Genomic DNA, 57,671 nt, shown 5'->3' on the forward strand with positions numbered 1-57,671 from the left:
GGATTAAACGGCAATAAGCGACTGGTGGTGGTGGTATGCTGGCCAAGTTTTGAGTTTTCGGAGATGACGTTGACCATTTGCCCTGACTCAGGCAACAGCGCATTGATAAGGCTGCTTTTACCGACGCCAGACTGTCCGGCAAAAATCACCAGCTTTTTATCTATATGACGCTTTAGCTCATCAAGACCTGTTTGGGCATCGCTACCGGCGATGTTTTCAGGACAGTCAACCGACGTCAGTACGCTCTCGTAACCAAGGGCCGCGTATTGTGCCAATAGCTCACTGGTATCGATGCCGTCTTCTTGCGCGAGCAGGTCGGCTTTGTTCAATACCAATAGCGGCTTGACGCCCGCGTGATGACAGACCACCAAATAGCGATCGATCAGGGACGGCGCCGCCGCTGGCAGTGGCGCAAACACGATCGCCAAGATATCGATATTGGCAGCGACAGGCTTGAGCTTATGATAACGATCAGGACGCGAGACAAGAGAGGTACGCGGTTTGACCGACTCGATACGGCCAAAGCCGGTATTGGGGTCAGCTGTCCAGCGTACGTGGTCGCCTGCCGCCAGCATAGGCAGGTTGGTACGCACATGACAGCGCCAGATATCGCCCAATTCCAGCGCTTGCCAAAATGGCTCAGGATCATCAGGCGCAATCTCTGGCTGCACCGGTAGCACCGCAGGCAAGCTGGTGATTTGTACTTCTAGCTGCTTGCCATAATGCGCCATGACCACGCCATCCATCAAACTGTCATCGAGACTGTCTTGACTGTCGAGCTGCTGTTTGTCAATGCGACGAATCTGTTGTTTAGTCAGTTTGCGCTGCCGTATTAATGCCATGGTTTTGACCTATTATAAAAATATTGCTAAGTGTAGCGTGAAAATTTGCTAACATACAGCCTAAACCGTCCGTGGCAGATAGTGGTTTTGTAATATCAGGGCTGATTTGGCACTGTTAAATCCCATGCCCTCATCTTGTCACCGTAGATAAAACGGCACTTTTTATATAACAACTTGCTCCAAACATTATTGACCATAGGATATTTTATGACTACCGGCGACCATCCCAATAAAATTAAGATCAAAAATCAAGGCAAAAAAGGGCTGGTATGGATTGACTTAGAGATGACCGGACTTGACACCTTAAACGATGAAATTATCGAGATTGCTACTGTCGTCACTGATGAGGATTTAAACGTACTGGCAGAAGGGCCAGTGTTTGCGATTAAAGTATCCGATCAAGTATTAAACAAAATGGATGACTGGAACACCAAGCAGCATGGTCAGTCAGGTCTGATCGATCGGGTGCGCCGTAGTAAGGTGACGCTGGCAGAGGCTGAAGCGGAAACCATTAAGTTTTTGAATAAATGGGTCGATAGCGGTAAGTCGCCGATGTGCGGTAACTCAATCTGTCAAGATCGTCGCTTTTTGGCGCGGCAAATGCCAGAGCTGGAGCGGTTCTTTCATTATCGTAACCTTGACGTGTCATCGATTAAAGAGCTGTGCTTTCGCTGGCGCCCTGATATCTTAAAAAACTTTGAAAAAGGCGGCAGCCATCTCGCGTTAGATGATATCCGTGACTCTATTCGTGAGCTTAAGCATTATCGTCAGCACTTTTTTAAACTGATGCCTTAATAAGATTGATAAGTTAAGCTCGATAAGTAATGAGCCTGCATTTGATAAGTGAATAGCCATAAGATAAAGGGTCTGCTAACTAGTTAGCAGACCCTTTATCTTATTACATCATTTTATTACATCGTTTGGTTTGTAAAAAAAGAAGCTAGACCAGTGAGCTAAATTCAACCAATTCAAAGTTAGCTTTATTGCTATCTGAGTGTTCATTAGTGATCATCACACCAATCACTGCGTTGACGGTTGGTTGCCGCTTCTCTTTATTGATTAAGCGCCAGTCACCCAGCACGTAGCGTTTTTTATCATCGGTCGCATGATGGGTATCTGGACGATGGGTATGGCCATGTAGCAGCGCATCGCTATTAGCCACGGCTTGTATCACTGCCTCATCGTTGACATCCATAATGTGAGCGGCTTTATTGGCATTGTTTTGTTGGCTTTTTTGGCGCATTTTTTCCGCGATGGCCAAGCGTTTTTCTAGGGATTTATTCAGCAGATACCACTGGGTCAGACGGTTGCGCATGATTTTACGAAAAAACTGATATTTTTTATCATCGGTACAGAGCGCGTCGCCATGCTCGAGACGGTAGTGTTGCTGCCCGATGGTTAACATATACGGCTCATCAATCAGCTCCCCGCCAAACAGGTTGCAAAACGGCTGACCTAGCAGAAAATCACGATTGCCATGCATCACCAATATCTCACAGCCATTGATGCGCAGTTGTTTTAATTTAGCGATAAGCGGGGTGAGCCAGTGGGTTTGGCGCGCGTCATCTGACAACGCCAAATAAGCGTCATCACCGATCCAGACCTCAAACCAATCGCCTAAGATAAATAAGCGTTTGAGGACGGGCAGGGCCAAACAGTCATCAAGCAGTGCCAAAAAAGCCTGCACTAAGGCAGGCTCCTCTGGCGATAAATGCAAATCGCTGATGAATACTTGCCGCACCTCATGTGGGCGGGTCGTTATCAGATGATTAAACGTTTGCATTTATCATAATCCTTGTCGTCTATTGTCAGACTATCAGTAACACTTACTTATCACGACCTACTGAGAAACGATGGTCGCAGAGTTGATAACGACAGGCTCTTTTGGCACATCAGCATGCATGCCGAAGCGACCGGTTGGTACGCCGCGCATTTTGTCGATGACATCCATACCGCTGGTGACTTTACCAAATACCGTGTAGCCCCAGCCTTGCATGTTTTTGCCAGAGTGATTTAGGAAATCATTGTCTTTGACGTTGATAAAGAATTGGCTGGTCGCTGAATGCGGATCTTGCGTACGCGCCATGGCGATAGTGCCTTTGTCATTCTTTAGGCCATTGTCCGCTTCGTTTTCGATAGGAGCATTGGTTGCTTTTTCATTCATCTCAGCGTCCATACCGCCGCCTTGAATCATAAAGCCATCGATGATGCGATGAAAAATTGTGCCGTCATAATGGCCAGATTTTACGTAGTTTAAGAAGTTTTCTACGGTTTTTGGTGCTTTTTCTTCGTTGAGTTCGATGACGATCGCACCCATATTGGTGTCTAGTTGTACTACTGGCGGCATGTCTACCATGTGATATTCCTTTTTTGATTGCAGCGCCTTAAATGACGCTGTCAAGTGGTGGTTAAAAGTGGGTGGTTAAAAAGTTATGGCTAGTCTAACGGCTTTTTTGTCGTCTGTCATGTATCAGGCTGTTAATGCCTTTGCGAAACCTGATAGAATAACGCAACGTTATCTTTTATCAGTCTTTTTTAATTTATCATTTTTGAGCGTGGTAACACGCGCTGAATACTTGCGCTAGGAGCAATGAGTAATGAGTGAGCACTCAAGCAATAATGCACAAAAAAACGACTTTATTCGTAATATCATTCGTGATGATATTAAGGCGCAAAAATACCCCCAAATCGTAACGAGATTTCCCCCTGAACCAAACGGCTATTTGCACTTGGGTCATGTCAAATCAATCTGTCTAAACTTTGGTATTGCTGAGGAGTTTGGCGGGGTCTGTAACCTGCGTTTTGATGACACCAACCCAACGGCAGAAAAACAAGACTTCATCGACAATATCGAAAACGATGTCAAATGGCTTGGGTTTGAGTGGGCAGGCGAGGCGCATCATGCATCAGGTTATTTTGATCAGCTCTATGCATGGGCGGTGCAGCTTATCGAGCAGGGCGACGCTTATGTGGATTTGCAGTCGCCTGAACAAATCCGCGACAATCGCGGCTCATTTAATGAGGCAGGCACGCCATCACCGCAGCGTGATGCCAGTGTCGCAGAAAACTTGGCGCGCTTTAAAGATATGAAAGACGGCAAGTTTGCCGAAGGCGAAGCGGTGCTACGTGCCAAGATTGATATGGCAAGCCCTAATATGAACATGCGTGACCCTGTCATCTACCGCGTCATGCACCAAGCGCATCATCAAACCGGCGATAAATGGTGCATCTATCCGATGTATGATTTTGCCCATCCGCTCTCTGATGCGCTCGAAGGTATCACCCATTCATTGTGTACACTGGAGTTTGAAGACCATCGCCCATTCTATGATTGGGCGGTAGAAAAAATCGGCTTTGAGGTGCCGCCGCACCAGTATGAGTTTAGCCGCTTAAACGTTGATCACACCATGACCAGTAAGCGCAAGCTCAAACAGTTGGTCGATGAAGGGGTGGTAAGCGGTTGGGATGATCCGCGTATGCCGACCATCGCGGGTATGCGCCGCCGTGGTTATACGCCAGAGGGCCTGCGTGATTTTTGTGAGCGCGTTGGTGTGACCAAAGTCGACAGCGTTGTTGATTTTCGTCTATTAGAATTCAGTATCCGTCAATCACTCGAGACGACGACTGCGCGCGGTATGGCGGTGCTCAAGCCTTTAAAAGTGACGATTACGAACTTTAGCGATGCGGTCAGCAGCTGGGAGTCACAAAAGGCCGATAGCGTCAATGCACGCTGGGATGAAGATGCTCAGACTCTATGGCTCAAGCAGCCAAAACATCCTAACGTCGATATGGGTGAGCGTGAGATTCCCTTTACCGAAACCCTTTATATCGACCAAGGCGACTATGAGATTGAGCCGCCAGCCGGTTATAAGCGCCTGTCACTAGAAAAGCCAGAAATCCGCCTGCGTAACACTTATGTGCTGGCCGTGACTGAGCACATTACTGACGATGCTGGTAATGTGACCGAGCTAAAAGCGACGATTGATCCTGCGACATTGGGTAATAACCCTGAAGGCCGCAAGGTCAAAGGCGTGATTCATTGGGTGTCAGCCAGCCTTGGCGTCCCTGCGACCGTACGCATGTATGAGCAGTTATTTAGTGTCGAGGACCCAGGTAGTGCCAGTGATGTGCATCAAGTACTCAATCCCAATTCGTTGACTGAGCTTGCGGCAGTGGTTGAGCCGTCATTGGCCAATAGCGATGCTGGCACGCGCTTTCAGTTTGAGCGTGAAGGCTACTTCATCGCCGATAGCGAAGAGCACACCAGTGACAAGCCGGTATTTAACCAAATCGTCAGCTTACGCGACAGTTATAAGCCGGCTTAATGCATAGCCTTTGAGCGCGCCCTTAGGGCTTAATGTCAAATCATTGTTCTTTTATACTGACCCATCTCTAGTGCGCTAGGGGTGGGTTTTTTATGAATTTTGCTTGTGGGATACAGGCATGGTAGTTTAATGCGCTATGCTACCTATATATTGGTTCGCTTAGTGATAAATGGAATAAGCGAATTACAATCCTTCACAAGACATTCATAACCAGTTTGGTACTATAAAGTGAGTTTTATTGATGCACTAGACGGGGTAAGCAAATGATCAAACCGTCTCGCACATTGCAATAATCGGTTTATAATAATAGGGCGCATAAGACAGTAAGCTCAGCGCTCATCATTCATATAAATAAGGAATTTAGTATGGCACATTTACGTTTAGGCGACACCGCACCAAACTTTGATGCAACCACCACAGAGGGTGATATTAATTTTTATGATTGGGCGGGTGATAGCTGGGTGGTATTGTTTTCGCATCCTGCCGACTATACGCCAGTTTGTACTACTGAGCTTGGCCGCACCGCTGCATTGGGCGGTGAGTTCCAAAAACGCAATGTCAAGCCGATTGCTTTGTCAGTGGACGGCTTAGAAGATCACAAAGGCTGGGTCGGCGACATCGAAGAGACACAAGGCACTGCGGTGAATTTCCCTATCATTGCAGACTCTGATCGTACGGTTGCGGATTTGTATGACATGATTCACCCAAATGCTGATAACACCGCGACCGTTCGGAGCGTGTTTATCATTGATCCAAATAAAAAAGTACGTCTGACCCTGACCTATCCAGCCAGCTGTGGTCGTAACTTTGATGAGATCGTTCGGGTCATCGATGCGCTACAGTTGTCTGATGAGTATAATGTTGCCACGCCAGTCGACTGGAAAGATGGCGACGATGTGATCATCCCGCCAAGTGTCAAAAACGAAGACATCCCTGCCAACTATCCAAAAGGCCATACAGAAATTAAGCCATATCTACGTACCACACCTGCCCCTAATAAATAAGTGGCAGTGAATGGCAAGTCGCATGATACAAAGCCTCACGACGTAAAGTTGTGAGGCTTTCTTTATATCTCAACTGTCGTATTTATCTTGCTTTAGGACTCTGCCTTAGCAAAAAACAAGAAAGCTTTGCTATGATGCCCCGAGTAGGCTATAACTATGGTATAGAGTCTATTCTAAATAAAAGAGCCATGCGTTTATTAATCAGCAATGCTCATTACTTATTATAATAATGGCTGGCAGGGCTGAATCGTTATCTGTTTATTTTACAAGGAGTTTACTATGAAAAAACTATACGTTACTCGTACTGCCCCAAATCCGCGTAAAGCTTTGATACTCTTGGCGTCAAAAGGGATTGATGTCGATGACATGGATGACGTCGATGTGATAGATATCGACTTTGCAGCCAACGAGCAGATGTCGGCGGAATTTACCAAGATCAATCCGATGCAGACGGTACCGGTCTTGACCTTAGACGATGGGACGGTGCTTAATGACTCACAAGCGGTCTGTGAGTATCTAGACCGCGTCTATGGCGAGCGCTCAGTGATGGGGAATGATGTGGTACAGCGCGCGCAAGTTTGCTCCATGCGCCGCATCGCTGAGTTTGAGGTGTTGTACAACCTGATGCTGGCGTTTCAGCACAGTCATCCCTCCAAGGCTCAGCGCGTCGAGCAGGTTCCTGAGTTTGTCCAGCCATCTATCACCCGTGCTACCAAAGCCATGGGCTATTTTGAGAACGCTTTAGTAGGTCGCGACTATCTCGTGGGTGAGCAGTTAAGCTTTGCTGATATTGTGCTGTATTTGGGGTTGGATTTTGGCAAAATACTTAAAGTCGACCCAAGCAAGCAAAGTGAAAACCTAGCACGTTTTTATCAAAAAATGAATGAGCAGTTTAGTATCAAAAATATGGCAAAAGCCAAGCCCGTAGATGGCAGTAAGTGATGAGAGATGGACACGAGAGATTGATAAGTAGTCGGCTGCTTACTTCTTAAGTGTATCCTTAACTAGGGCGTGTCCTCAATTCAATCGATAGTAATCTAAATGGGTTAAAAATGGCTAAATCTGGTCAAATGAGGACACGCCCTAGCTGCTCAATTAACCTTTCAACTGCTGACAGCTTATATTCAATTAAAACAGCTTATCTCATGATTGGCTGTTTTTTTATGCAGTGTTAATAAGGCGTTATAATCAAGCCAAGATAGAAGTTGCAAGATAGTAACTCACGACTACTAGCACTAAAACATGGATTTGGGAACTATTTTTAAAAGATGTAATAAAAATAAACATTTTATTACATAGTGCCGTAGACACAGCGTTATAGTGAGCAATCTGTCCTGAGCTTTTAGACGTTGCATAAAAAGCTTTGTAATAGAGCTTAAATGATATTTGACAGTTTTTTGCCACATCTGTTTTATACAAAAAAAAGAAACCAAGCTTACTAAGAGGTACGTTGTATGGTAAGTAAAACCGCAAAACCCGCTTCGAAATGGCTACTATTACCAAGCATGCTTGTAGCAAGTCTAGCGCTGGGCGCTTGTCAAAAATCCACTGCGCCTGCTGATGGTGACACGGTGGATCGTCATGAAGCGGCGGTAACCAGTGAAACAGATGGCACTACGCCAATAGACGAGATGAATGTAGAGAATACGGATACAGACGATGGCCATGATGATAAGCTGACGGTAGAGCAAAAAATGATCGAAAACCTATCGCGCTATCGTTGGACGCTATCGGATATTCAGAATGCTGGCAGTGGGCCATCGGTGTCTATGCTGGCTGATATCAAAGACCAAGTGTCATTACTGTTTAATCAAAATCAAGGGCAAGACACTTTGAGCTATAGCGTTGGCTGCAATGCTATGAGCGCGGTTTATCAGCTGCAGGGTAATACGTTGACCACCGAAGAGAGCATGAGTACACAAATGCTCTGCCAAGATCTCAATGAGGCTGAAAATCGTCTGAACACATTGATGCAGGGTACGAGTGAGTTGAGCGTGACGACAGATGAGTGGCCCTTACTCACGCAAGTGACCAGCGATGAGGTGACGTTGACTTGGAAAGGGCGGCTGACCTCACAGGCGAAATATAATAGCAAAGGAAAAACCGTCTTTTGGGCCGTCAACGCCAAGAAAGCCCCTTGCACCGCTGAGGGGACACAGCAGTGTCTGCAAGTCAAACCCATCACTTATGATGATCAAGGTATCAAGACCAGTGAAGGTAAATGGGCTGCGTTCACGGGAGAAATCGAAGGCTATCAGCATGACGGCAAGCATGATGAAGTGCTGCGTCTCCAGCGCTATCAGCTGGATGCCGAAGACGCAGTATCAACAGGTGAAGAGTACGCTTATGTACTCGATGCCGTGATAGAAAGTAGCGTGGTAGAGTGAGGCTTTTAAGGTAAGTTGGTTGGTCGTTTTGGTTATTTAAAACGAGGGCTAGATAGCCAAAATGACATAAAAAAACACGCGTTCAAATGACGCGTGTTTTTTATGTCTGATGGTTTGTAGACAAATAGCTTGATGACTTAGCGTAAATTGCCCAAGTCTTCTTCTGTTAGCCGCCAGCGGCCTTTTTTCTTAGAGCTGCCGCGCCCGCGCATGGCGCTGTTTAATATCAGTTTGTTCATCGAATGGCTGGAGTGAGCATGGCAAATCGCACAGGCTAGGCCGTCGGCGGCATCCTGCTGCGGCACAACATCTAACGACAGTATACGGCATACCATCTCCTGCACTTGCTCTTTGGCCGCTGCGCCATAGCCGCAAACCGCCTGCTTGATCTGACGAGCAGTGTACTCCGACACCTCTAAGTCTAGTGCTACCATCGCTGCGATGGCGGCACCGCGGGCTTGACCGAGCTTTAGCGCTGAGTCTGGGTTTTCGGCCATAAATACTTGTTCGATTGCCGTATGAATTGGTTCGTCAGTATACTTTAGATGGTGCTGAGTAATACGCGTCAACCCATTAAAAATACGCTTTAATCGCTCAGGCATTTCCTTAGTATCTGTGCGAATGGTGCCTGCATCGATATAGGTCAGTTTGTCGCCGGTTTGTTGCACGATGCCATAACCGGTCATACGCGAGCCTGGGTCAATCCCAATAATAATTGCCATAGTATTCCGTCTTACTTACATTTTGTTTTATATCTTAAAAATCCGCTATAAGTTTGATAGTATAGCAATCAATCCCCATATACATCATATGTTAGCCATCTTAATTTGTATGGCGCTTTATTTATTGGTTTTTATTTTATAGGACGACACTTTATGGGTCAGATCGTTGGTATCGCCATTGTTTGGTTTATTATTGAGATGCTGCTGTGGTATTTGCTTGCTCAGTTTATGAGTGGCTGGTGGGTATTTATGTGGTTTATCATCGCCGCTGTCATCGGTGTGTCACTGATGCGCAAAGGCATGGCCGCGCTCAACCCGATGGCGCAGCAGATGAAAGCAGGTGGCATGATGAATCCAGCGATGCGCCCGCAAGAGTCTACCATGCTGAAAAGTGTGGCGATGGCGGCAGCCGGTATTTTATTACTGATACCAGGGGTGCTCAGTGATTTACTAGCGTTATTGGTTGTGTTGCCGCCTGTACAAAAAAAGCTGAAAGATGCGGCCAACAACTATGTCATGAATAATCAGCAAAAAATGATGGAAATGATGGCAAAACAAATGGGTGGACAGATGGGTGGTCAAAACCCATTTGGTGGCATGGGCGGTCAAAATCCGTTTGGCGGTGCAGGTGGTATGGGTGGTCAAAACCCCTTTGGTCAGCAGTCGCAAAACCCGTTTGGCGATGTCTTTAAACAGCATACCACCGTAGATGGTACGGCCAAAAGCGTGCCTAAAGATGTAAAAAAAATCACCAAGTCTGCTAATGATGAATCATAGCAAGCCGTAAAGCAGATAGCAAAAAGCCCCTTTCGTGATGAACGAAAGGGGCTTTTTGCTGGTCTTGATGGCTTATTTATCCTTTATATTTTACAAGCAATAAAATAAAGAGAAGACCGAATAGAACAACCGAAGTGCCGCCGCAAGATGGTGACCCATGAACCGTGAAGTTCAGGGCGGATGCGTCACTGCCTCTGCAGGTTTCCTGATACACCGCAAGCGGTGCAGGCATACACAATGAGGCAATAGGTACCACATCCTAGTAAAGCATTATCGGCTCAGGGAATAAACATCTACTAGCCAACACTTCAGAATAGTTTCATCTTAACCAATGAAAAGTGTGATTGCAAGTAACAATTACAGATTGCTACGTAGTGAAAATTTGTCAGTTTTTCAGCAATTTTCAGATATGTGCTAATATAGAGGGCTTTCAACACCCTAAGACAGCATTATAGGCGTTCATTCACTTGAGGAGCGGTAATATATGACCACGAACCAGCAACCATCAGAGTCTATCGATGACAATCAGGCACAACTTAGTGACAAAAACGGCGGACAAAACAAAAAAACACCGCATGTTTTGATGATATTGGACGGCTTTGGTCATCGTGAAGAAGATAAGGACAATGCCATTGCTGCGGCCAATATGCCAAACTTGGATAAAATCTATCAGCAATACCCACATGGCCTGATCTCTGCCTCTGGAGAAGATGTGGGCTTACCCGATGGTCAGTTTGGCAACTCAGAAGTGGGACATATGAACCTCGGCGCTGGCCGCGTCCTTTATCAAGACTCAACGCGTATCTCAAACGAATTGGCCAACCGTGAGTTTTATAAAAATCAAGCGCTGGTCGATGCAGTAAAAGCGGCAAACGACTTGGGCGGTAATGTGCATATCATGGGCTTGCTTTCTGATGGTGGGGTGCACTCGCATCAAGACCATATCGAAGCGATGTGTCACTCAGCGCTGGTACATGGTGCCAAAAACGTCTTTGTGCATTGTTTTCTAGATGGCCGCGATACGCCGCCTAAGTCTGCTGATAAATATATCGATCGCTTGCGTGACCATATCGGTAAGCTCAATGCCCACTACGAAGGTGGCCGCGTACAGATTGCCAGTATCATCGGGCGCTATTATGCCATGGACCGTGACAATCGCTGGGAGCGCGTCCAAAAAGCCTATGAGCTGATCACTGAAGGCAAAGCTGACCGCTTGGCAACGCGTGCCGATGGTGCTGTACAAGCCGCTTATAAAGCGCGCGAGACGGATGAGTTTGTCAGTCCGACGACTGTGATTGGCCGTGATGAAATGCCTTATACAGTTGAAGACAATGACGCGCTGATCTTTATGAACTTCCGCGCTGATCGTGCTCGCGAGCTTACCCAAGCGTTTGTGCTGCCAGATCATGAGTTTTCAGGGTTTGCCCGTCAAAAGCAGCCAAAGCTGGCCGCCTTTGTCATGCTGACCAAATACTCTGATGTGCTGGCTGACAATCCTCACACCAGCATCGCTTATCATCCCGCCTCATTGACCAACACCCTTGGCGAGTATTTGCAAAACATCGGCAAAACGCAGCTACGTATCGCCGAAACAGAAAAGTACGCTCATGTGACGTTTTTCTTTAGTGGTGGCCGCGAAGAAGAGTATGAAGGCGAGACCCGTATCCTAGTACCATCACCTGATGTGGCCACTTATGATCTGAAGCCTGAAATGAGCGCCCCTGAAGTGACGGATAAGCTGGTCGAGGCGATTGAGTCTGGCAAGTATGATGTGTTAGTGGTCAATTATGCCAATGGTGATATGGTCGGGCACACGGGCATCTTTGATGCCGCGGTGCAAGCGGTAGAGGCGCTCGATGTTTGTATCGGCCGTCTTGAGACTGCTGTGCGCACGGCTGGCGGCGATATGCTTATCACCGCTGATCATGGCAACTGTGAGCAAATGCAGGACTATGACAGTGGGCAAGTGCATACTCAGCATACCACCGAGTTGGTACCGCTGATTTATATCGGCGAGCAAAAACTCACGGTGCGCAGTGGGGGTAAACTCAGCGATATCGCTCCGACAATTTTGACCCTGATGAGTGTGGATGCACCAGCTGAAATGACAGGTAAGAGCCTATTGGTTCCAGCGTCGTAAGCCTGTTTTATGATCATACGCCACCCTCATGAGTAGCGGCGTGTTGCTCATTGCGGTGAATGACGATACTGTGGCTATGCCGTGAGTTGTGCTGTAGCGGTAATATGGCTATGGTAAGGACAGACAGACGTTGTACCGTCATATTATAAGGAGAGATAATGATTGTCTCTCCTTTTTTTGCTATATTTTTAGGTGTTTTTTTATTATCACGACCGCAGTCTACCAATGACAGTTAACGATTTACATACTGAGGGTTTGCAACACACTACTAGTCTTAGCTCTGCTCTTGATGCTATCTTATAAAGTCGCTATCACAGATATTTTTATAATAAAAATTACGATATTTTATGATTAACACGAGTATTTTATGCGTCCTATTTATGCCATACGCTCTTTTCTCATCAAAAAAATCAATCGCGATATCAGATGTGTACCTAGCACGCCTGCTGTATGTAAGCCTGTCTTTATGGCAGCGCTGCTAGGGCTGGTCGGTGTCAATATCTCTCAAGCGGCTCCCAGTCATCATTCGGCGCAGAAGCTGCAACTGATTGGCTTAAATACGGATGAGATAGACCCTGCAGAAGACAATCTATCAGATATCGCCGACATGCTAGAGGCAGCCGACGACATCGATGATTCGATAGATAGCGTTGCCGATGAAAGCGTGCTCAATGACGAGGCCGAGGTAATCGATACCGCGATACCGCCGGAGGTCGCGCATGTGTCATTGAATGCCATTTCTCCTGAGACGCTCAAAACCTTTGTCGCTGTGGTCGATTTGGTGCGCCGTGAGTATGTTGATGCGGTCAACGACGAGACGCTGTTTAATAATGCCATGAGCGGTATGTTGACCAAGCTCGATAGTCATGCTGAGTTTTTGGATGCTGAGGCTTATGAAAACCTGCGTGCCTTTACCGAAGGCGACGTAGGCGATGTCGGTATCAAGGTCAGCTATCAGCCACAAGAAGGCTACTGGGTCATCACAGAGGTCATCGATGACTCACCTGCTGACAAAAAAGGCATCGCAGTCGGCGATTATTTGCATCAGGTGGGTGAGTTTAAGCTTGATGAAAGTCGCCAAACCAACGACGTTGAGCAACTGCTGACGGGTATCGCTGGCACGCAAGTAGATGTGGTGACTTCTAAAGCGGGTCGCCGTAAGCACACTACCACTTTGCAACGAAATAACAGCCATCCGCAAACCATTGAGATAGAGCTGGTCGATGGTATTGCGGTGGTTAGGCTACCAGCCTTTCAAAACGATAGTCGTGACAGGCTGCTTGAGGGTTTGATCGATCTAGACTCGCCGGTTTCAGGCATTTTGTTGGATCTACGTGACAATCCAGGCGGCGTGCTTACCTCGGCGGTGAATGTCGCCAGTCTGTTCATGAATGATACTGATGTGGTGCAGGTACAAGCGCGCCAAAACGAGCCGCGCGTGCTGTCAACGACAGGTGAGGCCATCCTTAAGCCTCTACCTATGGTGGTGCTACAAAATCGCTACTCGGCTTCGGCGGCCGAGGTGCTTGCCAGTAGCCTGCAGGCGCAGCAGCGCGCCACTATCCTTGGGGAGGTCAGCTATGGTAAAGGATCGGTACAGTCGGTGATTCCGCTAAACGATGAGCAAGCGGTCAAACTGACGGTCGCCAACTATATGACCGCCACGGGTAAAAAGATAGATGAGATCGGGGTGACACCTGATGTGATGCTCTCTGGAAATGAGAGCACGTGGCGACAGCAGGCTCTTGAGCTGGTCAAAGAGCGCGCCTTAACGTCAGGCGTTCGTTTTGTCCGAAAACCCAACCGCGCTCAGTAATACCAATCTAGATCATATAATGGTCGCCCGTGCCATAGATCGTCTCTGGTCCTTATTCCAGCTGGTCTTCATCGATCTCTAGTTTTTTCATGCGGTAACGTAAAGAGCGAAAAGTCGTGCCCAGCAGTTCAGCGGCTTGGGTTTTATTCCAGCCTGTTTGCTTTAGTGCGGTGATGATCAGCTGTTTTTCTTGCGCTTGTAAATAATGCTCTAAGCCTTGGGCGGGTAAGCCTGCATTGTTGATGTTTTTTGTCTCGTTTGGCGCTTGTACGGCCTGATTGGCCGTTTTTATGTTTTCGGCGCTGTCGCCCTGCGCCGTTTTTGGGTGATTGGCCGCCGCACCTTTGATGACAGAAGGGTAGTGCTGAGTATGGGTGCGATAAGGATGCAAGTTGCTGGCCGAAGTCGGGGCTTGGGTAGGTTGCCCCTTCTCATCGCGTGCTGCTGAGCTGTCTATGGGCACCATTTGTTCCGATGGACTTGGCAAAAGCGTGTCTGCTGAAGCAGGATGAGTGCGGGCGGCAGGTGTTTCAGCTGTTGGTGCTGTGCCTTGCATAACTGAGCTCATCGCTTGCGGCTCTGTCTCCGCCGGCGTCAACGCTGGCAGGCCCAGATGGTTGACATCAATATTTGGCGTTTCTGCTAGGGTTACTGCACGCTCAAGTAGGTTACGCAGCTCGCGCACGTTGCCTGCAAAGTCGTGATATTGCAAACGCTCACAGGCGGCTGCCGTCAGTGAAGGCGGCGTCTCCAATTGCCACTCTTCAGCGATCAAGGCCAAAAAGTGTGTCGCTAGTACAGGTATGTCATCACGGCGCGCGTTGAGCGTCGGTAGTTTTAATTCAATGACGTTGATGCGGTAGTAGAGGTCTTGGCGAAACGTGCCAGCTTGCACCAGCTGGGATAAATCTTTATGAGTTGCAGACAATATGCGGATATCGACAGGTATCTCTTTGGTATCACCGATGGCTCTTACCGTTTTTTCTTGAATGGCGCGCAGTAGTTTGACCTGCATCGCTAGCGGCAAGTCAGCCACTTCATCTAAAAATAAAGTCCCGCCATTGGCTTGCTGAAACAGGCCTTGTTTGTCAGCGACCGCGCCCGTGAAGCTGCCTTTTTTATGGCCAAAAAACTCTGACTCCATCAGCTCGGAGGGTATGGCGCCGCAATTCACAGGTACAAAGCTACCATCACGGCGTGGACTGAGGTCATGAATCAGTCTGGCGACCACTTCCTTACCCGTACCCGACGCCCCTGATAAAAACACCGGTGCTTGCGAGCGCGCCAGTTTTAAAATGGTGTTTTTCAGTGGTAGCATCACCGCTGAGTCGCCGATCAGCCTACTATCGAGAAGTTTTTGCTCAGGGGTACACTCAGGCGCGGCCTCGGGGTCGTCACCTTGGTGAGTGACTTTAAGGGCATTTTCGACCAGTTGGCGCAGGCGCGGCAGCTCAAGTGGTTTATTGACAAAATCAAAAGCGCCAAGCTTGAGGGCTTCGATGGCCAAATCCATACTACCGTGCGCGGTAATAACGGCAATGGGCGTGTTGGTGCTGCCACTGATTTCTTTGACCAGCTCCAGCCCTGAGCCGTCAGGGAGCTTGAGATCCGTTAAGCAAAAGTCATACGCGCGCTCTTGCCAGTAGTCTCTTGCTTGTGACAATGTATAAGCCACATCACTTTTGATGCCCATCTTGGTTAAAGTGATTTGCATTAATCGGCACAGATCTACTTCATCATCAACGACTAGCGCGGTTTTTGTCATACATCATCTCATCGTATTCGGTAGCGAAAAATTATCAAAGCATCTATCACAATTGCAGTTAAGTACTTACAAATGCTCAGCTTATCAGTGCGGTATTGGTACACAAATAGTAAGGTCGTACCAATGCATTTTATACATGGGTGCGGGCATTGATGGCAGGTGCGATGAGGCGAAAGCAGGTTTTTGTGTGTTCAGGCACATATAGCAAGCGAGCTTGATTGGCTTCGCAAAAGGCTTGTGATAGATACAACCCAAGTCCTGTCCCTGCTTGATCTGTGGTAAAAAACGGATTGAACAGGTGCGGTAAGTCATGCTCGCGGACCCCAGTACCACCATCTAAAATATCGATTATAACATCGTTATCTGCACAATAAATCTCGATTTCCACAAAGGCATGAGGGTGGGCGTAGCTACTATGACGCAAACCATTGTTGATTAAGTTGATCAACACTTGCTCTAGTTGGTGGGTGTCAAAGGAGATGGTCGGCTGGGTCTTAACGCGCAAAAACACGTCATGGCCCTGAAAATGGTTTTCTAAAAACGCAGGCATCCATTCGGCCAGTACGATGGGCTGCTGGTTTGCTTGCTGCTGACGCGACAGCTTTAGAATGTCTTCTATAATGCGATTGACGCGTTTGGTCTGCGAAAATATCATTTTATACAGCTCATGATTGGCTGCGATGTGCTCATCACTATAATCAGGGGCAGGGCTTGTCATGTTATTTGCTGGTGGGTGACAGATTTCTACGACGTCCTCCATGAGCAACTGGCTGGCTTGTGAGATGGTGGCCAGTGGGTTTCTAATCTCATGAGCAATACTGGCCGTCAGCTGTCCTAAAGACGCCAGTTTTAGCTGCTGAGCGTTGGCTTGCTCACGGCGCAAATCTTCGAGCATGACCAGCTTACTGCCGTCTTTTAGAGGGATAATCTGTACACGTAGCTTGCCAAACACCGATACATTGGCCACGGCAGGTAAGTCATAAGTAAAGGTACGCGACTGTCCTGCTGCGACAGTCAAGCAGGCTTGAAGCAGCTGTGGATGCTGCTCGTCAAGTTGCTCTTCAAAATCTGCTAATTGGGCAGCAGATGCGCTATCGAGCCTGCGCCTATCGTTTGGCGTATGACTTTTGCTGGTAGTAGGTAAGGTGAGTGATGGACGATGAGGGATACTGAGCAGCTGATACGCGGCAAGATTTGCCAGCACAATATGCGCCTGATCGATGACAATAACGCCATTGACCATTTGAGTGATGACTTCTTGGTTGATGACATTTAGGCGCTCGACTTCCTTGGCATGACGGGCGGCCACTTTTTCTAACTGCACCAAACGCTGAGAGATAGACCAGCTCAAGCCACCCACTGCCAAAAAACTGGCAGACATCAGCAGTGCATCGCCTAAGTTGGTCAAGCTCATACTATTGGCAATGGCATAAAAAAACTGCTGATAAATAACAAAAATAATCGCCAGTAAGGTGATGATCAATGCTTGAGAGCTGTGAAGTAGCATAAAGCTTGCCGCTACCACTACCATATATAGCATGGTCAACTGCAAATCAGGCGCACCTGCGGTATAAAGCAGCAAGCTTAAGATGATGACATCCAAAGCCAAGCCAAAAGCCAGCTGCTGGCGCATGTGTTTGTTGACCACATAAAACAAACCGAGCAATATCATGCTAAGCAGTACATAAAAGCTCAGGGTGGTTTGTTGCAAAAAACTGGGCAAAGACGCGCCGCTATCAGCGCGCGCGGTGATATAGACCATGAGCATAGAAAACAAGCTCACAGCAAAGCGATAACTGCTATAAATCAGTCCTAATTTACGCAGCTGCGGCAATGGCAGGGTGTCATTGGGGGGCGCTGAGCGGGTGATGGTCGAGACAAAACGAATAGCAGGTTTCATAAATGTACCGTCATGGACAATCTTACTTGCTGGCTTACAGTGCTGACTGGCTTAGCTGGTTGACTTACTGAGCAGGCAAGTAGGCGAAGATTATGGCTGAATCAGACCATGACGAATCGCTAAATGTGTCAGTTTGACATCGCTATCGACCCCGACTTTTTCATAGATACGGTAGCGATACGTATTGATGGTTTTGACACTGACAAACAGCTGGTCCGCGATTTGCTGCGGGCTTTGGCAGTTGACGACCATCATCGCTACTTGTTTTTCGCGATCACTGAGCAAATCAAAGGGCGAGCTGGCATTGTCTGATAGCAAGACGTCTGCTAGCTGCTCTGCGACATCTTGGCTAAAATAGCGGCCCCCTTGATAGACTTTTTTTACTGCCCGTATCATCTCGTCTAAGGGTGTGCCTTTGGTGATATAACCGTTAACCCCAGCTTTGATCAGCATAGAAGGATAAGGCTGCGCCGACATACTGCTGACCGCCAAAATCTTGATACCCATGTCTAGCTGGACCAAACGTTTGGTGGCTTCAAGCCCGCCAATATTGGGCATATTGACATCGAGTAATACCACATCAGGGTGCAGCTGTTTGGCCATTTTGATCGCCATGTCGCCGCTATCGGCCTCACCGACCACCTCAATATCCGCACTGTCTGACAACATACGGCTGATACCCATACGTACCAAATCATGATCATCGACTACCAATACTTTAATCATCACTATACTCTTTACTATTTGTCAGAAGAAGGGATACTGCCTAGCATAAATCACAGACAAAAAACTGTCTAAGTTATTTTTTAGTTTTTGACGATGTAAAATACTGCTAATATATTATGTGGATGTTGTTGTTTAATATATCAAATTTTGAATAATTGCCATGCTTTGGGTTAAAATATATTGCTGAAATGTGAACCAATGTTTCTATAATATAAAGTGGTTGTAGCAAAATTTGAATTGGGACAAAATAAACCATTAAATCAGCTTGGTACATTAAACTTAAAAGCAAACCATGATACACTAAAAATACAAAAACTCTATACGAGTACTTACAAACCTATTCATAAACGCTATGAACGTTTTTGGCGTCAGATCGTATGTATCTGGCGTGATAGCGACAGCAGGAGGCACAATGAAGCAACTACCATTAACCAAACAGCAACTGATCGCTGCCATGATTTCACTGAGTTTGGGTGGTGTGGCACAAGCTGCACTTACGATTAATGGTAGCGCTGATACAGAATCTAGCGCGCGTATCAGCTGGGGCGGTGCCGATAGCTTGTCTGAAGCCCGTAAGATTATGTACAAATCGACAGGCTCTGCTATCAAAAAAGTCGATACCGGTTATGGCACCACCAATATCACCAATGCCAACAGTTTTGGCAGCAGCAATAATAGCTATACCAGTAGCAATCGCTACAACACCACCTATCGCGGCGCCTTTGGCAGTAGTGATATGATTCCGATCAGCACAGACTCGCGTAGTGTGGCTGTGATTGATGCCGAAACAGGCGAGTCTATCTACGAAAAAGACGCGGATATTGCCCGTCCAATGGCCAGTATCACCAAGGTCATGACCGCGATGGTGGTACTAGATGCCGGTCTGGATATGCGTGAAGAGATTACCTTAGACGCAGAAGACTTCGTCGGCCCCAAACGCGCAAGCTCTCGTCTAAAAGTAGGGGATCGCCTCAACCGTGCCGAAATGCTGCTCATGGCCTTGATGAAGTCAGAAAACCCAGCCGCAAAGAGTCTGGCGCGTAACTATCCAGGTGGATATAGTGCCTTTATGCGAGCGATGAACCGCAAAGCGCAAGATTTGGGTATGACGACTGCCTTTTTTGGTGATCCAACGGGTCTTGACAAGCGTAATGTGGCGTCATCAAATGATTTGGTCAAGATGGTGCGCGCTGCGGGTAACTACGATGTGATTCGCCGCTTCTCCACCACCAAAAGCTATGATTTCTTTGTATCAAATTACTCTCGTGGCAACCGCACATATAAAGCCAATAATACCAGCAGCTTAGTACGTGAGGGTGGCTACCCTATTGGTATCTCAAAGACCGGCTTTATCAATGAAGCAGGGCGCTGTGTGGTCATGGAAACGAGGGTCAATAACCGTCCAGCCATTATTGTTATATTGGGCGCAAACAGCTCAGCCACGCGCTGGGGCGATGCCAAAAATATCTTAAACAGCTTGGCCACGCGTCGTACTGTATAAGTGCGGATGACATTGATGTCAGTATACAAACACACATACGCAAGTATATAGAGCAAAAATAGACAGGTAAAATAATTCAAAGGGCTGTTATATCGTATAACGGCCTTTTTTATATCAAAAAGGATACTCGTGGTATGAATCACTTGCAATCGGCTGTCGTACCTCAGCTTTATTTACTGACGAACGACGATGAGTTTGAGCGACTCTATCAAAAGCTAGAGGCCGCGCTGGCAACAGGGCTGGTCGGTCTGCTGCAAGTACGCCGTAAAAAAACAGCGGCATTGCCAGATGGTGCGGCAACACTGTTGGCAGAAGCCAAGCAAATCGTCGAGCTGGCACGCAGATATCAGGTACCAGTCGTGATCAATGATGATAGTGCGCTGGCGGCCAAGCTCGGTGTTGGGGTACACCTAGGTCAGCAAGATGGCAAGATGGTCGATGCCAAGCGCCAAATAAGTCCGGATCAGATTATCGGTCGTACGTGTCATGGACAAGTGGCACTGGTCAAAGAAGCCAAGCAGCAAGGCGCAGACTATGCGGCCATGGGTGCTGTTTTTGCTTCTACGACCAAGCCCAAAGCCGATACCATCTCGTACCAGCAGCTAAAAGAAGGCTGCCAGCAAGGCATCGATATCTGCGTGATAGGCGGATTAAGTGCTGAGAATGTCGGCGCGCTGGCAGGTTTGCCCATCAAATATGTGGCTGTCGTTGGAGATATTATGGATTTGCCTATTGCGCAGATAGCACCTCGTTGTCAGCAGTGGCAGCAAGCGTTTGCAAAGTGGCATGCCGCTGCCGGTGACGTAAAGGCCTGATGGCCAAGTATCGTCAATCCAATATAAAATCGCCCTAAAGTAGGTTAACTATATAAGTCACAAGGATAAGTCAAAATCCATTCGCTATTTGGCGTGTTGCATACATAACGTAGCATAGGGCAGAGCTTCTAGGCGCTGCTCTTCGATTGGCTCGCCGCATACTTCGCACTCTCCATAACTGCCGTTTTCGATACGGCTTAGCGCGTTTTCTACATAAATTAGACTTTGACGCGCCTCAGCCATGAGGTTTTTTCGCATGTCGTTTTGACGGTAGGAGATGGCTTGGTCTTCCCAGTGCTCATTGAGGTCGTCCTGTGGGTTTTGGATATGTTCTTCGATTTTGTCGATGCGAGTTTCGTACTCTTCTTTGAGTTTTAATAGGTTTTGTTTTGCTGTTTTTAGATCGATACTCATGGTTTTCTCCTAGTAGGTTTTTGTTATTATTCACTAAACAGTTAGGCTAGCGCCTGTGTTTGGCAGAGCCTGCGTTTATTCTGGTCTAGCCTAAGGTCATCATAGTGTAGGTTTATCATAAACAGCGCAATCCATGAGTGCCACCACGAAATGTTACTGGTTTTATAAAATACTGATTTTTATCATCAGTTTGTCGAGCCGGTTTTGTGTGATTGTCTGCTGAGTAATATTTAATCCACGCTTTGATAGGAGAGCGTGGCAGAAAACTGCTAGAATACACCGCCACAAATTCTTACTAGAGTGTTTTTGATCGGCCTGAGCGCTACCACTCAGGCGGCATAGTGCGGCATCGTATCGATGGTGTCAGTTTTATTTAGAATTGACCATAAATATGTGGTAGTAGGGCTTATCGAGCAGTCCACTGTAGATTAACAATAGATGATGTAGAGGAGCAGTTAATGAATTTTTTGCGTATGAGTGAGCTGAGCTTAACGGACAAGGTTGTATTGATTCGAGAAGACTTAAATGTGCCAATCAAAGATGGCAAAGTCAGCAGTGATGCGCGCCTACAAGCAAGCTTACCTACCATTAAGATGGCGCTAGAAAAAGGCGGGGCTGCGATTGTCTGCTCACATCTTGGGCGGCCAACCGAAGGCAGCCCTGAAGCCATTTATTCATTGGCACCGGTCGCTGATTATCTTAGCGACAAACTGGCTGCGCCTGTGCGGTTAGACACTGACTATCTGACTCAAGGCGTGTCTATCAAAGCAGGTGAAGTAGTGCTACTAGAAAACGTCCGTTTTAACAAAGGCGAGAAGAAAAACGAAGCTGCTTTGGCAAAAAAATACGCAGATTTGTGCGATGTGTTTGTGATGGATGCCTTTGGTACCGCGCATCGCGCGCAGGCATCGACAGAGGGCGTCACTCAAGCCATGCACCAAGCAGGCAAAAAGGTCTGCGCAGGGCCGTTGTTGGCCGCAGAACTTGATGCGCTAAGTTTGGCGTTAGAGACACCAGCTCAGCCGATGCTGGCTATCGTGGGTGGCTCAAAGGTATCGACCAAGCTTGAAGTGCTGCATAGCTTAGCTGAGGTATGTAGCCAAATCATCGTTGGTGGCGGTATTGCCAATACATTTTTGGCGGCGCAAGGTCATAGCGTTGGTGCATCATTGTATGAAGCGGATTTGATCGATAGCGCTCGCGATATTATGAGCAAAACTGAGATTTTATTGCCTGAGTTTGTGGTGGTGGCTGATAAAGGCGATATTGACTTTGCCGATTTTACTGGTTCATTACAACAAGCCACTGCGACCATTAAGTCGGTCGATGCCATCGGCGACAACGACATGATCTTGGACATCGCCCCAAAAAGCGCTGAGCAATTGGCTGAGGCTATCATCAATGCCAAGACCATTTTATGGAATGGTCCAGTTGGAGTTTTTGAAGTGGATGCTTTTGGACAGGGTACGCAGATATTGGCCGCAGCGGTCAAAGACAGCGCTGGGTTTTCTATCGCAGGCGGCGGTGATACGCTAGCTGCCATTGATAAATATCAAGTGGCGGATGGCGTCAGTTATATGTCTACAGGTGGCGGCGCTTTCTTAGAATTTGTTGAAGGCAAGGTGCTGCCAGCAGTTGCTGCCCTGCAAATAGACGCGTAAACCTTTAACGTTACTTAGTACGTTAGTAACACTAGACGTACAACCATGATGAATCATCTAAGGTAGGCTGTGGAAATAAGAGGATGGCCATCAATATAGTGTTCTGTATGACAGACTTCATAGTGTTCTGTATGACAGACTTCGGTATTGATGGTCGCCGATTATTATTAAGTCGTATTTATTTGTTTATACACTGAAAATTATTATTGCATGTCTTATTTGCACTCTATAAAATAGCGCAACCATGTATTTTGACATGCTTTATTTACGAGAGGTTTATTATGTTAAAACGTCATTTGTTACTTGCTAGCGTACTTGCTGGTACTTTTGCTATCACTGCGTGTAGCCAACAAACAGAAGAGAACACTGAAGCTGCTGTTGAGTCTGCCGGTGATGATGTCGCAGCCAACACTGAAGCCGCCGCTGTAGAGACAGAAGCTGCTGCTGCAGAAGCAGAAGTTGCTGCTCAAAATGCTGGCACTGAAGTCGCCGAAAGCGCTGAAACTGCTGGCGCGGCTGCGACAGACGCTCTAGAAAACACAGGTGATGCAATCGCTGATGGTACCAACAAAGCAGTAGCAAACACTGCCGAAGCGGTAGCTGATGGCGCAAATGCAGTGGCTGACGGCGCAAATGATGTCGCAGTTGATGCTGAGCAGCAGTACTAATAGGTTCGATAATCAGTAGCTTGTCAAAACTAGTCGCTTAGTAAATAAGCATCGTTTGACCGGTTCAAACCTTTTTTATCACTGTTTGACTACTGATAGATTGATGTACAGCTCGCTAAATAAGCAGTTTTTTATGACTGCCCTATAATGGTTGTCTCATAAAATAGCTGCTTTATAAGCCCTCAAAATACTACAAAAGCCTTGGCGATTGCCAAGGCTTTTTGTATGGTGATGGCGAAACGCTACAAGCATTTTTTTGTAGTCAATCCGTCATAAAATAAATAGTCAGGCAACCGCTACGAAGACAAGGCAATTTTTGCTATAATCAGCGCACGATAATGAGCGTCTATTATTGCCAGTTGCCAATGGTTTTGCCAGACGGGCAGTTTTGACATCATTGAGTGTACAGCTTTGGGCGAGTCATATAGGCAGCGCTATGTTGCTGCTATCATTTCAAAAGCTATTTTACATACTATCCAAAATTTTAATCAGAGAGCGTTTTATGGCCTTAATATCCTTACGTCAACTTCTAGATCACGCTGCCGAGCATAATTACGGGGTGCCTGCTTTTAATGTCAATAATTTAGAGCAGATGCGTGCAATCATGATGGCGGCCGACGCCTGCGACTCACCGGTCATCGTCCAAGCCAGTGCTGGCGCTCGCAAATATGCAGGCTCGGCGTTTTTGCGTCATCTGATTATCGCTGCTATAGAAGAGTGGCCGCATATTCCTGTGGTGATGCACCAAGACCATGGTATGTCGCCCGCCATTTGCCAACGCTCTATTCAGCTTGGTTTTTCATCGGTGATGATGGACGGCTCACTGGGTGAAGACGGCAAAACCCCAATGGATTACGATTATAACGCTAGCGTCACACGCGAAGTGGTCAAGATGGCGCATGCGTGCGGCGTTTCTGTCGAAGGTGAGATTGGCTGTTTGGGTAGCCTTGAGACTGGCATGGCGGGTGAAGAAGACGGCTCAGGAGCAGAGGGCGTGTTGGACCATGAACAGCTATTGACCAGTGCGGACGAAGCCGAGCAGTTTGTCAAAGATACCAATGTCGATGCACTCGCCATTGCGATTGGTACCAGTCACGGTGCTTATAAGTTTACACGTCCACCGACAGGCGATATCCTATCTATCGAGCGCGTCAAAGAGATTCATGCCCGTATCCCAAACACGCATTTGGTCATGCATGGCTCGTCCTCTGTGCCGCAAGAGTGGCTCAAAGTCATCAACGAAAATGGCGGTGATATCGGTGAAACATACGGCGTGCCAGTTGAGCAAATCGTCGAGGCCATCAAACACGGTGTGCGTAAAGTAAACATCGATACCGATTTGCGGTTGGCTTCCACAGGCGCTATCCGCCAGTTTTTGGTAGAAAACCCAAGTGAGTTTGATCCACGTAAATATTTCAAAGCCTCTATGGTCGCGATGTCTGACATCTGTACCAACCGTTTTGAGGCCTTTGGTTCTGCTGGTCAAGCGCACAAGATTCGCCCAATCAGTCTTGAAGGTATGGTTGATTTTTATAACTAAGCCTGACAAGTAGGGCTGAGCTTATCAAAGAAGGCGTTTGTCATATCGATATGCAAACGCCTTTTTTTCTCTAAATGCTTGGGTGTAAGCGCAAGAGGTTTACGTGTACGTTTTTGCATAGGCGTTTTTAAACCAAAATATTGAGTATTAAGCGTAGAGTATGGCGCGGTTTATTTTTTATAATGATAGGTAATGGATGATGATTGGACTGATTACAGGGCAGGTCGCGTACCTGATGGCACCAACGGCATGTATTTTGACCGCATCTGGCGTGGGGTATGATATCGAGCTACCATTGCCGTCATTTTGTCAGTTACAGCTCGATCAGCAGGCTCGTATTTGGACGCATTTGCATGTGCGCGAAGACGCGCAGCTGCTCTATGGGTTTATCGATCGCAAAGAGCGCGAAGTGTTTCGTCAGCTTATCAAAATCAATGGTGTGGGGGCAAAAATGGCGTTAGCGATGCTATCTGCTATGTCGGCCGCCGAGCTTAAGATGCATGTCGAGCAAGAGTCAGAGAGTGCACTGACGCGTATCCCAGGGATTGGCAAGAAAACCGCACAGCGGTTATTAATTGAGCTCAAAGACAAGCTAAAAAATATCGAAGTCGACAATGATTTGTTAGAGCTGCCAACGCAGGTAACCACAGCTTCTCACGAAGGCAGCATCATCGCTGAGGTCGAGGGCGCACTTATCAGCCTAGGTTACAAAGAAAAAGAAGCGCAACAAGCGATTAAAGCGGCTAAGCGTAGTGGAGATACGTTTGCTGATACGCAAAGCTTACTAAAAGCGACTTTGCAGCAGTTGTCAGGCTTTTAAGGCAGTTTTTATTATTAATTAGGGTATGCCGAATATGCTTGACAGCGACCTAGCATAGTTGACTTAAGATAAGCGACATCGATTGTCGCTTATTTTTGTTTACGTCTGTGCTTTCGTGCGCTGGTGCTTTATGATGTTTTGTATGATTTCACATTTTTAATATAATGAAAAAACTATGACGCAAGATCGTTTAATTAATCCGCTAGAGGGCGCCGGTGATGCGCCTGACGCAAATATTCGCCCAGCACTACTGGCAGAGTACATTGGCCAGCCTGTCGTGCGTGAGCAGATGGAAGTATTTATCGGAGCGGCGCGCGGCCGTGATGAAGCGTTGGATCATACGCTTATCTTTGGGCCACCAGGGCTAGGTAAGACGACTCTGGCCAATATCATCGCGCGCGAGCTGGGTGGTAACCTGCGTTCAACCTCGGGGCCTGTCCTTGAGCGACCTGGTGACTTGGCTGCTATGTTGACCAATCTAGAGGAAGGTGATGTGTTATTTATCGATGAGATTCATCGGTTAAGCTCCGTCATCGAAGAGATACTCTATCCTGCGATGGAAGATTTTCAGCTGGATATTATGATTGGTGAAGGGCCTGCAGCACGCTCTATCAAGCTGGACTTGCCGCCATTTACGCTGGTAGCAGCGACCACGCGCGCGGGGCTTTTGACTTCACCTCTGCGAGATCGTTTTGGTATCGTTCAGCGGTTAGAGTTTTATAATATCGCAGATCTGACTACCATTGTGACACGAGCGGCGCGCTTGATGCGCGTGCCGATGAGTGAAGACGGTGCGGTCGAGATTGCGCGCCGTGCACGCGGCACCCCAAGGATTGCCAACCGTTTGTTGCGCCGTGTACGTGATTATGCCGAGGTCAAAGGCGATGGCCGTATCAATGGCGCGATAGCAGGCAGTGCGCTGGATATGCTGGCGGTCGATAGGCGCGGTCTTGACCATTTGGACAGACGCTATATCGAGATATTGCAAGAGCGCTTTGATGGAGGGCCGGCAGGGGTTGAGGCGGTAGCGGCGGCAATGGCAGAGGATCGCGGCACGCTTGAGGATGTCATCGAGCCGTATTTGATTCAGCAAGGTTACGTTTTACGTACGGCTCGTGGCCGCGTATTGACGCAGATGGCCATTGACCAGATGTTATAGGCCAGATGAGATGATATAAAACTGGCCAAAACACCTTTATACAAAAAGCGCCGCCTTTTGGTTGATTAAAAGGTGGCGCTTCTTCGTTTAAATCAGAGATGTCGCTATCAAGTCATTCAATGAAAAATTGTCATATCGGATAGCCTATAGGTCGGCGTAGGCTGTTAATCTGCGACCACAGTCTTTGGCCATATTTTTCCAGGATTAAGGATGTTATTGGGGTCGAGCGCTGATTTGATGGCTTGCATCAATACTAAGGCATTACCATGCTCCTGTTGCATATATTTTTGCTTGCCTTGACCAATACCATGCTCACCTGTGCACGTACCATCCATCTCGATGGCGCGCATGGCCAGGCGGCTAATGATGCCATCGGCAGTAGCGATTTCCTCAGGGTTATCGGTATCGACCAATAATAAAACATGAAAGTTGCCATCACCCACATGTCCGACGATAGGGCCAATCATTCCTGATGCCTCGATGTCTTTTGCCGTGGCGCTGACGCACTCTGCCAAGCGCGAAATAGGTACACAAGCATCGGTCGATAAGGCGCTGGCTTCAGGCCGTAGGGCAGAGCTGGCATGATAGGCATTGTGCCGCGCTTGCCACAGACGCTTACGTTCGGCCTCGTCTGTGTCCCACGCAAAATCGCTACCGCCAAACTCTTCGATGATGTCAGTAAAGATTGTTGCTTGCTCAGCCACGCCCGCGTCCGTGCCATGAAACTCCACAAACAAAGTTGGCGTCTCAGTCAGGTCTAGATTGGCATATTGATTACAGGCTTTGATTTGCATGGCATCGAGTAGCTCAATACGGGCAACTGGCAAGCACATCTGGATGGTAAGCATCACCGCCTGACAAGCGTCCTCAATCGTTGGGAAGTGGCAGATACCACTAGCAATACATTCGCTAATACCAAACAGCTTGAGCGTGACTTCGGTGACAATGCCTAGCGTCCCTTCTGAGCCGATCATAAGCCGTGTTAGATCGTATCCAGCGGCCGACTTTTTGGCGCGTGTGCCTGTACGTACGATCTCCCCGTTGGCGGTCACGACTTCTAGAGCGAGCACCACATCTTTCATAGTGCCGTAGCGCACAGCGTTGGTGCCAGAGGCGCGAGTGGCCACCATGCCACCGATACTGGCATTAGCGCCTGGGTCTATCGGAAAAAACAGCCCCGTATCGCGCAGGTAGTGATTGAGCTGCTCGCGTGTGACGCCAGGCTGTACGGTCACGGTCAGATCTTCATTATTGACTTGTAAGATTGTATCCATCGCATACATATCGATACATAGCCCGCCAAAAGGCGCGTTTAGCTGACCTTCTAAGGATGAGCCTATACCAAAAGCAATCACTGGCATCTGATACTGGTTGCAAATCTCGACAGCCGCGGCGACCTCATGTTTATCCTGCACGGTCAGCACCGCATCGGGTGGCTGGTTGGCAAGCCATGTCATGGTATGACCATGCTGCTCGCGTACCGCTTTATTGACACTCAGCTGTTTGCCAAAGCGCATCTGTAGCGCAGCTATGGCCGCACTGTGATCGGGCGTAGTGCTATCGTACGGCTCGGATGCGGGTAAGGCGGATAGGGCAGACATGGATGACTCCTACATATATGATTTGTTAGACAGCATGTGTTTTTATTTTTTGGATGTAGACTAGGGCGTGTCCTCAATCTAATCGATAGCTATCTAAATGGGCTAAATCTGGCCAAACGGTGTCGAATAGCTGACGAATATCTCGATATTAACGGCGCTATTTTCCTTATTTGGCGAAAATTTATCTCATTTTTATCGCCATTTTTAAAATGAGGAGATGCCCTAAAACAATATACGCCAATGGCATAACGAGCGCTAAAAGAGCAATTAGGCCAGCACTCGCCAAACAACCACGACGATGGCCAATAGATAAAAGACAGGCGCGAACCAGCCGACTTGCGTGGCAATCGCAATAAAGATAGCAAAGCCTGAGAGTGCCAACCAGTCGCGGCGACGGTCATTGAGCATATCCGCTCGGATTTGCTGTATTTCTCTGAGCTGACTGTCTTGCCGCGACCCTTGCGTGGCAAGGCTTTGTAAACCTTGGTCGAGTAGTTTTGGGATATCCGTGGTCGATAATAACAGCTCTGGCAACTGTTGGCGCAGCTGTTGTAAGTTGCGCACAGGGTCGAGCTGCTCTTTGATCCAGCCGCTAAGGATGGGCTTGGCAAGCGACCAAATATCAAGCTCAGGATATAGGTCGCGCCCCAGTCCCTCGACATGTACCAAGGTTTTGAGCAGTAGCATTAACTGTGGCGGAATACTCATATGATGACGACGGGCGATATCCAAAATCTGCATCAATACTCCAGCAAAATCGATGTCGTTAATGGATTTTTGTAGCATCGGACCGACGGTGCGTTTCATGTCACGCATGAGTGCATGCTTGTCGGCGTTAGGTGGTATCCAGCCTGCACGGCTGACAATATCTACCACGGCCGTGAAATTGTTATTCATCACCGCCAGCAGCATCCGCGCCACCACCAGCTGATCGTCTCTTGACAGTGTACCCATGATGGCACAATCAAGGCCGATATAGCGCGGCTCATGCCCAAGCTTTGCCGTATCATCGTATAAATCTTTGACAGGTGGCGTCTCAACGAAGACATTACCCGGATGCATATCAGCATGAAAAAAGTTATCGCGAAATACTTGGGTAAAAAATATCGTTAAGCCTTTTTTTGCCAGTGTCGCACGATCATAACCCAGCTTATCGAATACCTCGACCTGCGAGATAGGAACGCCTTGGATGCGCTCCATGACCATGACGTTTTTGGCGGCATCATAAACTTCAGGCACATACATGAGTGCCGAGCCTAAGAAATTATTACGCATCTGCGTGGTATTGTCCGCCTCCAAGGTCAAGTCCAGCTCATTGAGCATCACTTGGCGATAGTCTTCGACGATATCGATGATATGTACCGCGCGCGCCGCTTCGATACGCGCCGATGCCCAGCCGGCCAGCTCGCGCAGTAGTTCAAAGTCAGAGACGATGGTGGCGCGAATATCCGGCCGTACCACCTTTACCACCACTTCACGACCATCATGCAAGGCCGCGGTGTGTACTTGGGCGATAGATGCCGCCGCTAGTGGCTTGACATCAAAGCGGGAAAACAATGTGTTGATCGGTTGACCGAGGCCGTGTTTTGGGTGCTGAATCTGAGCAATGGCAACGTCAGCGTCGAAGGGTTTGACTTTGTCTTGTAGCTGCACCAACTGCTCGATGATTTCGGGTGGCACCAGATCACGGCGCGTAGAGAGTAGCTGGCCAAGTTTTAAAAACAGCGTGCCCATGTCTTCTAGGGCGTACTTGATGGCGTTGGGCTGATGTTTTTTGCCCCACGCGGCAGGGTGTAGACGAATCAAGCGCGCGATAGGCTGTAACTGCGGCATCTCTTCTAAAGACAAGTGCGTATCGATGCGATAAGTGGCGGCGATACGCCAAAGCTCAAATAAACGGGCGCGGTGAGATAGTAGCATGAGAAATAAGCACTCTAAAAAATTCAAAAATAGGGTAGCGCGGTGCTTAGGGTTTGTTAAATATTCAACACGCCCCAGACCAGTTACTGATGAAACGAGTTGTTAAGAAAACGTGATTGCTCTTCTTTGATGGCCGCAAGTCTCGCTTCTTCGCGCGCCACATCAGCACGTAGTTTGAGGAGCTGCTGCCTGAGGTCATTGACTTCTGCCACCTCAGCGGGGTCAGGTGCAGCATTGCCTGCCACATCATTGGCCCAATCGCTGACATCATCAAATGCGCGTTTGGCACTATGTCGCCAGCTGCTTTTTAGCTGAGAGATGAGCAGGTGTAATTGGCTGGCCATGGGCTTGCCGATGAAAGGCTCCAGCTGTCCTGCCACGTCAGGGTCAAACCCTGCGACCAGCTGTTTTAGCTGCATGAGTACCTTATAGTCGCCTGCGATAGGCAGGTTGCCTTCAGTACCGCGCATCAGGTTGAGTAGTTGGGCAGGATTGTCGACTGTGATGGTACAATCTGGTCGGCTGTGACCGATACGCGCGCGCTGCCTACTGGCTTTTTGCCGCTCATCTATAGTGCCACTTGGCTCAAACACACTGTCCGTGGTCACAGGCTCAAAGCGCAAACGCTCATGGCTAAACAGCACGTCTAGATGAATCTCAGGCACGGCCATCTCTAGACGCAATACTTTACCAGCAAGCGGGGCCAATCCTGCTTTGGTAATGTCATCGCTAGCGATAGCAAGGTTAATCAGCTTTTCGGCACCAGCCAAAAGTAAAACAGTCAGCATAAGGCTCTCGCGTGTTTGGTGAAGCGCCTAACAACAGCGCTAAGTTTATAATAATCAACGACTACAGAGTGTGGCAGATCAATAATCACTATCGTTGTCCTATCATGCAGTATGAAAGACGCAGCATTAAGCACTAAATACTAAGTGCTAAATACTAAACGCTAAATACTAAGCAATATTACGCCTTAAAACCGCGATGTACCGCGACGATACCGGCGGTGAGATTGTGATAATCACAGTTTTCAAAGCCAGCTTGTTGCATCATTTGCTTTAGCGTTTGCTGATCAGGATGCATACGAATCGACTCTGCTAAGTACTGGTAACTTTCAGAATCATTGGCAATCAGCTTGCCCATCATCGGTAGCGCTGTAAATGAATACAGATCATAGGCTTTAGACAGTGGCTCAAAAACGGGCTTTGAGAACTCCAAAATCAACAAGCGACCACCTGGCTTTAGTACGCGGTACATGGCTCGCAGCGCTGCGTCTTTGTCTGTGACGTTGCGTAGACCAAAGCTGATGGTCACCAAATCAAAGCTTTCATCATCAAACGGTGCCAGTGTTTCAGCGTTGGCCAATACAAAGTCTACGTTGTTGCAGCCTGCATTGATCAGGCGCTCACGGCCGACCTCCAGCATGGCCGCGTTGATGTCTGATAGTACCACATGGCCGTTGCGACCCACTTCTCGGCTAAACACTTTGGCCAAGTCGCCGGTGCCGCCAGCGATATCGAGTACCTGCTGACCGGCACGCACGCCTGATAAGCTAATCGCGTAACGCTTCCATAGACGATGGATACCAAATGACATGAGGTCGTTCATGATGTCATATTTTTTGGCAACAGAAGTAAAGACATCAGCCACACGTGCTTGTTTTTCTGCTTTATTGACTGTCTTATAGCCAAAGTGTGTCTGCTCATTGCCATCGGTTTCAGGCGTGTGCGGGTTGTTGATGTCATCGCGCTGATTAAATAGCGTCTGCTTGGCAGTTTGCGCTTGCGCAGTGCTAGGGTCGGCACTGTCATTGATCGTATTAGGCATAGTGGTTTGTTGACCTTGTGGGGTTCCGGTGGGTAAGTCTTGGACTTGGGTAAAGTCATGGTGCTGGCTGCGCTGGGCGTCCGTCTGCCGCGCTTGTGCTTGCGCTGTGATGTCTTGATTATGACGGATGCTTTCTTTGACGAGACTGTCTTGCAGCTCGGCCTGCTTGGATGGCTCGTGAGTGTTAGCGGCGCGGTTGGCGTTATCTGTGCTGTCGGTCATCATGGTGTCCTATTCGTTATTGTTATGATTTTCTTGGTAGGGCGTGTCGGTATTAGCCAATCTACACTATCAGTCTATGATACACCAAACCTCATTGGCTTACCGTCATTATCCGCGGCATGCACCTGCTCGATAATCAAAAGTTCCTGCTGGCAAAACGGCTCGATAAAATGACTGACACTCTTGAGAGGTTTCATGGCCTGAAAGCCTGTGTCAATGAAATCATACAGTGGCTGAAAATTATAGCGATAGGCTGTGCCTTTGGCTAAGGCAAAGGCTTTTTTGAGCATAAATGAGTTTAAATGCTTGTCTGTGCGATAACAGACATCTTTGAGATTGGCGATTTGGACGCGGCGTGCTTCTGCTTCATCGACAGCACGATAGGCGGCCAACATATTGTCTTCAGTCACTGGCAACTCTTGGGCCAGTAACCACTGCGCCAAATGCAAATCCAGCTCGATCGCCAAAATTGCCGCTTGAATGCCCATACTGCCAGCCTCAAGTGCCGACTCTTTTGCCAAGCGCTCAAGCTTTTGCGCTTTGGGTAAAATGCGCTCTAACTGTTTGGCCAGTAGCTTAAACTCATCGCCGCCATATAGCTGGGTCAAAAAATACTCAGCCATCAGTTGGTTTTTGGGCTGAGAAAACAGTTCATGGTGCGTTTGTTTGATGCGCGTTTGTTGCCATGACTGTACGTCTTTTAGTTTATTGTTTAGGGCATCGTCTTGATGGTAGGGCAGCGCCCAAAAGCGGGTCAAGTGTTGTTGTAAGTTGGCTAAAGCGGCCATGGCAATCAATCCTATAAAATCAATAATATTATCAAAGTGCTGATAAATGGCGTGGTGTTACCTGTCTGTCAATGACATATTTTAATGGTTTTGTACACAAAATAGTTTTTAAAACGCTATAAAGATTTTAAAAACCGTATAAAAATACCGTCATTATAAAGACAAGGTCAACAAGCAGTACGGCCAATTCAATATAAAATCGATACGCTCATATCAACGTGCAACTTTTTATGAAGCGGCTTTATAGCCATGTATCTGATTTATTTAGACGCAGCTATATCTTACGTATCTCTAAATGACAACCTGTAGCAAACGAACGTATCGTAAAAAGTGTTCACCTTAAAAGAAAACAAAACAGAATACAAATGCCAAACTGTTACCCAAATGGTTACACAGCAACGTTATTTAGTCTATTGGCTGAGTGCTAGTATAAAAATGGCTCAAAAATTTGCAAGATTGATGCAATGAATCAGCATTGGATGAGCCTATAAAAAGCCAATTAGGACGGAGGATGTGATGTCAAAAAATAACCATGCCGCAGAGCAGAGTGCACCAGCTGGACGCACGCCAGCTGATAAACAAGTCATCAGTCAGCGTCTCAAACCCAATCCGCTCAGCCAGTTTTCTATGGACAAAGATGCCCTGCGACTGGCGTTGGTCACGGCGCAATACGCCCTGCGGGCAACGCGGCAACAAAGCCCGCCTACCCATGACAAAGCCACAGGGCTGCTGGTACTGGTCAACGGGATGGAGCAAGCCGGTAAAGGCACCGCAGTCAAGCAGTTAAGAGGCTGGGTAGATCCGCGGCTACTAAAAGTCGAGGCGACCGTTGGCGACTGCCCACTGGATTATCAGCCGATTTGGCAAACGCATACCAACGTGTTGCCACGTCACGGTGACGTGATGGTGTATTTTGGGAATTGGTATGCTGACCTGCTGTACGACGTCATGCGTATGACCCGCGCAAAAGACACTACTGAAATAGTCGCTGGGACAAGGAGTCAAAACAGACAAGACGATGAGCCGGCATCTTTGATGTCTCGTATGACGACCAAGTGGCAAGACTATCTACAGCAGCAGCTGGCGAAATTAACTGCTTTTGAGCAGGATTTGGCGGCCAACCAAACGCGACTGCTTAAGTGCTGGTTTCATGTCGATGTCGATACGTTGCAAAAACGCCTGACTGACAAAATAGCAGACCCACAGTTTTTGTATCAAATGGACTGGCACGACAGACAAGTGGTCGATACCTTCAATGAGGTGGCAACCGCGCTGCTTAGACAACAACCAGACTGGGTCATCATCGATGGGGAAGACAAGTCTGCTGCCGCCGATCATTTTTGTCATGAGGTGCTGCACGCCATGCAAGAAGCGCTGGCAAGTAGCAAGACGAGGGATGATACTAAGACAAAGTCTCATCCCAGCACCTTCGTGCCAGTCGCCATTCCCAATCAGCTACAAGAAATCACCAGCACAAAAATAGACAAGTCTGACTATAAAGAGGCGCTGGCGGCCAAGCAAGCGCATTTGGCTGCGCTACTGCGTGCGCGCAACGGTCGGCATGTTGTCTTTGCTTTTGAAGGCATGGATGCCGCTGGCAAGGGCGGGGCGATCAAAAGGCTAGTAGCGCCGCTCGATCCGCGCGAGTATCAGGTCTATAATATCGGGGCACCGATGCTTCATGAGCTGCAGCATCCTTATTTGTGGCGCTTTTGGTATAAACTGCCCAACGAGCACACTGACCGCATCAGTCGTATTGCTATCTTTGACCGGACTTGGTACGGGCGAGTGTTGGTTGAGCGTATCGAAGGCTTTGCTGACGCGGCGGCATGGCAGCGTGCCTATGATGAAATCAACCGTTTTGAGGCCGACCTAGCTGATGCGGGCACGCTGGTGATAAAATACTGGCTGGCCATCGACAAAAAAGAGCAGCTACAGCGCTTTGAGGCACGCCGGCAGACACCGCACAAGCAGTATAAGCTGACGGAGGATGATTGGCGCAATCGCGATAAGTGGGAGAGGTATGTACAGGCGGCCGCTGATATGCTGGCACGGACAGACACAGACACAGACACAGACACAGACAAGGCATCATGGTGCGTCATTGCCACCAACGAAAAGCGCCAAGCGCGCCTGCAAGTCTTGGATCATGCCATCGAACAACTATCGTCGCTATAGGCGTATGGCGTAAATAAGCGTATAATGGTGCAGGTAAACACGGTATCATCTGCCCTAACCATGAGCAGTTACAAATCTTGTAATATCATCATGCATTATGTGCTTATATTGAATATAATAGGCGCGTAACGTTTCTTGCTACACCCAACAAAACGTAGCAAATAGAGTCTTGTGACCTGTATTGGTGCCTTTGGTAATACACCGACCATCACAGCTCTGACAACGCTTATCATAATTAGCAGTTATCAAGTACTAACATTATCATCACAAAAATCTAAGCCGCAAGATGCTGTAATCAGACGATTGAGCAATATCCCTTGCGGCTTTGTGACATGTTGCATTAAGGGTTTTACCTTCGGCACGCTTGTCTTTAATCGCATATAATTTCAATCAGCTTACGCAGGACGTATCAACGTATGGGTATTAGCAGCAGCTCTACAGGGCCCGCCAAATCAGTCGGCTCTATGAGAATAAATCTATTTTTTGCCATTTTACTGATTGCGATGACCGCCTACTTTTTATGGTGGGGTCTAGATTACACAATGCGTCAACAAACGACGCTATTTATTGTCGCCACCGCTTTTGGTGTCTTTATGGCATTTAATATCGGTGGTAACGATGTTGCCAACTCCTTTGGCACCTCGGTGGGCGCAGGGACGTTGACCATCCCGCAAGCGCTCGGGGTTGCCGCGATATTTGAAGTATCCGGCGCAGTGCTGGCAGGCGGGGAAGTGACGGACACCATCCGCAAAGGCATCGTAGACTTAGATGGTCTGACCGTCACGCCCAACCAGTTCATTTACGTCATGCTCTCAGCTTTGGTTGCGGCCGCATTCTGGCTGTTGTTTGCCACGCGCAAAGGCCTGCCAGTATCGACCACGCACTCTATCATCGGCGGGGTAGTTGGTAGCTCTATCGTGTTGGGCTTTGATTTGGGTGGCAGCGCGACGGCACTCTCGACAGTCGATTGGGGCACGGTTGGCACCATTGCCATCTCATGGGTGTTATCGCCTCTATTGGGTGGTATCTTGGCCTATATATTGTACGGTCAAATCAAGAAAAACATCATCGAGTATAACGATAGAACCGAGGCTCATATTGGTGAATTAAAAGCCAGTAAAAAAGTCTTAAAACAAAATCATAAAGAGTATCTGGAGCGTCTGACCGAGTCGGAGCAGCTGGCTTATACCTCAGCGATGCTGCGCGATCAAGAAATCTACAAAGATGATGATTGTGTCGTCGAAGATTTAGAAACGGACTATTACAAAAAGCTGTATGAGATCGAAAATGAGCGTAGCAGTCTAGATACGCTAAAAGCACTCAAGCAATGGGTGCCGATGATTGCCGCGCTTGGCGGCGCGATTATGACGTCTTTGGTGGTGTTTAAAGGTCTTAAAAACGTCAATAATAGCCTGACGACGCTACAAGGTTTTTTGATCATGGGCATGATTGCTGCTCTGGTCTGGTTGGCCACCTTTATCTACACCAAAAGTATCCGCGGTAAGCACAAAGAGGATTTGACCAAAGCGACCTTTATTATGTTTAGCTGGATGCAAGTATTTACGGCCTCCGCTTTTGCCTTTAGTCATGGCTCAAACGACATTGCCAACGCCGTCGGCCCGTTTGCGGCCATTATGGATGTCATCCGCACCAATGAGATTGCCTCACAAGCGGCAGTGCCACCAGCGGTGATGTTGACGTTTGGGGTGGCGCTGATCGTCGGTCTTTGGTTTATTGGTAAGGAAGTTATTCAAACTGTCGGTACCAATTTAGCAAAAATGCATCCCGCTTCTGGCTTTTCGGCAGAGTTGGCCGCCGCTGCCGTCGTGATGGGCGCCTCGACCATGGGCTTGCCAGTATCGAGTACGCATACGTTGGTCGGTGCGGTATTGGGGATTGGTATTGTCAACAGAGACACCAACTGGGCGCTGATGAAGCCAATTGGTCTGGCGTGGGTTGTCACTTTGCCAGCTGCTGCTACGATGTCTGCGATAAGCTATGTGGTTCTAAAAAATATCTTTTAACCAACAAAAGCGGCAACCATCGTGCAAAGATACGCATGCAGATAGGTGGCCAGTGTTGTACACGAGCACACTCTCATAAAAAACGCTTATCAGCCTAATGCCGATAAGCGTTTTTTTATAAATGTAGAACCTATCCTATCTTAGCGCTCAGTCACAGATAGTGGATGGGACTAATCCGTACCAAACTGCTGACGTTTTTTGGCGAAAAAGCGATCCAAGCGATCCATGGCGTTTTCTAGATCATGGATATTGGGCAAAAAAACCAAGCGGAAGTGGTCAGGTTTGTCCCAGTTAAACCCGGTGCCTTGTACCATCAGGACATTTTCTTCTACCAGTAGATCCATCATAAAGGCCATGTCGTCTTCGATAGGGTAAACCTCAGGGTCCATTTTGGGAAAACAATAAAACGCGCCCTGCGGCATGGTGCAAGAAATACCTTTAATGGCGTTGAGGCGAGTGACGGCCATTTCACGCTGCTTGTACAAGCGTCCCGTCTTTGAGGTCAGCTCTTTCATGCTCTGGTAGCCGCCCATCGCCGTTTGAATCGCGTACTGGCCTTGGACATTGGAGCACAAGCGCATGGACGCCAGCATATCTAAGCCTTCGATAAAGTCGGCGGCGTGCTGCTTTTGCCCTGAAACCAGCATCCAGCCGGCACGAAAGCCTGCGATACGGTGCGACTTTGAGAGACCATTATAGGAGAGTACCAGTACGTCATCCGTCAAGGTGCTCATCGGTGTATGCACGGTATCATCATACAGAATACGATCATAAATCTCATCAGCCATGATAATCAGATTATGCGCTTTGGCCACTTCAATAATCTGTCGTAGCAGCTCGTCGCTGTAGAGCGCCCCTGTGGGGTTGTTGGGGTTGATCACGACGATGCCTTTGGTTTTGGGCGTGATTTTAGATTTGATGTCTTCGATATCTGGGTGCCAGTTATCGTCTTCATTACAGCGATAATGGACAGCGGTGCCACCAGCCAGATTTGCCGCGGCCGTCCACAGTGGATAGTCTGGCATCGGAATCAGTACTTCATCTCCATCATTCATCAGCGCCTGCATGGTCATCACAATCAGCTCAGACACGCCGTTGCCCAGATAGACGTCGCGCACATCGACGGCAGAGAGGAGTCCTTTTGATTGATAATATTGCAGCACGGCCTTTCGCGCCGAAAAAATCCCTTGCGAGTCTGAGTAACCAGTCGCCTCTGGCAGGTTCATTGATACGTCGCGCAAAATCTCATGCGGAGCCTCTAGACCGAAGGGCGCAGGGTTGCCAACGTTGAGCTTCAAAATACGTTTGCCTTCTGCTTCCATTTTATTGGCAGTCTGAAGTAGGGGGCCACGAATGTCGTAGCAGACGTTTTGTAATTTGTCAGACTTTTTTATTGTATTCATAAAGGGATCGCTTGTCTGGTTGGTTGGTAAAGGAGCTTGTGTCATGGCTGCATCAGCTTGGCTGATTGGTTTTTGGGATTGACTGATATGCTCGTCTAACGCGCGATGTTGGCCACTGGTTTGAGCTATCGCTAGCTCAGGGGCGCTGCTAGGGCGTGGCAGCTCCGTATCGGCTGCACTCTCACCGCGCAGCAAATATCCTTCGCTACAGCCCAAAATACGTGCCAATGTCGGCAGCTTGGATGAGACGATACCGTTGGTGCCACGCTCCCAGTTAGAGATAGCGCCGCGACTGACCTTAGCGCCAGCGGCAGTCATCGCTTGGGCTAACTGCTCGGCGGTCAGCCCTTTATCACGGCGCAGCTGCACCAGTCGCTCAGCCTGAGTGCTCTTTTTATTGTTATCAGCCATTACGTTTAAGCCTATATATGTGGTAGTGCGAGTCTTACGCATCAGTAAATCTGTGATTGCGACGCATAAATGTTTAACGCCAATGCAAGATATTATTGCATTTTATCTATCAATGCAAGCCGTATCTATTGGCTTATTTTACAATGCAAGAATAACTTGCAAAATATATCTTTAAGCGGTGCCCTGAGTATATCTGTAGCTTTTGCCAAGCTATCCGGTTTTTAAAGCATGACCAATTCGCCTAACCAATTTGACTATATAAGACGCTCATAAATTGCCAAAGGGAGAAGCGCTGCTTTCTTATCATTTTTATTACAGTGCTCATCAGACTTGAGAGGTAGAATGATATTCTTATAGTAGACACCTTGAATAATGCTGGTTGTATCAACAAATACACAGCATCGTTGTTATTATCATGGGCTTAACTGGCTCTGTATTTCGGTAGTTTTATAGCAAGATAATGTTATAGCGATTAATCACAAAAAATCAGACAAAATCGATAAATAAGGATAAATCATGCAAGACAACCAACTTAGCAAAGAAGAAATCAGTCAATTGACCGATGCTGACTGGCGCGAGCGTTTGAGTAGCGAAGAGTATCATGTGATGCGCGAAAAAGGCACGGAGCGTCCGTTTACTGGCGTTTATAATGATGTCAATGACGAAGGTATCTACCGCTGTAAAGGCTGCGGTGCAAAGTTATTCGAGGCTGACAACAAGTTTGATGCAGGCTGCGGCTGGCCAAGCTTTGATCAAGGTATCGACAATGCCGCTATCGATGAGCATGAAGACAACTCATTAGGTATGCGCCGTACCGAGGTGACCTGTAGTAACTGCGGCGCGCACTTGGGTCATGTGTTCCCTGATGGACCGCGTGAGACGACAGGTATGCGCTACTGTATCAACTCGGTCTCTATTGATTTGGATAAATCTGCAAAGTAACCTGCTTGTATGATTTTACCGCAGAGCGTATGAATGGCATCGCGCACGCATTTTTTTGATTATAAAAAAGTCTTGCTGGTCGTCAATGCGGCCAGCAAGTGCCGATTTACCCCGCAGTTTGAAGGGTTAGAGGGGCTGTGTCCGCAGTATAAAGGTCAGGTTTTTCATAGATATAGTCGATTCTCAATAAAACAGATATATTATATGTCAACGTGGAACTGGTATAAATTTTCCTTGCGTGCTGTGCCTGCGCCGACAGAGGCTGCGTAAAATTTATCCCAGTCCCACTGTATCGTTTTTATACTGAACTCACTATAACATGGGATAGCGAGCCAAGCTGTGCATCCAGAATGCGTCAATATTAGAAATATCTGTAAATTTTAAAAAATATAAAATTAATAAAAACATAGGTTTGCTGATTGTTTTTTAAAAATAAAAGAAAATTATGAAAAAAAGGCAAAATACCGTTTGACAGCCATGTGTAAATCTATATAATACACACCCACAGAGCGCGGCTTTAGTCAGTCAGCTTCTGTTAGAATCTTCCCTTTAAGGAAAATTCTCTTGCGAAGATAAAGTTGCAGTGCAATTTTTAACGCTTATCAGGGTGATTAGCTCAGTTGGTAGAGCGTCTGCCTTACACGCAGAATGTCGGCAGTTCGAGCCTGTCATCACCCACCACTTATTAGCAAGTGGGCTTTTATAAAGGCAAGATGCTAAGACGACCTAAGCAGCGGTAGTTCAGTTGGTTAGAATACCGGCCTGTCACGCCGGGGGTCGCGGGTTCGAGTCCCGTCCGCTGCGCCATATTTAAAACGAATTTAGACTTTCAAGTTTAAGCAAGTTTCGCCTCAAACTATTTATAGTTTGGGGTTTTTTTGTGTCTGCAAAATCTGTTGGTAGAAGATCTGTTGGTAGAAGACAGGTATCCATAGCTGATGTATTTGGACTCCACTATACTTGCGCCAGATACAGCTTAACACTCACGGCAAAGCACTCATGATCTCTGATGCGAATGCTGACAGTACCGTCATGGGCTTGGGCGATGGCTTGTACGATAGATAGCCCCAGCCCCGATCCAGCATGCATGTTGGTAGTGGTATGATGACGATGAAAGCGCTCGAACAACTTGTCTGCGTCTGCTTGACTGATAGGCTGCGCCATGCGATTGGTAATGGTAATGATGAGCATTGACCGATGAGCTGTACTGATGCTAGAGGGTTTGGTAGGTTGCAGCTCTGATGGGTCTTCGATGGCAGCGTCGACGCTAATAACGCTGTCACTGGCGGCGTAATGTATGGCGTTTGACATAAGGTTGGCAAACAGTCTTTGTAGCAGACCTTCATCACCCAATACTACCTCAAAACTGCCTGTTTTTTTAAAGAGTAAGCGGCGGTCTTCGGCTATCAGATCAAAATAATCCAGTAGTTTTATGATCAACTCCTCTGTATTCACTGGCGCAAGCTGTGAGTCATGTAGCCCTTTTTGAGTTTTGGCAAGCAGCAGCATATTATTGATGAGGCTTGATAGTTGCTGGAGTGTGTCGTGCTGATGGTGTAGCTGCTCGATGTACTCTTCAGTATCTCGGGTCTTACTCAGCATGACTTGGGTTTGCGTACCAAGGGTGGCTAGCGGTGTGCGCAGCTCGTGGGCGATATTGTCCGAAAACCGCAGTAATGAAGCAAAATTACTCTCAAGTTTACTCATCATGAGGTTGTAAGACTCGGCCAAAGGCCGTAGCTCGCGCGGCATGTCACTGACGCTTACTCTTTCATCCAAGCGCTCTGGATTGATGCCTTGCATCTTTTGTACAATGGTGGATAAAGGCGCAAATCCCCAATAGACGCTCAGGGCTGCAACAGAAACCAGTAACAACGTAATCGCCAGTAAAATCAGGCTTAGCTGACGATTGAACTGTAAAAGGTACTGATGATGGACATCGATTGGTAAGGCAATCAAGGCCAGGATCTGCTCGTCTTTGATAAGCACCGCGCGGTAGTTTCGGTCATTGATTTTGGTAACAAATTGCTGCTCGTGATGCGTTTGCCATAAGGACCAAAGGTCAAAGTCCGCGGGAAGCTCATGGGCAAAGCCACTTGGCGCACTGGACAGTCGATGCCCTTGTCTGTCAGTCACTAGGATTTTTAGATTATAGTCTGACCATGAGGCGTGCAGGTCATCAGGATAAAGTGGCGCTGAAGGCGTAGAGGACAATGGCAAAGTCGCCGTCGTGCGTTCATTGAAATAATCGGCACGTTTGCGCAAATTAAAGGCAGCATGTGTGATGATCTCTGAGTCCATTTGCTCAAAGTGGCCGCTGACCGAGCGTTGTACCCAAATATAAATAACGATTTGGGAGATGACGACAAAAATCGTCAATAAAAAAATCGTACGCCATAATAGTGGTAAGCGCCGATTATCAAAGCGGTATTTCATCGCGCGTTATCCGTCTCTGCTATGGCAGTATCTGCCGCATCTAAGCGATATCCCATACCGCGCACGGTATGAATAAGCTTGGTCTCATAGTCATCATCGATTTTGAGCCGTAGGCGTCTGATGGCCACATCGATGACATTGGTATCACTATCAAAATTCATGTCCCATACTTGTGAGGCGATGACAGAGCGCGGGAGCACCTCACCTCGGCGCTCTAATAAAAACTGCAACAAAGCAAACTCTTTGGCCGTCAGCTTAATGGCTGTATCGCCTCTATGTACAGTGCGCTTGGCGATATCCATCTGTAGGTCTGCTATTTGTAATATCGTGCTGTTATAGTCTGCTTGATTGGCGCGGCGCAAGAGGCTTTTTATACGCACGATCAGCTCGGCAAAGGCAAAAGGTTTGGTCAGATAATCATCGCCGCCGATCTCGATGCCTTTGACTCGATCGCTCAACTCGTCTTTTGCGGTCAAAAACAGCACAGGCGTCTGCTTACCGGCAGCGCGATAATTGCGTATCAGCTCAAAGCCGCTGATATCAGGCAACATGACATCCATCAGCACCACGCTATACTCATCGGTCATGAGCGCATGATAGCCATCTAGACCCGCTGTATGATGCTCAACGACAAACCCCGCTTCTGTTAGTCCTTTTTTTATATACTCGCCAAGTTTGATCTCATCTTCTACCAATAATACCTTCATCATCCCACCTCGCAGATTAGGTTCATAGCATAAGGCCATACTAAAGGATTCTGTCTGCTATGAACATCGATGGTGGCAAAGATGACAGGATTGTCATCTGCACGTCATCTGCCGGTCAGAATGGGGTCGCTAATATATAAACTATGGACGGTATCGGCCGCCGCATTTATAACGGCTGTTGACTTAGTGAAAGGCCGCCCGCTCTACAGTATTATCTGATACAAGGCAATGGGATAAAAAAGGATAAAAGCATGATGTTTAATACAGACCATAAGTGGTTGGGCGGCGTTGTTTTATTGACGGCGAGCGTTGGGCTGATGGCTTGTAGTCAGCCAGATGTCGATGCGGCTGATAAGCAAACGACGGCGAGCACACAAGTACCAGTAGAGACTATAAGCCCAGCGTCAAACACAAAGGCATCAGACCTGCAGCCATCATCAACCATTTTACAAAACGTCTCGGCCACCGTTTACAAAGATGCCAATTGTGGCTGCTGTAAAGAATGGATCGGTCATGCCGAGGAACATGGTATGACGGCAGACGGGCAAGATGTCAGCGACTTGGCGGTGTTTAAACAGCGCTACGGCGTGCCTGACAATATGCGCTCTTGTCATACTGCGGTGACGAGTGATGGCTATGTGTTTGAAGGTCATGTACCAGCCAAATATGTGGCGCAGTTTTTAGCAAACCCACCAAGCGGTGCGATTGGCCTTGCGGTGCCGGGTATGCCTATGGGCAGTCCAGGTATGGAGGATCAAAACAGATTTGATCCGTATCAAATCATGCAAATTAACAAAGACGGTAGCAGCACGGTTTATGCACAGATTGAATCGCCGCAGCAGCAACTATAGCTTGAAGCGTTTTTAGAGATTTTAGTATTTATTAATTCCTTATTACGAGTCATCTTATGAATAATAAAAATACGCTCAACCGCCGTCATTTTTTGACAGGATCGTCCGCCTTAGTAGGGGCATCCATGTTATCTGGCCTGCCAACGATGGCAAATAGTGCGCTTGCGGGCTCGCAAAACAAGGCGGTTATTAACAGCGATAGACCCGATCATCAAGTGCCTATCTTGACGGGTGATGAGTTCGACCTTTATATCAGCAAAAAGCCTGTGATCGTTAATGGAAAATCCAGTATGGCCACGCTGATTAATGACTCACTACCTGCGCCAACGCTGAAGATGCAAGAGGGCGATACGGTCATCATCCGCGTGCACAATCAGATGAATGAGCCGACTTCTATTCATTGGCATGGTCTGCTCGTACCTTTTGAGATGGACGGCGTGCCGGGTATTAGCTTCGATGGCATCCCTGCCAACAGCACTTTTGCTTATAAATTCAAACTCAAACAATCAGGGACTTACTGGTATCACTCGCATACGGGCTTTCAAGAACAGACCGGTATGCGCGGCGCGATCGTCATCGAGCCAAAAGCGGCGGAGCGCTATCCGGTGGCAGAAGATCATGTGATTTTGCTCAGTGACTGGACGCACCGTGATCCGCATAGGTTACTCAAGCTACTCAAGCAGCGCGCTGACTTTGATAACTATCATCTACCAGACTTTAAAAAACTATTATCTGATATCGCTGCCACCGATATAGAGGCGGCCTTTGATAAGCGCAAAATGTGGAATCAGATGCGTATGATGCCGACTGATTTTAGTGATTTATCAGGTGAGAAAACCTTTACTTATCTGATTAACGGTAAAACGACCGCCGCTAATTGGGCGCAGCTGGTTAAAGCAGGACAACCCGTTAAGCTACGCTTTATCAATGCTTCTGCGCAGACGATATTTGATGTGCGCATACCCGGTCTTAAGATAAAAGTCGTCGGTACTGACGGTAATGATGTTGCGCCTGTCGAGGTCGATGATTTTCGCATTGGCGTCGCTGAGACTTATGATGTCATCGTCACGCCAACTAAGGACGCCCATACTATCTTTGCGCAAAATATCGATCGCACCGATTATGTGACCGCGACCCTAGCCACTCGCAAAGGCGCTCGTGCCGCCACGCCTCAGATGGATGGTATCGAGTGGCTCACCATGGCCGATATGATGGGGGCGATGGACGACAAGGGTTATGACGCGCACCATGCCAAGACTGAGTATGATTTTAAGACCGATATGCGCGTTGATAGTCCGCGGATGAATCTCGATGATCCTGGGATTAATCTGCGTAACATCGACAGAGAGGTGCTGACGTATAGCCAGCTGCGTTCTGTCGGCAACGAGATCATGAGCGAACAGCGCAAACCCACGCGTGAGATAGAGATTCATCTAACAGGCAACATGGAGCGCTATATCTGGGCGCTCGATGGCATCATGTTTAAAGACGCGCCGCCTGTCAATATCAAGCCTAATGAGCGCGTGCGCATTACCTTAGTTAATGACACCATGATGAGCCACCCAATGCATCTGCACGGTATGTGGAGTGATTTGCGCGCGCCTAGTGGTGACTTTCAAGTCCGTAAACATACTATCTTGGTGCATCCTGCGCAAAAGGTGAGTTTTGATGTGACGGGCGAGGCGGGACGCTGGGCTTGGCATTGCCATCTGCTCTATCACATGGAAGCAGGTATGTTTAGAGAAGTTGCTGTTGTATAGAAATGGTGGAATTTAATTTATCTGAAGAATATACAGGTAAGAGTCATGGCGTGAGGCTGATAAAAATTTTCTTGCGTGCTGTGCCTACGCAGACAGAGGCTGCAAAAATTTCTAGCAGCCTCACTGTATTTTTTCAAAATAAATAGACTATATGAGGCTCATTATGAAAACCATTAAAAAAAGTCTGCCATTCATCGGCGTGTCATCATTCGCATTGCTAGCGTCACCCTTAGTAGCAGCCGAAATGAACATGTCAGATATGGAGCACAGCAGTATGCACATGTCGAATATGAACCATAGCGGTATGGATATGACAGATGATATGTCGAGTATGGATCATGGCGATAAGATAGATATGTCTGGTATGGACCATAGCAGTATGGATATGTCGGATATGGATCACAGCGGTATGAGTCATGACGATATGGATATGTCTGGCATGCAAGGCGGTGAGCCGCCAGCTGATGCGCGTAGTCCTAATTACTCCAATGGCATAGGCTATGGTGAATTTGGTAAGCCGGTGATGATGGGTAGCCTGCCGACTTGGGGCATATCGGTAGATGATTTGGGCTATCAGTTTGAAGAGGATGCCGTCAACTTTGAGCTCGAAGGCTGGTATGGTGATGATAGTCATCGGGTAAGATTGCGTACCGAGGGTAGCGCCGAGACCAAAGACGATAAAGCCATCGATAGCCTAAGCTCGCTGTCTTACTGGAAACCGCTTGGTGTCTTTTGGAACGGCGAAGTCGGCGCCGCTTATAATACCGAAAACGACAAATCAGCACTGATGGCTGGTATTACCGGCACGGCGCCTTACTTTATTGAGACGGATGCTAGAGCCTATGTTTATACCGACGGTCAAGTCCAGCTTGACCTTGGTGCAGAGTATGAATGGCGCTTAGACCAGCATTGGGTGGTAATCCCAGAAGCTGGGTTAACGGTATTTAGCAAGGATGATACTGACAATAACATTACCAAAGGCTTTAATGAGTTAGAAACTGAGATTCGGCTCACTTATGAGATGCTTAGTCGTCAGCTGTCCCCTTATGTGGGTTTTAGCTACGAGACAGCATTATCAGATACAAGAGACTTACGTCGCCAAAACAACGAAGATGTTGATACCAGTAGCGTCACGGCAGGGGTGAAATTTTGGTTTTGATTTAGACCCGTACTTCAGTCTTAGTCTATCAGTTTTGCTAACTGCCTTAAGATTAATATAACGCTCATTACTGGCATCTATCCATATAGGTGTCATTTATGGAGATAATCACATGGATATGAATAATAATAAATCGCAAATGAACCCGTATCTGAAGTTTTTTTTGATGATACTTACTTCGGCCATCGTCATGTACATCATGATGTATTTTAATACCTATAAATGGGATCACGTTTATTTTAGTGAAACGCGTGCCTATATGGCGCTATATATGGGCGCAATGATGGCAGTCATTATGCTTGCCTTTATGGGCAATATGTATAAAAAGACCAAGGTAAACCTTATGGTTTATGGTCTTAGTGTCGTATTGTTTGCCTTTGGCATATGGGGCGTGCGCTCACAACAAACCGTCGATCAAGTCGATTGGATGCAAGCGATGATACCGCATCATTCAATCGCTATTTTGACCAGTGAGCGCGCCGATATCGATGACCCGCGCGTGCGCCAGCTTGCCGATGACATCATCAAAGCGCAAAAGCGCGAAATCAGTGAGATGCAGCAGCTGATAAAAGAGCTAGAGTAGTCGAGCAAAGGCAGCGGGTTTGACCGCTGATGTGTCTATATTCGTACTGACTACAACGTTTGCACACTGAGTTATCGGTGAGGATAAAGTAAAGGGAGTATTGAGCATGAAAACAGCAACCGTCTACCGTATGGTAAAAGCCGATCACGTTTGCCCCTTTGGGCTAAAGGCGCTCGATTTGTTACAGCGTAAAGGCTATGAGATTGAGGACAAACCCTTAACCAATGATGCTGAGACGCAAGCGGTCAAAGACAAATTCAATGTCACTACCACCCCGCAAATACTTATTAATGGCGAGCGCGTAGGTGGCTATGATGACCTGCAAGCCTACTTTGGTAAAAAGGTTGCTCAAAAGGAGGGCTTTAGCTACACGCCAGTGATTGCCATATTTGCCACCACCGCACTGGCCAGCCTTTCGCTGACTTGGGGTATGAGCGGTACGTTATTGACGATACAAACGCTTATCTGGTTTATCGCCTTATCGATGATTGTGCTTGCCATTCAAAAGCTACAAGATTTAGAAAGCTTTACCAATCAGTTTTTGGGCTATGATTTATTAGCACGCAAAATTGTGCGCTATGCGTATGTTTATCCCTTCGCCGAGGCTTTTGTCGGTATTGCCATGCTAGCAGGGGTGTCATGGCTGAGTATCATAGCGGCTGTCGTTGCAATAGTTATCGGCGGTATCAATGGCGTCTCGGTGTTCAAAGCAGTCTATATAGACAAGCGTGAGCTTAAGTGTGCTTGCGTGGGCGGTAACTCAAATGTACCGCTTGGCTTTGTGTCTTTGACCGAAAACATCATGATGATCGCTATGGGGGTTTATATGCTGGTTAGGTTTTTATAATCGTGTTTATATTCGATTGAATTGATAATAGAAATACAAGCGTTAGGTGTGTTTCTTACGATAATCTGCCACCTACTAAGCAACAAAAAAGGGTACAAGCGCTGGCATGTACCCTTTTTTTGACAGTGGTGTTTTTGTCGATGTTTATGCGACAGCTTATGCTTATATACCGATAGGCGCTTAGCCAAGCACTTGGATATAAGCGCCCGCGCGTAGCTCTTGGAGCCAGTCTTCTTTTGCTTGCGGCGCTAGGCGTTGATACAGGGCTTGACGTGCCATATTGCGGCGATATTCGTCGCTGACGTCATGCTGACGCTTGCCCTCGACTTGCAGGATATGCCAGCCAAATTGCGTTTTAAAAGGAGTAGAGTAGTCACCCACGGTGGTGTTTTTCATCATGGCTTCAAATGGGCCTATCATATCGCCTTCACTGACCCAGTCCAAATCGCCACCACGTCCGGCAGAGCCTGGATCATCTGAGTAGGTCGAGGCCAAGCTTGCAAAGTCAGCGCCACCGCGTAGCTGCTCATAGAGGTCATTGATTTTTTGTTCGGCGAGGGCGTCTGTCTGCAGCTCATCGACTTTGACGAGGATATGACGAGTATGCCACTGCGGTACTAGCATGGTATCACTGGCTTTTTTGTCAGCCAGTTTAATGATATCGATACCCTCTGGTGTGATGAGCGGTGCACTGACGGCGCCTACATCGAGTTTGGTAATCTCGCTAGATAGTTCTGTCGGTAGAGATGCTGCTTTATGAAAGCCCATATCGCCACCTTGGAGCGGGATAGGGTAGCTGCCTTGACTGGCGGAGATGGCCTCTGTGACATCGACATTTGGCGTAAGCAGGCGCGTACGTAGGGCTTGAGCGACTTTTAGTGCTTCTTCGCGCTGCGCCTCAGATAGGCGGCTATAGTCGTCCATATAAGGCACGCGCACATGAATGGTTTGGTATTCACTTTGGTTTAGGCGTTTGGCTTCAGGTGAGGCCAAAAATGCATCGATGTCTTGCTCACTGATGCGTACGCGGCTACTGATTTGGCGCTGCTGCAATGCCTGAATAGCGGCGTCTTCGATCAATTGCGCGCGCAGAGCAGCATAGCTACCAGGTTGGGCGGCATCTAGGCGCTGCTGCAAGGCTGCGATACTATTTAAGCCTTCAGCCTGTGCGATTTGGCCAAGACGCTGATTGATGGCCGCGTCGTCGGGCGTCAGGCCGATGCGTTTGACCATCGATAGTTGTAACTCACGCAAGATAAGGGCGTTTAGTACTTCAGACTGTAGCTGTGCTGAGTTGGCTATCGGCTCGCCCGCGGCTTGGGCGCGCGCCTGAGTTTGCTGGATGGCCTCAACCAACTCGCTTTTTAAGATAGCGTTTTCATTGACCAAAGCGATGATACCGTCGGTACTGTTTGCTGGTGTTAAACGACTGGTGCTGGTTGGATCAGCCGCTTGGACGCTCGCAGGCTTGACGGTTGCCGCTTGAGCACTCAAAGTGAGCGCAAGGCTGGCACCCATAGATAGCAGTACCGCGCGGCTGGTCTGACGTACAGAAAAAAATCTCATGATGCTCCTCATCAATGTCATCGCATCGGATGGTAGTCGGTTAACTCTACCCAATACACTTAATAATCAAATAATAGACAGGGTTGTCCCTAAAAGCCTAAAAATACAGGGTTATAAATATCGGTACCATTGCCCCACAGTATCGTTACTGCCTCACATAGTACCTATCATGTCTTAGTCTTTCCAAGCGTTTTGTACAGGCTCAAAACCTAAGATTTTGTCAGAGAGCAGGCGGGTCAAACGGCTGCTACCACTGCCCAAACCATTTAGTCTAATCTCAGCCATCACCGCTTGGGTTGGCTCGTCCTTTACATTGAGGTCATTATAGTAACGACGACCATAAACTGCAAAACCAAAACAGCAGTCTTCGTAATCGACACCGACTAAAGAGTCGAGCATTTTATCACGGTTATAATCGTATTGACCCTGTGCCAATACTCGCCAATTGTTGTTGATAGGAAAAATGGCGGAGGCGGTAAAGGCAGACAATGGCAGCTGATCGGTGTTTTCGTCACGCTGACGCTTGACAAACCCGACGTTAAACAAACTATTGTCCGATGGCTGATAACGCAGCTCAGTGGTCACATAATTTAGGTCATAGTCATTGGTCAAAGCGCCGCTGACATCGACCCAAAAGTTGTTATAAGGCTGCGTACTGGTATTCCACACCATTCCTGAAGACGAAGAGGTAAAGACTGGCTGCTCATTCTCTAAGGTTACGCGTCCATTGTCGATATAAAACTGCTCTGCAATGCTACCATCAAAACGTGTCACACCCGTTGCATCGATGTAACGATAATTTATACCCGGTGTGATGGCGTGCAAATCTTGCAGACGATCGTGACCTAAAAACCAACTGTCAGAAAATAGCTGCTCATAGTTGATAGAGGCGATACGGGTGTTGAAGTTTGGGATGTCGTTTTGATCTTTGTATGGCGAGTAGGTGTACTTTAAGCGCGGGCTGAGCAAACGGTAACCGCCCATGGTCTCATCAAACGCGCCAAATGGTGAGCCTGCTTGATAGAAGTTCAGTCCAGCGTCGATACTGGCCTGCGGTACAAAAGCTGACTGGCTACCATCTTCTTTACTCAGCTGATTGTCTGCCAAGCTGTCTTCGTCATAAGACGTATACAGGTGCTGGAGGCTGAGCTTGGGTTTGACATAGCCCCATGAGCTTTCGATAGGGTAGACGGCGCTGATTTTATTATAAAGACGTGTGCCGCTTTTTTCGTTTTCTGAGCCATCATCGATGGATTTTTTGAAATAAGCGGAGTCATGGACGCCAGTTATATCAAAATTATTGGCGGTGGGCAGGCGATAGTTTACGCTTAGCTGCGGTAAGCGTGAATACGGTTTGTCCTTATCTTGCAACGCCTCGCCATCACCATTGAACGCATCGAGCGTCTGAAAAGTCTCAACTTTTAGCTCGCCGCTGACATAGTCGTTATAGTAGTTTAGGCGCGCCCGTCTTGGTAAGTTTACCGTACTATCAGATAAGCCAAGCGTATCAAAATCATCGAGATAATCTGAGTCTGACACGTAGCTGTATTTGGCATCGCCACTCAACCGCGGAATGCTCTTAGAAGACCATGCATGATCATAAAAAAAGCTACTGCGATCTTCATCACCATACTCTCGGTCGCTTGGCAAATAAGAGCCATTAAAGATACCTTCGCCGTAGTTTTCGGTCAAATAACGAAACTCACCTGATAGCATAGGGTTGCGATCGGTATAGATGTGCGTGTTGATCGTGGCATCATAGTTGGGCGCTAAGTTAAAATAATAAGGCACATCAACTTCTAAGCCGTTTTCACTACTGACACTGGCGCTGGGTAACAAAAACCCGCTGCTACGCCGACTGTCGATCGGAAAGTTAAAATAAGGCAAGTAAAATACGGGCACATCGGCGACACGAAAAGTCGTGTTATATGCCTCGCCGCGACCGGTGTCGGTATCTAAGTCGATGCTTTTGGCGTCAAATTGCCATTTGCGATTGGTCGGAGGGCAGGTGCTAAACATCACCTCATCGAGCTCATACTGCGTCTCATTGGGTCTGTTTAGCTGCTTGGCATAGCCGTGGGCTTGTAATTCGACACTGGCGAACGCCACGTCTTTGGCGGTGGATTGGCCTGTTTCGGTGTTGTAATTGAGGCTATCGGCCACCCCGATGAGGCCGCCTTGCGTCGCTTTGTCTGTCAAATTGACTTGGGTTTGGTTTACCTTGCGCTGCGCTGCTCGCCTGCCAGTTGCCTTGTCCGTAAACATGACTTTGCCTTGCGCTGCCGCCACACCGCTGCCTAAATCCAGCAATACTTTGTCAGCTTCGATATGCTGGGTACCTTGGTTGATAATGACATTGCCTGATAGCTCAGCATAGTCGACATTGTCATAATAGCCGTAGTCTGACTCTGAAAATAGCGGCGCTTGCTGGTTTGGTACCTCACTGACATTCGGCGCGGCTTGTCCATTGATGCCGCCTGCTTCATTGACTGCCCGCTGATAATTGGGGTTGCGTTTAGGATAGACCCATTGACCCTCACAGCGCTGGGCACTATCGATTGCTCTAGGTAGCAGCTCTAGATTGCGGCCAACCTTTGGAATGGTTTGTGCCCTCGGCATGAGCGCCTCTGGTAGCGCGTTTGTCTCATCGTCTGGCAGACTCATGCTGCTATTGATATCTGATGACTCGGTTTCAGGTGTAAGCTCATAAAACTCAGCCAACCGTTTGAGGCTGTCTTGAATACTCTCGTCGCTGTTAGGGGTATCAGTATTGTTATTATCGTTATGGGTATCAGCGCCAGCGTTGTAATGGATACTGTTACTGGTATCAACCTCAGGATTGGCATGGTGAGCCATAGTGGCTGTGGTGTCGACATCTAGAGTGCTGGCCACTTGCTCAGGCGTTTGCAAGGAGGCATTGTCATTGTCGGTATTGATGGTACCGGCAGGCTCATCAAAAAATGTAACGCCGCCATACTGCGCATCGAGCGTGTCGGGTATCGCAGGGGCTGGCACAAATGCTGGCGGCAAGGCAGAGCCTGAGACGCTACTGTTGTCATTGCTATTGCCGTCGTTATTGATCGCTGTTGCCCCCAGTGACGGGCTTGGCGTACTGTCGCTATCGCTCGATGCACGGGCGTTGTTTGCACGGGCATTGTTTACAGTCGAATTTTTTGCGATGGGCGTAAGAGTGCTTTGAGGATAACGGATATCTTGGTCAAAAGCATGGTGGGTGTCTTTTGCCGCGCGACTGGCAGACTGATTTGCTGCCAGATAAGCAGGACGGTGCGCGCTATCTGCAGACAGGGGCTTGGTCGTTTGTGTCTGTGGTTCTGCCTCGCTGAGTGCGGCATTAACCGCAAGGCTCGATAAACCTAACGCGCCAAATAAGATCAAACGAATGCTTTGGTAGAGCGAAGAATATAGCAAGGGCACACCTATGATTGCAGAGCCGGTTAGATTGCGATACGTAATTGAGTGGCCGTATCTTTTAGATACTGTCATACATCAGCGCCGACAGATTGACCTTATTATGCTAAATGGTGTCAACAGTCAGGCGGTTTTACATATAATGACGACTAATCATAGTCAAAAAAAACCAAATCAGCTACACTATTTACCAAAAATTATAAGATGAGCACAGGCTGCTGCATTTATGCTCAGCAGTAGCCATCGTGCCAAACGCGCGCTTATCTACCAATAAAAGCGATGATGACCAAGATAGGCGTCACTATTTTAGCAAGGTTTTGCCAGACTTATCACTACTTTAGTTGTTGACCACCGACATTTACTTTTTTATAACCGATAATACGATTTTAGAGAGCCCTATGACCCAGCCGCTACCCAACAGCCGCCAGCAGCAATTGCACGACTGGCTACAAGCAGTCTTTACAGAGCAGACCTTTGATTTACAGAGTCTGCCAGGGGATGCCAGCGCGCGTCAGTATCATCGCCTGCAGCTGACAACAGAGCCCCAATCGCAAGCGGCACGTTATATTGTCATGGATTCGGCTGATGAACAAGACGCCATGCGTCAGTTTATCAATGTCGCCAAATTGATGGCACCTGTGATCAATGTGCCAACGCTGATTGCGCAGGATGTGGCAAAAGGCTTTTTGGTGCTACAAGACTTTGGTACGGTAGAGTTTGCTCATTTACTAGTTAAAGCCACGCCCGAGCAAGTCGATCGCCATTATCAGCTGGCCATGCAGACGTTGGTCGCATTACAAACACTCTCTGTTGAACAAGCAAAATCTGAGCATCAGCTGCCTGATTATGACAGTGCACTGCTAGACCGAGAGATGGATTTGTTTAGTGAATGGTTTATGCCATATATCGGCGTGGCAGTTGATCCAAAGCTGTGGCGGGCGCTAAAAGCGGTATTGATACAAGAGATTTTGCAGCAGCCAGCAGTCGTCGTCCATCGTGATTATCACAGCCGCAACTTGATGCAAGATCAAGCCGATCACTCACGCTTGGGGGTGATTGATTTTCAAGATGCGGTGATTGGCGCTTATACTTATGATTTGGTATCGCTGCTGCGTGATGCTTATGTGGAGTGGTCTGAGCCGCAGATATCTGCATGGACGCGTGATTTTTGGCAATTACAAAAGCAAGCAGGCTTGAGCACAGCTGCCGATATCGCGCAGTTTGAAAACGATATGAATGTCATGGGTGTCCAGCGCCATCTAAAGGTACTGGGAATCTTTGTGCGCCTATCGCAGCGTGATGGCAAAGACCGCTATTTGGCCGATATTCCGAAAGTGATGCGCGATTTTATGGTTGAGCTAGAATGGTTGGAGGCGCATGGTAGCCTGCAGATGCAGCAAGCGGTGGCACCTTTCAATGACTATCTAAGAGAGCATATATTGCCAGCGTATCAGCGTCAGTTTGTGCAGCAATATATTTAGGCCATTTTTAGCCCGTTTAGATAACTACCGAGTGAATTGAAGGCACGCCCTAGGCAGTATTTAGCAGTATTTAAAAAGCAATAACAAAAACAAAAACACGGAGCGCACATGTCTGAGACCAACCAAGCAACGATTACTCAAGCAATGATTTTGGCAGCTGGCAAGGGTACGCGTCTGCGGCCGCTGACCTTAGAGACTCCCAAGCCTTTGGTAGAGGTGGGCGGTCAGCCGCTGATCGTCTGGCATATCAAGGCACTACGAGCGGCTGGTATTACCGATATCACTATCAACGCCTCATGGCTCGCCGATACCCTGATAGAGAGGTTGGGTGACGGGGCGCAATATGGCGTGACCCTGCATTGGTCGGTCGAAAGCGATGAGCCACTGGAGACGGCAGGAGGGATATTTCAGGCGCTGCAGGCAGCCAAGCTACGAGATGAGCCGTTTATTTTAGTCAACTCGGATGTGTGGACGACTTATGATTTTTCGCAATTGATTGACTATAAGCTGGGGGCGGATCAGCGCGCGCATCTATTGCTGATTGACAATCCAGAGCACAATAGTGGCGGGGATTTTGCCATTAACAATGGTCTTGCCAGCGAGCAGCCGATTGATAATGCAGACAAACATACCTTTGCTGGTATCAGCGTGATGTCGCCAAGACTGGTCGATGGGTTGGCCTCAGGTCAGCCAGCGGCACTGGCGCCGCTGCTCAAGCAGGCGATGATGAAGTTTCAAATCACCGCCGAGGTGATAGCAGATAACTGGATAGACGTTGGCACACCTGAACGTTTGGCGCAAGTCAATGAGTTTATCGATGATAAAGGAGCCGCCAGTCATCAAGGCGCTTAGTGCTCACTGTCTATAGGACAATAAAAAAGCAGCGACCATTTGTGGCGCTGCTTTTTCGTTTGCTAAGGCACGATAAGCCATAAAGGGTGGGTTACCCAACGCTAGGTATCTATGAGCTAGACACCCATAGCCAGCTTAATCAATTGGGCAATGGTAAAAATCACCAAAAAACCCGCGATATATAGACCAATAAACCATGCCCATTGTGATTGCTTTTTACTGAGCTTTTTCATATTCGTCTCCTATCTTTTTATAGATACGCCATACGGGCGGGCGTAGTGACCGCCACCTTTTGCGGTGGCCTGTCACTTTTTAGCTGTCATTTCTCTGATGCTACTTGTTTCTCATACTGCTTGTTCTGACTTAGCACATATACTACGCCTAGTACATATGCTCATGATCTGTCTTGCCCTTAAAAGTATAGTAGGCAAAAGCGGTATAACTTAAGATAATCGGTAGCATGATAGCGGCCCCAATCAGCATAAAGGATAGCGAGGTATCCGCTGCTGCTGCTTCATAAATCGTCATTTCATACGGGACGATATAAGGGAAAACGGCAAAACAGACCCCGATATAACCCATCAAAAATAACGCCACCGTCAAGAGAAATGGGCGATATTCACGCTCTGTCTTTAGGTCTTTACGCATCAAAAAGGCCAAGAGCAGCACGATAATCGGCATGGGTGCCAAATATAGCAAGCCTGGGAAGCTAAACCAGCCTTCAAGCGCTTTGATATCAGAAAAATACATAAAGCCTGTGACGACGACCATTGCGATGATCAGTGCCAATAGCATCCAGCCTGAAACCTTGCGTGCCCATACTTGTAAAGTATGCTCGGTTTTGATAATGAGCCACGTAGAGCCAAGGAGCGCATAGCCGATAATCATGGCAATACCGCAAATGATAGAAAAAGGCGTGAACCAATCAAAAGGCCCGCCTGTATAGAGACGATTGCTTGCCTCAATCCCTTGTATCAACGCGCCCAACATCAGCCCTTGGCAAAAAGTCGCCACCACGGAGCCGATAAAGAAAAAACTGTCCCATACGTGACGACGTGAGGAGGCTTTAAAACGAAACTCAAACGCCACGCCGCGCATGATCAGGCCAAACAGCATAAAGATGACCGGCAGATACAATCCTGTCATGATAATGCCATAAGCGACTGGGAAAGCTGCGAATAAACCGCCACCGCCCAGTACCAGCCACGTCTCATTGCCATCCCAAAAAGGCGCGATAGAGTTCATCATGCGGCTACGGTTTTTGTCTGAGCCTGCAAAAGGAAATAAAATCCCGCAGCCCAAATCAAAACCATCAAGCAACACATAAATAAAGACAGATAAGGCAATCAAGCCGCCCCAGATCAAAGGTAAGTCTAATACATCACCGTAGTTAAACATTAGCGTAACCCTCCATCATCGACATCATCAGCAGGTGTATCGATATTTTCTTTTGTACTTTGATCAGGACTGCTATCACCGCTTAGTGTCCGTCCTTGACTCTCTGTGACTGAGTGCTCATAGAAATTGTCCTCAGCGGGATCTTCAAACGGTTTTGGCCCCTGAGCGATCAGTCGCAAGATATAAAAACTCCCTGCGCCAAAGACAAACACATAAAGCACAATAAAACCAATCAGTGTCGTGGCGACTTGCTGAGCGGCGAGGGGTGACATACTCTCGGCCGTACGTATCACGCCATATACCG

Annotated in this window: 46 protein-coding genes, 2 tRNA genes and 1 other RNA gene (2 of these 49 only partly in view); 27 read left to right on the forward strand and 22 right to left on the reverse strand. The window is 47.8% G+C overall.

The genetic code is table 11. The features are described from left to right. A protein-coding gene (gene rsgA / locus BTV99_RS01930) for a ribosome small subunit-dependent GTPase A (protein WP_075100645.1) crosses the window boundary here: on the reverse strand, nucleotides 1-842 show its 5' portion. Its footprint begins 262 nt before the window's first position; only the first 842 of its 1,104 coding nucleotides appear in the window; its start codon is at nucleotides 840-842; its stop codon lies off the left edge, out of view. Nucleotides 843-1,049: 207 nt separating this feature from the next. On the opposite strand from rsgA, the gene orn reads away from it, so the two are divergent. Continuing rightward, a complete protein-coding gene (gene orn / locus BTV99_RS01935) occupies nucleotides 1,050-1,637 on the forward strand; it encodes an oligoribonuclease (protein WP_075100646.1) in 588 nt (195 codons plus the stop codon). A gap of 145 nt (nucleotides 1,638-1,782) precedes the next feature. Here orn and BTV99_RS01940 read toward each other — a convergent pair whose 3' ends face one another. Beyond that, nucleotides 1,783-2,625: a UDP-2,3-diacylglucosamine diphosphatase gene (locus BTV99_RS01940; protein WP_075100647.1), complete on the reverse strand. Its 843-nt coding sequence runs from the start codon at nucleotides 2,623-2,625 to the stop codon at nucleotides 1,783-1,785. 57 nt (nucleotides 2,626-2,682) lie between these two features. Next, the gene (locus BTV99_RS01945; protein WP_075100648.1) at nucleotides 2,683-3,198 is read right to left on the reverse strand and encodes a peptidylprolyl isomerase; all 516 of its coding nucleotides are present in this window, start codon (nucleotides 3,196-3,198) and stop codon (nucleotides 2,683-2,685) included. A 241-nt stretch (nucleotides 3,199-3,439) separates the two neighbouring features. On the opposite strand from BTV99_RS01945, the gene BTV99_RS01950 reads away from it, so the two are divergent. The 4 genes from BTV99_RS01950 to BTV99_RS01965 all read left to right on the forward strand — a co-directional run bounded on the left by BTV99_RS01950 (nucleotide 3,440) and on the right by BTV99_RS01965 (nucleotide 8,558). Continuing rightward, on the forward strand, nucleotides 3,440-5,167 hold the full coding sequence (locus tag BTV99_RS01950; RefSeq protein WP_075100649.1) for a glutamine--tRNA ligase/YqeY domain fusion protein: 1,728 nt from the start codon (nucleotides 3,440-3,442) through the stop codon (nucleotides 5,165-5,167). 365 nt (nucleotides 5,168-5,532) lie between these two features. Beyond that, on the forward strand, nucleotides 5,533-6,171 hold the full coding sequence (locus BTV99_RS01955; RefSeq protein WP_075100650.1) for a peroxiredoxin: 639 nt from the start codon (nucleotides 5,533-5,535) through the stop codon (nucleotides 6,169-6,171). Nucleotides 6,172-6,450: 279 nt separating this feature from the next. After that, nucleotides 6,451-7,113 carry a glutathione S-transferase family protein gene (locus BTV99_RS01960; RefSeq protein ID WP_075100651.1) on the forward strand — a complete coding sequence of 221 codons (663 nt, stop codon included), beginning with the start codon at nucleotides 6,451-6,453 and terminating at the stop codon, nucleotides 7,111-7,113. A gap of 512 nt (nucleotides 7,114-7,625) precedes the next feature. Next, entirely contained in the window at nucleotides 7,626-8,558 is a 933-nt protein-coding gene (locus BTV99_RS01965; RefSeq protein ID WP_075100652.1) for an META domain-containing protein, read from the forward strand. Between the two features lie 137 nt (nucleotides 8,559-8,695). Here BTV99_RS01965 and ruvC read toward each other — a convergent pair whose 3' ends face one another. After that, complete coding sequence (ruvC, locus tag BTV99_RS01970; RefSeq protein WP_075100653.1) at nucleotides 8,696-9,280, reverse strand: crossover junction endodeoxyribonuclease RuvC; 585 nt, start codon at nucleotides 9,278-9,280, stop codon at nucleotides 8,696-8,698. A 153-nt stretch (nucleotides 9,281-9,433) separates the two neighbouring features. Here ruvC and BTV99_RS01975 point away from each other — a divergent pair, with 153 nt between their 5' ends. Then, nucleotides 9,434-10,057: an FxsA family protein gene (locus BTV99_RS01975; protein ID WP_075100654.1), complete on the forward strand. Its 624-nt coding sequence runs from the start codon at nucleotides 9,434-9,436 to the stop codon at nucleotides 10,055-10,057. A gap of 122 nt (nucleotides 10,058-10,179) precedes the next feature. Here BTV99_RS01975 and ssrS read toward each other — a convergent pair. After that, nucleotides 10,180-10,375: non-coding RNA, 6S RNA (ssrS, locus tag BTV99_RS01980), on the reverse strand. 166 nt (nucleotides 10,376-10,541) lie between these two features. Between ssrS and gpmI the strand changes: the two genes are divergently transcribed. Both gpmI and BTV99_RS01990 read left to right on the forward strand, forming a co-directional pair. Further along, the gene (gene gpmI, locus BTV99_RS01985) at nucleotides 10,542-12,197 is read left to right on the forward strand and encodes a 2,3-bisphosphoglycerate-independent phosphoglycerate mutase (RefSeq protein WP_075100655.1); all 1,656 of its coding nucleotides are present in this window, start codon (nucleotides 10,542-10,544) and stop codon (nucleotides 12,195-12,197) included. A gap of 367 nt (nucleotides 12,198-12,564) precedes the next feature. After that, a complete protein-coding gene (locus BTV99_RS01990) occupies nucleotides 12,565-14,013 on the forward strand; it encodes a S41 family peptidase (RefSeq protein WP_083608472.1) in 1,449 nt (482 codons plus the stop codon). Nucleotides 14,014-14,065: 52 nt separating this feature from the next. Here the strand turns inward: BTV99_RS01990 and BTV99_RS01995 are convergent, their stop codons facing one another. The 3 genes from BTV99_RS01995 to BTV99_RS02005 all read right to left on the reverse strand — a co-directional run bounded on the left by BTV99_RS01995 (nucleotide 14,066) and on the right by BTV99_RS02005 (nucleotide 18,404). Continuing rightward, a complete protein-coding gene (locus BTV99_RS01995; protein WP_075100656.1) occupies nucleotides 14,066-15,778 on the reverse strand; it encodes a sigma-54 dependent transcriptional regulator in 1,713 nt (570 codons plus the stop codon). A 130-nt stretch (nucleotides 15,779-15,908) separates the two neighbouring features. Then, nucleotides 15,909-17,678, reverse strand: coding sequence for a PAS domain-containing sensor histidine kinase (locus tag BTV99_RS02000; protein ID WP_075100657.1), 1,770 nt, complete (start codon nucleotides 17,676-17,678; stop codon nucleotides 15,909-15,911). A gap of 90 nt (nucleotides 17,679-17,768) precedes the next feature. Continuing rightward, nucleotides 17,769-18,404, reverse strand: coding sequence for a response regulator (locus BTV99_RS02005; RefSeq protein WP_075100658.1), 636 nt, complete (start codon nucleotides 18,402-18,404; stop codon nucleotides 17,769-17,771). A gap of 412 nt (nucleotides 18,405-18,816) precedes the next feature. Between BTV99_RS02005 and BTV99_RS02010 the strand changes: the two genes are divergently transcribed. Together BTV99_RS02010 and BTV99_RS02015 are read left to right on the forward strand one after the other, a co-directional pair. Next, nucleotides 18,817-19,905: a serine hydrolase gene (locus BTV99_RS02010; protein WP_075100659.1), complete on the forward strand. Its 1,089-nt coding sequence runs from the start codon at nucleotides 18,817-18,819 to the stop codon at nucleotides 19,903-19,905. 134 nt (nucleotides 19,906-20,039) lie between these two features. Beyond that, on the forward strand, nucleotides 20,040-20,720 hold the full coding sequence (locus BTV99_RS02015) for a thiamine phosphate synthase (RefSeq protein ID WP_075100660.1): 681 nt from the start codon (nucleotides 20,040-20,042) through the stop codon (nucleotides 20,718-20,720). An 84-nt stretch (nucleotides 20,721-20,804) separates the two neighbouring features. Here BTV99_RS02015 and BTV99_RS02020 read toward each other — a convergent pair whose 3' ends face one another. After that, nucleotides 20,805-21,134, reverse strand: a complete 330-nt coding sequence (locus tag BTV99_RS02020) for a TraR/DksA C4-type zinc finger protein (protein ID WP_075100661.1) — start codon at nucleotides 21,132-21,134, stop codon at nucleotides 20,805-20,807. Between the two features lie 458 nt (nucleotides 21,135-21,592). Between BTV99_RS02020 and BTV99_RS02025 the strand changes: the two genes are divergently transcribed. The 5 genes from BTV99_RS02025 to ruvB all read left to right on the forward strand — a co-directional run bounded on the left by BTV99_RS02025 (nucleotide 21,593) and on the right by ruvB (nucleotide 26,982). Then, entirely contained in the window at nucleotides 21,593-22,795 is a 1,203-nt protein-coding gene (locus BTV99_RS02025) for a phosphoglycerate kinase (RefSeq protein ID WP_075100662.1), read from the forward strand. Nucleotides 22,796-23,076: 281 nt separating this feature from the next. Next, on the forward strand, nucleotides 23,077-23,463 hold the full coding sequence (locus BTV99_RS02030) for a hypothetical protein (protein ID WP_075100663.1): 387 nt from the start codon (nucleotides 23,077-23,079) through the stop codon (nucleotides 23,461-23,463). A 502-nt stretch (nucleotides 23,464-23,965) separates the two neighbouring features. Further along, nucleotides 23,966-25,003, forward strand: a complete 1,038-nt coding sequence (gene fba, locus BTV99_RS02035; RefSeq protein WP_075100769.1) for a class II fructose-bisphosphate aldolase — start codon at nucleotides 23,966-23,968, stop codon at nucleotides 25,001-25,003. A 199-nt stretch (nucleotides 25,004-25,202) separates the two neighbouring features. Continuing rightward, nucleotides 25,203-25,823, forward strand: a complete 621-nt coding sequence (gene ruvA / locus BTV99_RS02040) for a Holliday junction branch migration protein RuvA (RefSeq protein ID WP_075100770.1) — start codon at nucleotides 25,203-25,205, stop codon at nucleotides 25,821-25,823. Between the two features lie 175 nt (nucleotides 25,824-25,998). After that, nucleotides 25,999-26,982, forward strand: coding sequence for a Holliday junction branch migration DNA helicase RuvB (ruvB, locus tag BTV99_RS02045; protein ID WP_075100664.1), 984 nt, complete (start codon nucleotides 25,999-26,001; stop codon nucleotides 26,980-26,982). Nucleotides 26,983-27,146: 164 nt separating this feature from the next. On the opposite strand, the gene BTV99_RS02050 is transcribed toward ruvB, so the two are convergent. The 5 genes from BTV99_RS02050 to BTV99_RS02070 form a co-directional block, all read right to left on the reverse strand. Continuing rightward, the gene (locus tag BTV99_RS02050; RefSeq protein WP_075100665.1) at nucleotides 27,147-28,583 is read right to left on the reverse strand and encodes an FAD-binding oxidoreductase; all 1,437 of its coding nucleotides are present in this window, start codon (nucleotides 28,581-28,583) and stop codon (nucleotides 27,147-27,149) included. Between the two features lie 267 nt (nucleotides 28,584-28,850). Then, nucleotides 28,851-30,503, reverse strand: coding sequence for an AarF/ABC1/UbiB kinase family protein (locus tag BTV99_RS02055; protein WP_075100666.1), 1,653 nt, complete (start codon nucleotides 30,501-30,503; stop codon nucleotides 28,851-28,853). Between the two features lie 83 nt (nucleotides 30,504-30,586). Beyond that, nucleotides 30,587-31,291, reverse strand: a complete 705-nt coding sequence (locus BTV99_RS02060) for an SCP2 domain-containing protein (protein ID WP_075100667.1) — start codon at nucleotides 31,289-31,291, stop codon at nucleotides 30,587-30,589. 178 nt (nucleotides 31,292-31,469) lie between these two features. Next, on the reverse strand, nucleotides 31,470-32,552 hold the full coding sequence (gene ubiE / locus BTV99_RS02065; protein ID WP_243456207.1) for a bifunctional demethylmenaquinone methyltransferase/2-methoxy-6-polyprenyl-1,4-benzoquinol methylase UbiE: 1,083 nt from the start codon (nucleotides 32,550-32,552) through the stop codon (nucleotides 31,470-31,472). Nucleotides 32,553-32,626: 74 nt separating this feature from the next. Beyond that, complete coding sequence (locus BTV99_RS02070) at nucleotides 32,627-33,340, reverse strand: hypothetical protein (RefSeq protein ID WP_075100668.1); 714 nt, start codon at nucleotides 33,338-33,340, stop codon at nucleotides 32,627-32,629. A gap of 516 nt (nucleotides 33,341-33,856) precedes the next feature. Here BTV99_RS02070 and BTV99_RS02075 point away from each other — a divergent pair. Beyond that, nucleotides 33,857-35,518 (forward strand): ATPase, encoded by a 1,662-nt coding sequence (locus BTV99_RS02075; RefSeq protein ID WP_075100669.1) that lies wholly within the window; start codon nucleotides 33,857-33,859, stop codon nucleotides 35,516-35,518. A gap of 416 nt (nucleotides 35,519-35,934) precedes the next feature. Beyond that, on the forward strand, nucleotides 35,935-37,542 hold the full coding sequence (locus tag BTV99_RS02080) for an inorganic phosphate transporter (RefSeq protein WP_075100670.1): 1,608 nt from the start codon (nucleotides 35,935-35,937) through the stop codon (nucleotides 37,540-37,542). A gap of 170 nt (nucleotides 37,543-37,712) precedes the next feature. Here the strand turns inward: BTV99_RS02080 and BTV99_RS02085 are convergent, their stop codons facing one another. Then, nucleotides 37,713-39,356: an aminotransferase class I/II-fold pyridoxal phosphate-dependent enzyme gene (locus tag BTV99_RS02085; protein WP_075100671.1), complete on the reverse strand. Its 1,644-nt coding sequence runs from the start codon at nucleotides 39,354-39,356 to the stop codon at nucleotides 37,713-37,715. Nucleotides 39,357-39,872: 516 nt separating this feature from the next. Here BTV99_RS02085 and msrB point away from each other — a divergent pair. From msrB to BTV99_RS02105, 3 genes are all read left to right on the forward strand, one after another. Beyond that, nucleotides 39,873-40,298 (forward strand): peptide-methionine (R)-S-oxide reductase MsrB, encoded by a 426-nt coding sequence (msrB, locus tag BTV99_RS02090; RefSeq protein ID WP_075100672.1) that lies wholly within the window; start codon nucleotides 39,873-39,875, stop codon nucleotides 40,296-40,298. Nucleotides 40,299-40,903: 605 nt separating this feature from the next. Continuing rightward, nucleotides 40,904-40,979 (forward strand) — tRNA-Val (locus BTV99_RS02100). 49 nt (nucleotides 40,980-41,028) lie between these two features. Then, a tRNA-Asp gene (locus BTV99_RS02105) sits at nucleotides 41,029-41,105 on the forward strand. Between the two features lie 147 nt (nucleotides 41,106-41,252). On the opposite strand, the gene BTV99_RS02110 is transcribed toward BTV99_RS02105, so the two are convergent. Further along, on the reverse strand, nucleotides 41,253-42,734 hold the full coding sequence (locus tag BTV99_RS02110; RefSeq protein ID WP_075100674.1) for an ATP-binding protein: 1,482 nt from the start codon (nucleotides 42,732-42,734) through the stop codon (nucleotides 41,253-41,255). Further along, nucleotides 42,731-43,441, reverse strand: coding sequence for a heavy metal response regulator transcription factor (locus BTV99_RS02115; protein WP_075100675.1), 711 nt, complete (start codon nucleotides 43,439-43,441; stop codon nucleotides 42,731-42,733). Before BTV99_RS02115 ends, BTV99_RS02110 begins: the two co-directional genes overlap by 4 nt. Before the next feature lie 254 nt (nucleotides 43,442-43,695). Here BTV99_RS02115 and BTV99_RS02120 point away from each other — a divergent pair, with 254 nt between their 5' ends. The 5 genes from BTV99_RS02120 to BTV99_RS02140 all read left to right on the forward strand — a co-directional run bounded on the left by BTV99_RS02120 (nucleotide 43,696) and on the right by BTV99_RS02140 (nucleotide 48,641). Next, on the forward strand, nucleotides 43,696-44,292 hold the full coding sequence (locus tag BTV99_RS02120; protein ID WP_372046334.1) for a DUF411 domain-containing protein: 597 nt from the start codon (nucleotides 43,696-43,698) through the stop codon (nucleotides 44,290-44,292). Nucleotides 44,293-44,348: 56 nt separating this feature from the next. Continuing rightward, complete coding sequence (locus BTV99_RS02125; protein WP_075100677.1) at nucleotides 44,349-46,052, forward strand: copper resistance system multicopper oxidase; 1,704 nt, start codon at nucleotides 44,349-44,351, stop codon at nucleotides 46,050-46,052. Nucleotides 46,053-46,215: 163 nt separating this feature from the next. Continuing rightward, entirely contained in the window at nucleotides 46,216-47,211 is a 996-nt protein-coding gene (locus BTV99_RS02130) for a copper resistance protein B (RefSeq protein WP_075100678.1), read from the forward strand. Nucleotides 47,212-47,323: 112 nt separating this feature from the next. After that, a complete protein-coding gene (locus BTV99_RS02135; RefSeq protein WP_075100679.1) occupies nucleotides 47,324-47,794 on the forward strand; it encodes a DUF305 domain-containing protein in 471 nt (156 codons plus the stop codon). Nucleotides 47,795-47,900: 106 nt separating this feature from the next. Continuing rightward, the gene (locus tag BTV99_RS02140) at nucleotides 47,901-48,641 is read left to right on the forward strand and encodes a MauE/DoxX family redox-associated membrane protein (RefSeq protein ID WP_075100680.1); all 741 of its coding nucleotides are present in this window, start codon (nucleotides 47,901-47,903) and stop codon (nucleotides 48,639-48,641) included. Between the two features lie 180 nt (nucleotides 48,642-48,821). On the opposite strand, the gene BTV99_RS02145 is transcribed toward BTV99_RS02140, so the two are convergent. Then, entirely contained in the window at nucleotides 48,822-50,207 is a 1,386-nt protein-coding gene (locus tag BTV99_RS02145) for a peptidylprolyl isomerase (protein ID WP_075100681.1), read from the reverse strand. Nucleotides 50,208-50,381: 174 nt separating this feature from the next. Further along, entirely contained in the window at nucleotides 50,382-53,636 is a 3,255-nt protein-coding gene (locus BTV99_RS02150) for an LPS-assembly protein LptD (protein WP_256713706.1), read from the reverse strand. A 398-nt stretch (nucleotides 53,637-54,034) separates the two neighbouring features. Here BTV99_RS02150 and BTV99_RS02160 point away from each other — a divergent pair, with 398 nt between their 5' ends. Both BTV99_RS02160 and murU read left to right on the forward strand, forming a co-directional pair. Further along, nucleotides 54,035-55,117 (forward strand): aminoglycoside phosphotransferase family protein, encoded by a 1,083-nt coding sequence (locus BTV99_RS02160; RefSeq protein ID WP_075100773.1) that lies wholly within the window; start codon nucleotides 54,035-54,037, stop codon nucleotides 55,115-55,117. A 108-nt stretch (nucleotides 55,118-55,225) separates the two neighbouring features. Next, entirely contained in the window at nucleotides 55,226-55,969 is a 744-nt protein-coding gene (murU, locus tag BTV99_RS02165; protein WP_075100683.1) for an N-acetylmuramate alpha-1-phosphate uridylyltransferase MurU, read from the forward strand. 116 nt (nucleotides 55,970-56,085) lie between these two features. On the opposite strand, the gene BTV99_RS13865 is transcribed toward murU, so the two are convergent. The 3 genes from BTV99_RS13865 to BTV99_RS02175 all read right to left on the reverse strand — a co-directional run. After that, nucleotides 56,086-56,202: a DUF2474 domain-containing protein gene (locus BTV99_RS13865; protein ID WP_372046312.1), complete on the reverse strand. Its 117-nt coding sequence runs from the start codon at nucleotides 56,200-56,202 to the stop codon at nucleotides 56,086-56,088. Nucleotides 56,203-56,350: 148 nt separating this feature from the next. Continuing rightward, nucleotides 56,351-57,367: a cytochrome d ubiquinol oxidase subunit II gene (cydB, locus tag BTV99_RS02170; protein ID WP_075100684.1), complete on the reverse strand. Its 1,017-nt coding sequence runs from the start codon at nucleotides 57,365-57,367 to the stop codon at nucleotides 56,351-56,353. After that, nucleotides 57,367-57,671, reverse strand: the 3' end of a protein-coding gene (locus tag BTV99_RS02175; RefSeq protein ID WP_075100685.1) for a cytochrome ubiquinol oxidase subunit I. 1,192 nt of this gene lie beyond the right edge of the window; the window shows 305 of its 1,497 coding nt (coding positions 1,193-1,497); its start codon lies beyond the right edge, outside the window; its stop codon occupies nucleotides 57,367-57,369. Before BTV99_RS02175 ends, cydB begins: the two co-directional genes overlap by 1 nt.

This window comes from Psychrobacter sp. Rd 27.2, assembly GCF_001921755.1.
GTDB classification, from domain to species: Bacteria; Pseudomonadota; Gammaproteobacteria; order Pseudomonadales; family Moraxellaceae; genus Psychrobacter; species Psychrobacter celer.

Bases quoted from the DNA above. Each gene is read 5' to 3' on its own strand.
- orn (WP_075100646.1), top strand. From the start codon at position 1,050: ATGACTACCGGCGACCATCCCAATAAAATTAAGATCAAAAATCAAGGC.
- BTV99_RS01940 (WP_075100647.1), bottom strand. From the start codon at position 2,625: ATGCAAACGTTTAATCATCTGATAACGACCCGCCCACATGAGGTGCGG.
- BTV99_RS01945 (WP_075100648.1), bottom strand. From the start codon at position 3,198: ATGGTAGACATGCCGCCAGTAGTACAACTAGACACCAATATGGGTGCG.
- BTV99_RS01950 (WP_075100649.1), top strand. From the start codon at position 3,440: ATGAGTGAGCACTCAAGCAATAATGCACAAAAAAACGACTTTATTCGT.
- BTV99_RS01955 (WP_075100650.1), top strand. From the start codon at position 5,533: ATGGCACATTTACGTTTAGGCGACACCGCACCAAACTTTGATGCAACC.
- BTV99_RS01960 (WP_075100651.1), top strand. From the start codon at position 6,451: ATGAAAAAACTATACGTTACTCGTACTGCCCCAAATCCGCGTAAAGCT.
- BTV99_RS01965 (WP_075100652.1), top strand. From the start codon at position 7,626: ATGGTAAGTAAAACCGCAAAACCCGCTTCGAAATGGCTACTATTACCA.
- ruvC (WP_075100653.1), bottom strand. From the start codon at position 9,280: ATGGCAATTATTATTGGGATTGACCCAGGCTCGCGTATGACCGGTTAT.
- BTV99_RS01975 (WP_075100654.1), top strand. From the start codon at position 9,434: ATGGGTCAGATCGTTGGTATCGCCATTGTTTGGTTTATTATTGAGATG.
- gpmI (WP_075100655.1), top strand. From the start codon at position 10,542: ATGACCACGAACCAGCAACCATCAGAGTCTATCGATGACAATCAGGCA.
- BTV99_RS01990 (WP_083608472.1), top strand. From the start codon at position 12,565: ATGCGTCCTATTTATGCCATACGCTCTTTTCTCATCAAAAAAATCAAT.
- BTV99_RS01995 (WP_075100656.1), bottom strand. From the start codon at position 15,778: ATGACAAAAACCGCGCTAGTCGTTGATGATGAAGTAGATCTGTGCCGA.
- BTV99_RS02000 (WP_075100657.1), bottom strand. From the start codon at position 17,678: ATGAAACCTGCTATTCGTTTTGTCTCGACCATCACCCGCTCAGCGCCC.
- BTV99_RS02005 (WP_075100658.1), bottom strand. From the start codon at position 18,404: ATGATTAAAGTATTGGTAGTCGATGATCATGATTTGGTACGTATGGGT.
- BTV99_RS02010 (WP_075100659.1), top strand. From the start codon at position 18,817: ATGAAGCAACTACCATTAACCAAACAGCAACTGATCGCTGCCATGATT.
- BTV99_RS02015 (WP_075100660.1), top strand. From the start codon at position 20,040: ATGAATCACTTGCAATCGGCTGTCGTACCTCAGCTTTATTTACTGACG.
- BTV99_RS02020 (WP_075100661.1), bottom strand. From the start codon at position 21,134: ATGAGTATCGATCTAAAAACAGCAAAACAAAACCTATTAAAACTCAAA.
- BTV99_RS02025 (WP_075100662.1), top strand. From the start codon at position 21,593: ATGAATTTTTTGCGTATGAGTGAGCTGAGCTTAACGGACAAGGTTGTA.
- BTV99_RS02030 (WP_075100663.1), top strand. From the start codon at position 23,077: ATGTTAAAACGTCATTTGTTACTTGCTAGCGTACTTGCTGGTACTTTT.
- fba (WP_075100769.1), top strand. From the start codon at position 23,966: ATGGCCTTAATATCCTTACGTCAACTTCTAGATCACGCTGCCGAGCAT.
- ruvA (WP_075100770.1), top strand. From the start codon at position 25,203: ATGATTGGACTGATTACAGGGCAGGTCGCGTACCTGATGGCACCAACG.
- ruvB (WP_075100664.1), top strand. From the start codon at position 25,999: ATGACGCAAGATCGTTTAATTAATCCGCTAGAGGGCGCCGGTGATGCG.
- BTV99_RS02050 (WP_075100665.1), bottom strand. From the start codon at position 28,583: ATGTCTGCCCTATCCGCCTTACCCGCATCCGAGCCGTACGATAGCACT.
- BTV99_RS02055 (WP_075100666.1), bottom strand. From the start codon at position 30,503: ATGCTACTATCTCACCGCGCCCGTTTATTTGAGCTTTGGCGTATCGCC.
- BTV99_RS02060 (WP_075100667.1), bottom strand. From the start codon at position 31,291: ATGCTGACTGTTTTACTTTTGGCTGGTGCCGAAAAGCTGATTAACCTT.
- ubiE (WP_243456207.1), bottom strand. From the start codon at position 32,552: ATGACCGACAGCACAGATAACGCCAACCGCGCCGCTAACACTCACGAG.
- BTV99_RS02070 (WP_075100668.1), bottom strand. From the start codon at position 33,340: ATGGCCGCTTTAGCCAACTTACAACAACACTTGACCCGCTTTTGGGCG.
- BTV99_RS02075 (WP_075100669.1), top strand. From the start codon at position 33,857: ATGTCAAAAAATAACCATGCCGCAGAGCAGAGTGCACCAGCTGGACGC.
- BTV99_RS02080 (WP_075100670.1), top strand. From the start codon at position 35,935: ATGGGTATTAGCAGCAGCTCTACAGGGCCCGCCAAATCAGTCGGCTCT.
- BTV99_RS02085 (WP_075100671.1), bottom strand. From the start codon at position 39,356: ATGGCTGATAACAATAAAAAGAGCACTCAGGCTGAGCGACTGGTGCAG.
- msrB (WP_075100672.1), top strand. From the start codon at position 39,873: ATGCAAGACAACCAACTTAGCAAAGAAGAAATCAGTCAATTGACCGAT.
- BTV99_RS02110 (WP_075100674.1), bottom strand. From the start codon at position 42,734: ATGAAATACCGCTTTGATAATCGGCGCTTACCACTATTATGGCGTACG.
- BTV99_RS02115 (WP_075100675.1), bottom strand. From the start codon at position 43,441: ATGAAGGTATTATTGGTAGAAGATGAGATCAAACTTGGCGAGTATATA.
- BTV99_RS02120 (WP_372046334.1), top strand. From the start codon at position 43,696: ATGTTTAATACAGACCATAAGTGGTTGGGCGGCGTTGTTTTATTGACG.
- BTV99_RS02125 (WP_075100677.1), top strand. From the start codon at position 44,349: ATGAATAATAAAAATACGCTCAACCGCCGTCATTTTTTGACAGGATCG.
- BTV99_RS02130 (WP_075100678.1), top strand. From the start codon at position 46,216: ATGAAAACCATTAAAAAAAGTCTGCCATTCATCGGCGTGTCATCATTC.
- BTV99_RS02135 (WP_075100679.1), top strand. From the start codon at position 47,324: ATGGATATGAATAATAATAAATCGCAAATGAACCCGTATCTGAAGTTT.
- BTV99_RS02140 (WP_075100680.1), top strand. From the start codon at position 47,901: ATGAAAACAGCAACCGTCTACCGTATGGTAAAAGCCGATCACGTTTGC.
- BTV99_RS02145 (WP_075100681.1), bottom strand. From the start codon at position 50,207: ATGAGATTTTTTTCTGTACGTCAGACCAGCCGCGCGGTACTGCTATCT.
- BTV99_RS02160 (WP_075100773.1), top strand. From the start codon at position 54,035: ATGACCCAGCCGCTACCCAACAGCCGCCAGCAGCAATTGCACGACTGG.
- murU (WP_075100683.1), top strand. From the start codon at position 55,226: ATGTCTGAGACCAACCAAGCAACGATTACTCAAGCAATGATTTTGGCA.
- BTV99_RS13865 (WP_372046312.1), bottom strand. From the start codon at position 56,202: ATGAAAAAGCTCAGTAAAAAGCAATCACAATGGGCATGGTTTATTGGT.
- cydB (WP_075100684.1), bottom strand. From the start codon at position 57,367: ATGTTTAACTACGGTGATGTATTAGACTTACCTTTGATCTGGGGCGGC.